Genomic DNA, 57,671 nt, shown 5'->3' on the forward strand with positions numbered 1-57,671 from the left:
ATATGTGTGGTGATGATGGCAAGAAGGTCACACCTGTTCCCATGCCGAACACAGAAGTTAAGCTTCTTAGCGCCGAAGGTAGTGAGGGGTTTCCCCTTGTGAGACTAGGACGTTGCCACGCAAATCGAAAGTACCATCTTCGGATGGTGCTTTTTTTGTACATATTTAAGTTACAATAAGATTACTATTGTTGATTTGGCTATCTTAGTTTTAGAAATCCTTGTACAATAAATGTAAGATAAAGATACGGAAACTAAAGACAGAATATTTGATTTTGATATCTGTCACAGCTCCATGAGTATCAAGAGGAGTGGATTATATGGAAGAATCAACTAAAGAAATGTATTATTGTGCTCTTAGTCTGAATGACAAAGAATACCTGATTGCTGCTACTACGAAAGGTTTAGCTTTTGTAGGGTCGCAAAATGCTGGTTTAATAGAATTAGTCGTTTGGATCGAAAAAAACCGACCAGGAACGCTATTAAAAGAAGATAGCATGTTTATGGAACCTTACTGTATAGAGTTGGAAGAATACTTTACAGGTAAAAGAAAGAAATTTGATTTATCATTGGATGTAGAAGGATCAAATTTTCAAAAAATGGTTTGGAGAGAATTGCTGAATATCCCTTATGGAGAAACAAGAACGTATTCTGATATTGCTTGGGCAGTAGAAAATCCAAAAGCTATTCGTGCAGTCAGTTCTGCTATAGGAAAGAATCCTATTGCAATCGTTGTCCCTTGTCATCGTGTGATTGGTAAGAATGGAAAATTGAATGGATATCGTGGTGGTTTGGAAATGAAACAAGAACTATTGGATCTTGAAAAAATCAATACACCACCTTTAAAAGCAACTATGTAACAAAAACACATCTATTTAGATGTGTTTTTTTTGTTTTTCTAAAGAGTTCATTCTGATAGTGATACAGTTCGCAGACTGCTATGATATGTAAAAGGAAGCAATTGAAATTAAAGGGGTAATGTAAGGTGAAAACTAAACCAAATGGCATTAAAAGTTTTATCCACCTGCTGTTGTCGACTAAAGTTTCAAAAGGAGCATTGATTATTGGGTTGATTGGAAGTATAGTAACGACCTTAGTGGGTTTAACTATTCCATTGATAGCTGGAAATATAGTAGATGAATTTACGTTGGACACGTTAACTGCAGGGATTATCAGTCTCATTGCAGCAGCATTTCTTTTGCAAGCACTAATAGATGGCGGATCAGCTTATCTATTAGCAAAGGCGGGGCAACAAATGGTGGCTCGCTTAAGGCATCGGTTATGGGTGAAAATGATTCACTTGCCTGTTAGTTACTTTGACAGCAACCCTAGTGGGCAATCAGTCAGCAGACTTGTTAATGATACTGGAATCGTGAGAGATCTGATCACGTATTATTTTCCGCAATTTATCACAGGTATCATATCGATTATTGGAGCAGTAACAATTTTGTTGTTAATGGATTGGCAAATGACGTTGTTGATGTTGGTATCAGTCCCGTTAGTTTTATTGGTGATTATACCATTAGGAAAAAAGATGGGAAAGATATCTAGAGAGCTGCAAGCAGAAACAGCTGAATTTTCAGGGAATATCCAGCAGACTTTTAGTGAAATCCGCTTAATGAAATCCTCAACAGCAGAGGCAGTGGAAGAAGCGAAGGGTAAGCATGGTATTGAGCGCTTATTTGGTATTGGGTTGAAAGAATCGAGAGTGACTTCAGTCGTGGGGCCTTTGATGTATTTGATTATGATGGCATTAGTTGTCATGATTTTTGCTTATGGTGGGATTCGTGTAGCCGATGGAACATTGTCTACAGGATCGTTAGTAGCTTTTTTACTCTATTTATTTCAAATCATTTACCCTATCACTTCATTTGCGACATTCTTTACTCAGCTGAACAAAACGATAGGTGCGACGGAAAGAATCATGGATATTCTAGAGTTGCCTGATGAAAACGGACAAATAGGATGGGAAGAAGAGATAGCAGAAAAAGGGTTAACAGTTAAAGGAGTTACGTTTAGTTATGAGGAAGGCGAACCTATTTTAAAAGACATTTCTTTGACGGCACATCCTGGAGAGATGATTGCTTTTTCCGGACCTAGCGGGGGTGGGAAAACGACGTTGTTCAGCTTGTTGGAGAGGTACTATGAACCAGACTCTGGAGATATTTTAATTGGAGATCGGTCTATTTATGATTTTTCGTTGGCATCTTGGAGGAGTCAAATTGGGTATGTTTCTCAAGACAGTGCAATGATGGCAGGCACAATTCGGGAAAATTTGACGTATGGACTAGAAAATGCAACTAATATTACGGAGGAGCGTTTATGGGAGGTCGCTGAACTAGCTTATGCAGATCGGTTTATTAAAGGATTTAAAGACGGCTTAGACACTCAAGTTGGAGAGAGAGGGATTATGTTGTCTGGAGGTCAAAAACAGCGGATAAGCATTGCTCGTGCCTTTTTAAGAGATCCTAAAATCCTTTTAATGGATGAAGCTACTGCAAGTTTAGACAGTCAATCGGAACAAGTGGTGCAACAAGCATTGATACGCTTGATGAAAGGCAGGACGACACTAGTCATTGCTCATCGATTAGCGACTATAGTGAATGCAGATAAAATAGTGTTTATCGAGAATGGACAAGTAACAGGAAGCGGCACTCATGAAGAATTAAAAGCAACTCATTTCTTATATAGACAATTTGCCGAACAACAACTCTCTTAGGTATTAAATAGGACTAGTTTCTTAATGATTGACGAATCATTTATTTAGGCTTTTCAGTTAGATTGTTATATCCTTAAATTATACATTAGATTCATAATTGTAGAAAAGAGGGGAACAGAACAATGATGACAAATAGAAGGCAAGCTAGATCAATCGTCAATTATTTAGTTGTATTAGCTTATCTGGCTATGATAGGAACAAACGCTTTAGCGAATATTCTTCCAATTAATGGAATCACAACGGGAGAAGTTTCAGACTCCTATCCAAACTTATTTGCTCCGGCAGGGCTGACATTTTCCATATGGGGAGTTATTTACTTTCTTTTGGCAGGTTATGCTGTTTATCAATTAGTAGTTGTGCAAAGAGGGAAACGTCCGCCGTCAGCAGATTGGCTGAAAAAAATCGGAATCTTATTCATTCTTTCTTCACTAGCGAATATTAGTTGGATTCTTGCATGGCATTATCGATTTATTGGACTTTCTACAATATTGATCGCTAGTTTACTGGTTTGTCTGATTTTGATCAACCAATCTATCACACAAACTCATTTATCAAAATTAGACAAAATTTTTATCCGTTTGCCGTTTAGTATTTATTTTGGCTGGATCACGGTAGCTACCATTGCCAATGTCACCACTTTATTAGTAGACTGGAATTGGAATGGTTGGGGTCTGTCGGGTGAAACATGGACGATCATTATATTGATTGTTGGTGTGCTGATAGGAATCACAACGATGTTAACGAATAAAGACATTGTTTACGGCTTGACTCTTTTATGGGCTTATTTTGGAATAGGATACAAGCATTTATCAGCGAGTGGTTTCGATGGCGACTATCCGCTGATTATAGCGACTGTTGCAGGAACAATGGTAGCTTTAGCAGCTAGTGGAATTTATTTACTGGTATTGCGCAAGAAAAGAGCTAAACAATATTATTAATGAGAACGAATAACCTACCGGACGAGAAGAAGGTTTTCTCATTCGGTAGGTTATTTTATAGGAACAGAGGTAGGCGATTTGCGCTGTTCTCTTCTTTATTCAATTCTTTTTAACTTTAAAGTATGGTAAACTTATTTTATGAATCTAAAAAGTAAGGATTATGATGTATGACTAAAAATACTCGTCTGATGTATATTGCATTATTAGCTGCCCAAGGGGTCGTTATTTCATTGATAGAACGATCTATTCCTTTCCCTTTTGCATTCGCTCCAGGGGCGAAATTGGGGCTGTCAAATATGATCACCATACTGGCTTTATTTACATTATCTTATAAAGACAGTTTTAAAGTTGTTTGGATGCGCCTTTTAGTAACTACCTTACTAGGAGGAACGGTTTCTACTTTTCTCTACAGTTTTGCAGGCGCTTTTTTAAGTTATTTTGGTATGCTGGTTATACGAATGCTGGGACCAAAACGAGTAAGTTTGATTGGAGTCAGTGCTGCAGGCGGGATTTTGCATAATGTAGGGCAATTAATCGTTGCAAGCTCGATTGCTCAATCTTTTAGCGTTATGTTATATCTTCCAATTCTGTCTTTTTCCGGAATCTTTGCAGGAATAGCAGTTGGGATAGCGGCGAATTATTTGATGGAACATGTAGCAACAATCAAAAAGATACAAAATGAAGAAGCGAAAAAGAATAAGCTTACAAGAGAATGGTATGAAGCTTCTCTGGAAAATAAATGGAATGAGCGATGATTCGCTACTACAAAAACAACGTCAAAGTGTTTTTGTAGTATTTTTTTTGTTAAAAGTCTTATTAAAGTAGACTTTGTTTAGTTTTTCTTTTATCTACAACTCACATGTGAAATAAAGAACAGTAAAGCGTATACAATTGACAGAAATGAGAACAAATCATGTAACATCAATATTTTTGCTTGATCAGTGTAGACATAACAAGCTAAATAAATTATAATTAACTCGTAATAATAAATAGTAAGTAAAATTTTTTTGCACTTGTTTGCTCACATAATAACAAATTATAGAAAAGAAAAGATAAGGGGTTTTTTAGATGGCAACAAAAAATATTGTTGTAGTTGGAGCTGGATATGCCGGCGTAGCAGCTGCGAAAAAATTGTCGAAACACTTTAAAAAAGATAAAGATGTTGTGATCACTTTGATCGACAAGCATTCTTATCAAACTTACATGACTGAGTTACATGAAGTTGCTGCCGGGCGTGTAGAACCAGATGCGATCCAATATGATTTACAACGATTATTTGCTCGTCAAAAAAACGTAGATGTGGTTACAGACGAAGTTCTTCATGTAGACCACGATGCTAAAACAGTCAAAACGGTTAAAACAGTATTTACGTATGACTATTTGATCTTAGCTATGGGTGGAGAGCCAAATACATTCAACGTTCCTGGAGTAAAAGAAAACGGATTTACTTTATGGTCTTGGGAAGATGCAAATACTATTCGTCGTCATATCAAAGACACAGTAGAAGCGGCTTCAAATGAACACGATGTTGAAAAAAGAAAAGCTATGTTGACGGCTGTAGTCAGTGGAGCAGGTTTCACTGGTGTTGAAATGGTCGGAGAATTGATGGAATGGAAAGAACGTTTAGCTAAAGACAATAAATTAAATGTAGATGAATTTAGTTTGTACTTAGTAGAAGCTGCTCCAAAAATTCTTGGTGTGGTTACTGAAAAAGAACAAACAAAAGCTGAAAATTACATGTTGAAAAAAGGCATTCAAATCATCAAAGGAAATGGTGTAGCGAATGTTGAAAAAGATTCTATCGAGTTAACTGACGGGACAGTGATTCCTACACATACATTGATTTGGACTGCTGGTGTTAAAGCTACATCAGATGTTGAAGGTTATGGAATCGAAACAGCTAGAGCTGGTCGCTTAGTTGCTAATGAATTTATGGAAGCTAAAGGAGTAAAAGATGTTTACTTGGCTGGGGACATCGTTTATTACGAAGAACCTGAAAAAGACAATACTCCAGTTCCTCAAATCGTTCAAAGTGCTGAACAAACAGGACATACAGCCGCTGCAAATATCATTGCTTCGATTGAAGGCAAAGAAAAAACGAAACACAAAGGGAACTACCAAGGATTCATGGTTTCAATCGGTTCTCGTTATGGTGTAGCTTATTTGATGGATAAAATTCATTTGAGCGGATTCATCGCAATGTTTGTTAAACATATGGTGAACTTGTTGTACTTCTTGACTATCGGGTCAGCATTCTATTTTGTTCAATACATCAGACACGAATTCTTCTTTATTAAAGATGAACGTAATATCTTCAGAGGTCATTTATCACGCTTAGGAAACATCCTTTGGTCAGTTCCGTTGCGAGTATTCTATGGTAGTATGTGGGCTTGGGAAGGTTTGAAAAAAACTTTTGGTTTGTTCGGTACAACGTCATGGTTTGGAGACGAAATCGTATTGCCGTTTGAATGGTTGAAAGACCCTACTACAGGAGCTTCTCAGGCAGTTGAAGAAGTTGTTGCTAAGCCGGTATTTGGTTTAAGCTATGTATACGGTGAAGAACCAATGATGGTATTCAGTAAAGCTCCAGGCTGGTTTAACTGGATCATGGAAATCATGATTCCTAATCAAGATGTTGCATTGTTCTTCCAAAAATTCATGACGATCGTTGAATTATTGATCGGATTAGCTATTATCGTAGGATTGTTTACGTGGTTGGCTAATGCTGCTACGATTGCTTTAGTCATTTCATTTGCACTCTCAGGTATGTTCTATTGGGTAAACATTTGGTTCATCCCGGTTGCATTCTCCTTGATGAATGGGTCAGGTAGAGCTTTAGGTTTAGACTACTACGTTATGCCATGGCTGCAAAAGAAACTAAGCAAGTGGTGGTATGGAGACGTCAAGTCGATTTACGAAACAGGTATTCAAAAGTAAAATGCGACAAAAATGGGGATGGGACAGAAAACGTCTCATCCTTTATTTTGTTTAATGGATTTACAAATGAGTCAATAAAATATAAGCTTAAGAAAAGTCGCTGAGTTGTTCTCGTATCGTTGATAAGAGACGACGCTGCTTTGGACTCTATTATATTTTAGGATGTGTAGATATGGATTTAAAGAAACAATTACGTATGGTGCGCCGGTGGGATGTCGTTATTGTTCTTACTCTGATGCTGGCCTCTTTTCTGCCGCTTGGGGTCTTTACGTATGCACAAGCACAAGTAAAAGACGCTGAGCTGATAGCTGTTATCAGTGCAGACGGTGAACAACTGGCGGAATTTACTTTGGCAGAGGACGGGAAAACGGAAGAATATGTTTTCACAGACGAACATGGCCATGAGAATACGATCATTCGAGACGGGTTAAAAGTTTATATGTCTGATGCCAATTGCTCAGATCAATTGTGTGTACGAAAAGGAGAAATTGACGCTGCCGGAGAGACTATCGTCTGTCTGCCTAACCATTTGCTAGTAGAAATAGAACCTAGTCAGCCTGATGCTGATGTAGAAACCGAGTTAGATATTATCTCTTAAGATAAGGTATTCAAAGATAGAGGAGAAAGTGTATGAAGATTCATCCAATGTGGAAAAAATATCCGTCCCTTCAAGCAGAATTAAAGGCTTGTAATGCTTTGATCGAAAAAAATATAACCATTAAAAACAAAGACGTTAATCAAAAAATCACAGAATTGTTGTCTTCAGGTGGGAAAATGCTGCGCCCAGCGTATACAATAATGTTTTCGCAGTACAAAAAAGATGCAGACAGCAAAAAAGCACAAGCTATAGCTGCTGCAATAGAAGTATTACATTTGGCAACTTTAGTCCATGATGATGTCATTGATGAATCACCTTTGCGTCGTGGACAAGAAACGATCAACTCGCGATATGATAATCGCGTTGCTGTCTACACAGGAGATTATTTGTTTACGGTGTGTTTCCGTTTATTGTCAGATTATGTTGAAGATGCTGGAGCATTGCAGCTCGATAACAATGGAATGGAAAAGATCCTCATCGGAGAATTGAATCAGATGGACATGACCTTCAATCCAAAAATGACGATGAGAAATTACATTCATCAGATTCAAGGGAAGACAGCTCAGCTGTTTGCTTTGAGTTGTTATGCGGGGGCCTATGAAGAAGGATCAGAAAAGCTGGCGAAAGCAGCTTATCAAATTGGAAATAACATCGGGTTAGCCTTTCAAATCATAGATGACATATTAGATTACACTCAAAAAACCGACGTTATGGGTAAACCTATCATGAATGATTTTAAAAAAGGAATCTATACGGCACCATTGTTATTTGCTATGCAAGAAAATCGGCGAGCTTTTGAACCGTATATTGCCAAGAAAGAACAGATCAGCGAAGAAGAACTTGAAGAAGTCTACCACCTGATCCAGCAATATCGCGGGGAAGAAAAAGCCAAAGAATTGGCTGACAAATATACTCAAAAAGCCTTGAAGCAAATTGAACGCCTGCCGGATAATCCGGTGAAGGAACAGTTATTAATCATTACTGAGCAAGCTTTAATGCGAAATAATTAAGAATAAAACCTCCTGTAAAGAGGTTTTTTCTTTTTATTGTGAAAATGTTCATTAAATAGTCAAAAGTTAATGAAAAATTTCATTAACTTCCTAAAAGTTATTGTTTTTATTCTATCTAAGTGCTATTATAAAAGCGTAATAAGGAATGCGATTATTTGTGAAAACAAACACAAAAGCTACATAAAACAAAACAAAAAGGGGTTTTAGCAATGAAAAAATTATTCTCAGTATCAACATTAACTTTAGCATCAGCATTAGTATTGGCAGCATGCGGAGGCGGCAATGAAGAAGCAGCAAGTACTACAGAATCAGCAGCTTCAGAAGGCGGATTACAAGATGGAACTTACAAACTAGTAGAAAAAAATCTTGATGAAAATGGTTGGAAAACAGACTTCTCTATTACTGTAGAAGGCGGCAAAATCACTGAATCAAACTACGAAAACTTGAATGAAGCAGGAGCTAAAAAATCTGAGGACGAAGGCTACCAAGAAAAAATGGCAGAAGTTGCTGGAGTAGGTCCAGCTGATTACTTCCCTGAATTAAACGAACAATTAGTTGAAACTCAAGATCCTGAAGCAGTAGAAGTCGTGACTGGCGCAACTCATTCTTCAGAATCTTTCAAAGAATACGCACAACAATTGATTGATGCTGCTGAAGAAGGCAATACTGAAACAATCGAAATCGACAACAAATAGTTTCTATTCTCAATAATTTATTTATAATAACAGGTAGGGGCAGAACATGTTCCTGCCTGTTTTATTTATGATTCAAATCAGTGAGGAGAAAACAAAAATGATAAGGAATAACCAAAACAAAAAAAGGTTCGTTTGGTTTTTGACGGGACTATGCTTTTTATTGTTAGCTGCGTGCAGTTCGGGTGTTGAAGAAGAGCAGACTCTATTAAAAACTCCCTATGAACAAACAGAGTTCTTGATGGGAACATATGTAACGTTGCGTGTTTATGATGAAGGAAAAGAAGCTGTTCTCGAACAAGGATTTAAGAGAGTCGAAGAATTAGCAGATAAAATAACGGTTAATGAGCCAGACTCAGAAATAGACAAAATTAATGAATTGGCTGGAAAAGAAGCCGTAGAATTGTCTGATGAAGTTTACCCATTGGTTGAGGCAGCCGCTGAATACAGTGAGGTCTCTGATGGAGGATTTGATTACACTGTTGGACCAATCACAGATTTATGGCGGATCGGCTTTGACGATGCCAGAAAGCCTGAACAGAGTGAAATTGATGCAGCATTAAATTTAGTAGACTTCAGTAAAGTTGAATTTGACACAGAAAATAAAAGTGTTTTCTTGACTGAAGAAGGTATGGCACTAGACTTGGGAGCTATTGCTAAAGGGTATATTGCAGATGAAATAAGAAAGTTATTTGAAGATTCAGGAGTTACGACAGCTATTATTGATTTAGGCGGAAATGTTATCGTTATGGGAGGTTCACCTACTAGAGAAGGGGAAGCTTGGAATGTTGGCATACAAGATCCATTATCTGAAAGAGGAGAAACAGTTGGGAAAACGGCGCAAAAAAATCGCTCGATCGTGACTTCTGGAATCTACGAGCGTTACTTAGAGGTAGACGGAGAAATTTACCATCATTTGATGAACCCTCAAACTGGGTATCCATTTGACAATGAAATTGCTGGTGTCTCTATTATTTCTGAACGATCTGTTGATGGAGATGCACTTTCTACAGTAGTATTCGGTCTCGGGTTGGAAAAAGGCTTGGAGTATGTGAATAATCGAGAGGATATAGAAGCTGTTTTCATTACAAAAGATAAAGAAGTTTACACTTCAAACGGAATGAAAGACAATTTTGAATTGACCAATGAAGAGTACACTTGGGTCAATCAGTAGATAGTTTTAAGGTAGATAACAAACATTGAAGGAAGTGCACGATATGAGTATGCCCGTTTTTCTAGAATTAGTAGAAATCAGAACTAAATTAGCCAGCTTGTTCCCTTTTACCTTAGGTATATTATTTTCAGTTTATTATTTTTCAGAATTCAATGCAGTTAATACAATATTATTTTTTATAGCGATGTTGGTGTTCGACATGGCGACGACTGCCATCAATAATACGATGGACTATGTCAAAGCTAAAAATATGCATTATAAAGAACATGAAAATATTTTAGGAAAAGCTGGTTTATCAGTTAAACAAGCCACTACCTTAATTGTAGCGATGATCGGTTTTTCTGCCATTATTGGATTGACTTTAGTTTATAGAACCAATATTTTGTTGTTGGTTATTGGAGCGCTATGCTTTGCGGTAGGTATATTGTATACTTTCGGTCCGTTCCCAATCTCTAGAATGCCTTTAGGAGAAGTGATGTCAGGATTGACAATGGGCTTTGGTATTTTCTTTATAGCTGTATTTATCAATGTTCCTTCAACACTTATTACGGCGCTGGTTCTCGACTGGCCAAGCTTCATGCTGAGCGGCAGTCTGCAAAATATTGCAGCTGTCTTCCTAGCATCGCTGCCGCTGGTATTCACAATTGCAAATATTATGTTGTCGAATAACATTTGCGACTATGAAACAGATATTACCAACCACCGGTATACGTTGACGTTTTATATTGGAAAGCCGTTAGCGATCAAATTGTACGCGTGGCTTTACTATGGAGCATTTGCCGCATCAACATTAGCTGTCTTTGCAGGCGTTAATCCAATATGGATGTTAGGAATATGGTTGGTTTTCCCAATCGTGCAAAAAAGCATCCAGCTTTTTAAAGACAAGCAAGATAAAGCGACCACATTCGGGTTGGCTATTAAAAATTTAGTCGTTTACCATGGAGCGCAAATCGTATTGTACAGTCTGGGGATTTTATTTGGTTAATGTGAAGCGCAATGATTAAGCAGAGAGAAGGCTGAGGGTGTATGGGGTTTAGAACATTGTGTTACCATGAATTTCGCAAACGAGAAGAAATAACTGAAACAGGTCCATCGACAATAAAAGTTGCGCAAGATTATCAAGATGCATTGCCGCGACCGTTGTTTACTTATGTCGAAGATTTTGAAGAGCAAATAGCTTATTTAAAAGCGGAAGGTTATCACTTTTTGACGTTGGAAGAAGTACGGGCATATTACACAGGACAAGATATTCCGAAGAAAGCTATTTTACTAACGGTTGACGATGCGTATCAATCTTTTAAAAAGTATGCTTACCCGATTCTAAAAAAACACAACATTCCCATCGTTTCTTTTGTAGTATTGGGATGGTTGAGTGAAGAGAGAGAATCGTATGCACCTGATCTTTCTGTAACGATGAGCAAAGAAGAATTGTCAGAGATGGCAGATAGTATAACAACGGCTAATCATACAACGCGATTGCATCAAAGGTATGCAGACGGCAGCACGGCTTTCCAAAATATTTCTTTTGAAGAGTTGAAAAGTGATTTGGATGAATGTGGAGAGTTTGTAGAAGAGCCTTCAGTGTTTGCTTATCCTTTTGGCATTTACAACAAAGAAGATGTGCTGCGCTTAAAGAACGCAGGTATGGAGTTTGCTTTTACATGCGAGTCAGGGATGAACACGCGCCTGACAACACCGCTGGAATTGCACCGGGAGGTTATTCCATTAGGGATAGCTTTAAAACAATTTAAAGATTTAGTGAAATAAAGCTGGGAAAAGCCGGACCTGGGAAATAACTCCCAGCTCCTTCAATTTTACGAATATTGGTTTCGTAAACGTGCTCAAAAAGGCAGCCCCGACGTCCACTTCACGAATAATGCTCGAATGGTCTACGACCATCCTGTGCTTATTCGCTCCAGTGATTCGGGGCTAAACGCCTTTTTTCCCACTCTCGGCTTTTTGGCAGCAGCTCAAATAAAAATCCTTTCTGCCACAAAGACAGAAAGGATAAAAAGGGGTAATCATTTGAACCAAAATTATGGTTTCATTGTTACTGGTTCTCTGCGAACAACTTCTTGAGTTTCTAAATCAAAGAAGTGACCTTTATTCATATTGAAAGCTAATTCGATCATTTCACCAGGGTTGTGGAAGTCGCGTGCATCAACTTTAGCAATGAATTCTGTATCGCCGACTCTTGAGTAAAGCATCGTTTCAGCACCTAATAATTCAGATACCACTACTTCAGATGTCACGACAGTATTTGGACTAGCGTCAATTGCCACTTGTTCGCTGTGGATATCTTCAGGACGAATACCGAAAATCAATTTTTTGCCATCATATCCGCGTTCTTTCAATAAGCCTAATTTACCTGCAGGAACTTCGATCTCTAGATCTCTTCCATTCGAGATCATGTTTCCATTTAGAGTTACTTCAAACAAGTTCATTGCCGGAGAACCAATAAAACCAGCTACGAATACATTGTTTGGAGTATCATAAACTTCTTTAGGAGAACCGATTTGTTGAATGAATCCATCTTTCATAATAACGATACGGTCAGCCATAGTCATAGCCTCTGTTTGGTCATGGGTTACATAAATCGTTGTTGTTTCAAGGCGACGGTGTAGTTTAGCGATCTCAGCACGCATCGCTACACGTAATTTAGCATCTAAGTTGGATAAAGGCTCATCCATTAAGAATACTTTCGCATCACGAACGATGGCACGTCCTAAAGCAACACGTTGACGTTGTCCACCAGAAAGAGCTGCTGGTTTACGTTTTAGATATTCTGTTAAACCTAAGATTTCTGCAGCTTCTTCAACACGTTTTTTGATTTCTTCTTTTTTGTACTTACGCAATTTCAACCCGAAAGCCATGTTGTCGTATACAGTCATATGAGGGTATAAAGCGTAGTTTTGGAAAACCATCGCGATATCGCGGTCTTTTGGTGCAACGTCATTCATCATTGTGTCGCCGATCCAAAGTTCGCCTTCTGTGATTTCCTCTAAACCAGCTATCATACGCAATGTAGTGGATTTACCACATCCAGATGGTCCGACGAATACGATGAACTCACGATCTTTGATGTTTAAATTGAAGTCTGTTACTGAGTAAGTATCATTATTGTCATAACGTTTATGAATTTGTTTTAGTGCCATTTCTACCATGTCGTTTGTCCCCTTTAAGTAAAGTGTTTGTTTGAATATCATCAGTATATTGTAAACGCTCTCTTTTTCAAATGTTGGAGTGCACAAAAATGAAAAGCGTTCTTTGTGCAAATTGCTCAGGAGTGAAATCGGTAGTTACATACGTCATACGCATAAAAAAATTAAATAAAAAAAACTGTATTAGATAGTTTTAGGGACTTAGTAATGAATTTTCCTCCGGAATGGACGTGTTTGCTTATGAAGAGCCATGGGATCGTATGGAGCCTGTAGTCTCCAGACTTTCAAGCCTCAAACGGAGCGTACGCGCTAAAGCGCAAACGCTTCATAATTTGCATTTCATCCATTGCCAATATCCACTAGTTGACATAGCTCCTTTATAAAAATAAGTATCTGATATTCAGTAAAAAGAATCTTTCATGCGTATGTCATAGTAATTACAAGAATTGTATTCATGAGGTGTGCAGAATATGCTAAACTAATAAGATGAAATCTGCTCAGAAAGCGGAAATTTTTTAATAGAGAGAGGAATTATCAAATGAATAAAGTAAGAGGTTTTGAAGTTGTGTCATCGTATGAAGGAAAAGGAATCGAGTTGCCGAAAAGAGCTACTCAACAAGCAGCAGGGTATGACTTTCAAGCAGCCGAAGATACGGTAATTCCTTCTATTTGGAACGTACTGTTGAAAAATCAAGCGTTAAGCAATGCTAATGAATCAGAATCGATTGTTTTACCGGAAGAAAACAAGACTTATCTAGCATCTACGCTTGTTCCTACAGGAATTAAAGCTTACATGCAAGAAGACGAATATTTGCAATTGGCAAACCGTTCGAGCAATCCAATCAAAAATCAGTTGTCTATGCCGAATGGAGTGGGCATTGTAGATGCTGATTACTATGGGAATGAAAAAAATGAAGGGCATATTTACTTCCAGTTCATCAATTATGGAACAACAGATTATGTGGTCAAAAAAGGAGACCGCATTGGTCAAGGGATCTTTATGCCGTATTTGAAAGCGGATGGTGATCAAAACGAAGGTGTTTTACGTACTGGCGGTTTTGGCTCTTCTGGGAAATAAACCACCGAGCAAATAAACACTACTTTTAGCTGTTTTTGCATATACTAGTGTAATAAAGAAAAAACTTATAGGATATTTAAGCTAATTGCTCGATCTGAAGCCCATAGAGCTTTGTAAATGTGGTAAAATAAAGACAGTGATTCTATAAGTTTAAGAAAGAGGGGTTCACCTATTGGCCAAAAAGAAATCGACTAAATTTGTTTGTCAATCTTGCGGTTATGAATCTCCTAAGTGGATGGGACGTTGTCCTAATTGTGGCAGTTGGAATGAAATGATGGAAGAAATGGTAGTAGATAAAGACGATCGTCGCAGCCGCGTCAGCATGACGGGTACGGTCGCTAAAGCTCAACTCGTCCAAGATGTAACGATTTCAAATGAAACTCGTGTGAAAACCAAATTAGGCGAATTGAACCGAGTATTAGGCGGAGGAGTAGTTCCTGGATCGTTGGTCCTTATCGGTGGAGACCCGGGTATCGGAAAATCCACTTTACTATTGCAAGTATCAGCTCAGCTCAACATGACAGGCGGGAAAGTACTTTATGTAACTGGAGAAGAGAGCGCGACACAAATTAAGCTGCGTGCTACTCGTTTAGGTGTAGATGGAGAAAAATTCTACATTTACCCAGAAACAGATATGAGTGCGATTAGAAAAACCATTGAAGAGATCAGACCGGAATACGTTATTATTGACTCGATCCAAACAATGAATCAACCAGATATTACGAGCGCTGCAGGAAGCGTCTCACAAGTACGTGAAAATACTTCAGAATTGATGAAAATAGCTAAAACCAACAACATTGCAATTTTTATTGTTGGGCACGTAACTAAAGAAGGAGCTTTAGCTGGACCGCGAATGTTGGAACATATGGTGGATACGGTATTGTATTTTGAAGGCGACCGTCACCAATCGTTTAGAATTTTGCGGGCAGTCAAAAACCGCTTTGGTTCCACGAATGAAATTGGAATTTTTGAAATGCGGGAGAGCGGTCTGCAAGAAGTGCTGAATCCATCAGAAATGTTTCTGGAGGAGCGGCTGACTGGAGCAAACGGATCATCAGTCGTAGCGGCTATGGAAGGTACAAGACCCATCTTAGTGGAAATTCAAGCCTTACTGACTCCGACAGCTTTTGGTAATGCGAAACGGACGGCGAGCGGATTAGACCACAACCGTGTGTCATTGATCATGGCGGTGCTGGAAAAAAGGGCTAACCTGCTGTTGCAAAACCAAGATGCTTATCTGAAAGCAGCTGGTGGAGTAAGGTTGGATGAACCTGCTATTGATTTGGCGATAGCAATCAGTATTGCATCAAGCTACAAAGAAAGAGGTACCCAAGCTACAGATTGTTTTATCGGCGAAATCGGCTTGACGGGTGAGATACGACGAGTGAGTCATATCGAACAGCGTGTTAAAGAAGCAGCCAAGTTAGGGTTTGAAAGAATCTTTATTCCTAAAAACAATATTGGCGGCTGGACATTGCCTAAAGAAATTACCGTAGTAGGTGTGGAAACAATCAGCGAAGCATTGAAAAAAGCGCTCGGCGACTAAAAGTCATCAAGTCATCTGAAAAGCTTTGTTTTGGTAGAGTAAGTTATACTAAAACGAAGCTGCTCAATGGCTCGTATTATTCTTTAAATAAAGAGTTTAAAAAGGAGGAATATAGTTGAAGAAAAAAATCATTTCGCTTGTTTTTATCTTAATCGGTGGAAGTATCGGAGCAACATTTCTGCCAGTTTTTTGGGAAATAATCAGCGTTCATAATCAGTTGATCAACAACATTTTCACGAATATTTTGATTGGTGCACTTATTTTTTATATTATATCTTTACCTTCCGTGAAGTATGTTGAACAAGGGGTTCAAAAGTTAGAAGAGTTTATCAGCCGTTTGAGTTTAATGTATTTGATCGCAGGAAGTATTGGAACCATTATAGGGTTATTGTTGGCATGGTTGATCAACATGTCGCTTTACAGTTTAAACTGGCCAATCGTCAGTACAGTGATGCCGATCGTTGTAAGTATCTTATTGGCATATATGGGTTTTCGCGTGGGGACATCACGCCAACCAGAAATCAGAGCTTTATTTCAATCTAAACCGAAACCAGAAGTGGAAGAAAGCAGTCAGATCTTAGAACGTAACGCAGATGACAATTTCCGCAAATACAAGATTTTAGACACAAGTGTCATTATTGATGGACGCATTTACGATATCGTGATGACGGGATTCTTAGAAGGAACGATTTTAATTCCGAATTTTGTGTTGCATGAATTACAGCATATCGCCGATTCATCTGATAGTTTAAAACGAGTACGAGGCAGACGTGGTTTAGACATTTTAAATGCATTGCAAAAAGAAGAAGGTTTGCAAGTAGAGAACTACGACGGCGACTTCAATGAAATCGAAGAAGTAGATGCTAAGCTCGTCAAATTAGCTAAAGTATTAGACGGAATCGTCGTTACCAATGACTACAACTTAAATAAAGTATGTGAGTTCCAAAATGTACCTGTGTTGAACATTAACGAATTAGCAAATGCTGTTAAGCCAGTTGTGATTCCTGGTGAAAATATGGTGGTTACTATTGTAAAAGCCGGTACAGAAAGAACTCAAGGTGTCGCTTACTTAGACGATGGAACGATGATCGTAGTAGAAGAAGGACAACATTACATGAACAAAACTATAGAAGTAGTGGTGACAAGTGCTCTTCAAACAGCAGCTGGTCGAATGATTTTTGCGAAGCTGGCTAATGGACAAAAGAAACTGAATGAAAAAGAATAGGAGCGATTGGATTTGGCAAAGACAAGTTATGAGCTAGTTTTACTAGCAGCTGGCCAAGGCAAGCGCATGAAAAGCGATCGCAATAAAGTATGGTTGTCTTTAATGGGAAAACCACTGATTCAACGAGCTCTAGAGACTTTTTTGAAAGACCCTTTTTGTACCCACATTATTGTGACGGTCAACCCGGATGAAATCGAAATGCTGCAAGAACTGATTGAAGCAGAGTTTTCAGACACCAAAAAGCCAATTACACTCGTTGTAGGCGGAGCAGAAAGACAGTACAGTTCTTACAATGGACTGCAATATCTACAAAATCCTCAAGATGGTTATGTTATGATCCATGAAGCTGCACGTCCGTTTTTGGAACAATCTGCAGTCGATGAATTGAATGAAGAAATGCAAAAAAGCGGCGCAGCTATCTTAGCTGTTCCACCTAAAGATACCATCAAACAAGTAAAGAACGGCATTATTGAACAGACGATTTTGCGAGAAACGGTCTGGCAAGCTCAGACTCCGCAAGCATTTAAGAGTTCTCTAGTTTTAGAAGCTCATGAAAAAGCACGAGTGGAAGACTTTTTTGGAACAGATGATGCGTCAGTGGTGGAAAGAACTTTTTCCGGTATCCGAATCGTTTCCGGAAATTACTACAATATCAAAATGACGACACCAGAAGACTGGGTCACAGGCGAAGCTATTCTTCGTCACCAACAGAACAAAGAAGTACCCGGTCAATAATAATAATTCACTAAAAATTGACCGCCATCTTAGAGTTAACAATTGTCAAAGGAACATTTGCATGTTAACTTTAATTTGATAAGCTTAAACGCTTCAGCATAAAATGAATTCACTTATTTCAGAGAAGAGGATATATTATGACAAAAAAAGTTCGTGTACGTTATGCACCAAGCCCAACAGGACATTTACACATCGGAAATGCTCGTACGGCTTTATTTAACTACTTATTCGCTCGTCACCACGACGGAGAATTCATCATCCGAATCGAAGATACCGATCAAAAACGGAATATCGAAGGCGGAGAAGAAAGCCAGTTGGAAAACTTGAAATGGTTAGGGATTGAATGGGATGAAAGTCCAGAAAACCCTGGTAAATATGGACCTTACCGCCAATCAGAACGTAAGGATATTTATGATCCGCTGATCGATCAATTATTGATGAGCAACCGCGCGTATAAATGCTACTGTACAGAAGAAGAACTTGAAGAAGAACGTGAAGCACAACGAGCTCGTGGCGAAATGCCTCATTATGGCGGAAAATGTGCTCATTTATCTGCTGCTGAACAAAAAGCTAAAGAAGAAGAAGGGATCACGCCGGTTATTCGTTTCCGCGTACCCAAAGAAAATACGTATACTTTTGAAGACTTGGTTAAAGGACACATCTCTTTTGAAGCAGAAAGTGTTGGAGGAGACTTTGTTATCCGTAAACGTGACGGATTCCCAACGTATAACTTTGCTGTTGCAGTAGATGACCACTACATGAAAATCACTCACATCTTACGTGGGGATGACCATATCGCCAATACACCAAAACAAATGATGATTTACGAAGCATTTGATTGGAAAGCACCTGAATTTGGACATATGACATTGATCATCAATAGTGAAACAGGTAAGAAATTAAGTAAACGTGATGAAAGTATTCTTCAATTTATTGAACAATACCGTGAATTAGGCTACTTACCAGAAGCTATGTTCAACTTTATTGCCTTATTAGGTTGGTCGCCAGTTGGAGAAGATGAGATTTTTGATCCTAAGACATTGGTCGATATCTTTGATTCAGCTCGTTTGAGTAAATCTCCAGCAGCATTTGATGCGAAGAAATTAGAATGGATCAATAACCATTACATGAAAGCAGCAGATTTAGAAACGGTTACTGAATTAGCGAAACCACATTTGGTAAAAGCTGGACGTATTGAAGAAAATCTATCTCCTGAACAAGAAGAGTGGGTAAAAAATCTTGTCAGCTTATACCATGAACAAATGAGTTTTGGGGCAGAAATCGTTGAATTGTCTGAATTGTTCTTTACTGAAGCACCAACGTTAGGAAACGAAGCTCGTGAAGTTCTAACGGGAGAAACCGTTCCTGAAGTATTGGCTGCATTTGATAAAGTGTTAGATGAAATCGAACCATTTGATGCAGAAAATGTCAAAAAAGGAATCAAAACAGTTCAAAAAGAAACAGGCATCAAAGGTAAAAACTTATTCATGCCGATTCGTATTGCTGTAACAGGCCAAATGCATGGACCACAATTGAACGAAACGATTGAATTGTTGGGACGCGAAAAAACGAAAAAACATTTAGAAGAAGTGTTAAACACTCTAGCTTAGGAAAAAAGCTATTCAATACCATATGTTTAAAGACGATGATAAGAAAGAGTAGCTGGACAAGCGCCTACAGAGAGTCTGTGATGCTGGGAGCAGATGACGCGAATTCAGTGAAGTGCCTCTTGGAGTCGTGCTGTCGAATAAAGTAGACAGTACCGGTCAACAACCGTTACCCTGTCAAAGATCAGCTGTATAAAAACAGCTGGTGAAGAAAAGTGGAACCACGCCCAAAGCGTCTTTTATTGTGAAAACAACAAAAGACGCTTATTTTTTTCAGGATGCTGAGAAAGCCCGAAAGAGATGAAGGAAAAATAGGGAAAAATTGTTGTGGTGCTTTTCAACCATAAAATTTTTCATCTTTTTTTCCAAAACCTCTGACTTTCGAAGCTCTACTAAAAGGATGCAAAGGTTGTTGTTTTCTTTATCTCAAGTGCCTAGAGACACGACAAGAACTCAGTTAAAGAATACAAAAAATCCCGATTCACTTTCCAGCTGCAAAAAAACAATTTCAACCATAGAAAAGAAAAGGTGGTTAAAATGCGTACTATTAAAGAGAGTATACAAACGATAAAACGAAATGATCCTTCAGTTCGTAGTACTTTAGAAATCATCTTAACGTACCCTGGTTTTCATGTATTAGGTTTTCATTGGGTTGCTCACTTTTTTTATCAGCGTCAATGGTTTCTGATAGCAAAAGTGATAGCAGCTGTTGCTCGCTTTATTACTGGCATTGAGATTCATCCAGGCGCTGTTATTGGTAAAAGATTGTTTATTGATCATGGTATGGGATTGGTTATAGGAGAGACGACTGAAATCGGCGACGATGTCGTTCTTTTCCACGGAGTAACGCTAGGCGGTACAGGAAAAGGTAGAGGGAAGCGACACCCGACAATTGGAAATAATGTCTTGATATCGGCTCACGCGCAAGTTTTAGGTCCTATTACGATAGGGAACAATTCTAAAATCGGAGCTAGTGCAGTAGTGTTGAAGGATATTCCTGATAACGCTACAGCTGTCGGGATACCAGCCGTAGTCGTCAAGCTGAACGGACAGCGAGTTCATCAAGAAAAAAACTAAGAAAAACAATATACCAGAAAGGGGTAAGTCTATGCTGAAAATTTATAATACATTGACCCGACAGAAAGAAGAGTTTATTCCTTTAGAAGAAGGAAAGGTCAAAATGTATGTGTGCGGCCCGACTGTATATAATTATATTCATATTGGGAATGCTCGCAGTACTGTTGCTTTTGATACCGTTCGCCGTTACCTTGAGTACAAAGGTTTTGACGTGAACTATGTTTCCAATTTTACTGATGTAGACGATAAAATCATTCGTACTGCTAAAGAGTTGAACATCACGGCACCAGAAGTGGCGCAACGATTTATTGATGCTTACTATGAAGACACAGCGGCTTTAGGTGTTGCAAAAGCTACCAAGAATCCTCGTGTAATGGACAGTATGCCGGATATCGTTGAGTTTATTCAAGCATTGATTGAAAAAGAGTATGCTTACGAGTCTATGGGAGATGTTTATTTCCGTACGCGCAAATTCAAAGATTATGGAAAACTGAGCGATATGTCGATTGATGACTTAGAAGTTGGAGCCAGCAATCGTTTAGAGGATGAAGAAAACAAAAAGAAAGAAGATCCTTTAGATTTTGCGCTGTGGAAAGCTGCCAAAGCAGATGAAATAAGTTGGGATTCACCTTGGGGTAAAGGGCGTCCTGGTTGGCACATTGAATGCTCGGTGATGGCTACGAAATATCTAGGAGATACGATCGATATCCACGCTGGCGGCCAAGATTTGGCTTTCCCTCATCATGAAAATGAAATTGCTCAAAGTGAAGCGAAAACAGGTCACCCATTTGCGCATTACTGGATGCATAATGGATTTGTGACGATGGACAACGAAAAAATGAGCAAATCCCTAGGGAACTTTGTTTTAGTGCACGATATTATCAAACAAGTAGATCCACAGATTTTACGTTTCTTTATGGCAACGACTCAATACCGCCGTCCGATCAGTTACAGCATGGCAACGATTGAAGAAGCTAAGAACAATTTGGCAAAATTGAGAAACGCTTACGAAAATGTTGGTCATCGTTTGAAAGATGCTGTAGAATCAATAGGAACAGATGATGAGAAGCTTGCTCAATTGGAGCAATTTAAACAAGATTTCATTCATGAAATGGATGATGACTTCAATGCGGCTAACGGAATCACAGTGGTTTACGAGTTGGCAAAAACGATGAATATTTATAGCGAACAAGCAGAAGTGTCTAAAGTCGTACTAGAAGCTATGCGTGAACTAATGAGTGAGCTGCTGCAAGTATTCGGGATCACATTTGAAGAAGAGACGTTGTTAGATGAAAAAATCGAACAGTTAATTGTTGAGCGAAATGAAGCCCGTGCGGCTAAAAATTTCCAACGCAGTGATGAGATTCGAGACCTGTTAAAAGCAGAAGGCATTATTCTAGACGATACACCGCAAGGAACCAGATGGAAAAGAGGATAATATGACTGAAAAGAATTGGGCATTACTTAACGGATTGGCTTTAGCTTATGTTGGGGATGCCATTTATGAAACATATATACGAGATTATTTAGTAAACCAAGGACAGACTAGACCTAACCAATTGCATCGCATGGCAACTCATTTTGTTTCAGCGAAAGCACAAGCTTTTTTGATGCATGAAATGATTTCGGCAGAGTTACTGTCTGAGGAAGAAGAAACGATGTTCAAACGAGGAAGAAATGCTAAGAGCCATACATCAGCTAAGAACGCGGATATCACGACTTACCGTATTTCAACAGGATTTGAAGCTTTGATGGGCTTCTTGCATTTGTCCGGCAGAAAAGAACGTATGGAAGAACTAATCAACTGGTGTATCCAGAAAGTGGAGGAGACGAACGATGCCAAGAAATGATAAACGATCGCCTAAGAGAGAACAAAGAAAATCCAATCAACAACGCCCTCAACGTAAACGTCCTCAGCCGAGAGAAGAAGTAGAAGTTGTAGAGAACGAAGAAGAACGCGATTTTGTCATGGGAAGAATTCCGGCAATCGAGGTATTGAAGTCTGAAAGAGACATCAATAAAGTCTTCTTGCAAGAAGGATTATCAGGAACTAAATTAGATGAGATCCAAGGCCTGGCGAAAAAACGTAAATTACAGATTTCAATCGTGCCAAAATCAAAATTAGATCAATTAGTTGATGGACAAAACCACCAAGGTGTAGTCATTGGAACTGCGGCATATCCGTATGCAACTATAGATGATTTGTTTGAAGCAGCTGCTAAGAAAAATGAAGATCCGTTTTTCATTCTATTAGATGGCGTAGAAGATCCGCATAACTTAGGCTCAATCATGCGTACTGCAGATGCAATCGGAGCTCATGGAATCATCATTCCAAAACGCCGTGCTGTAGGATTGACGGCTACCGTAGCCAAAGCTTCAACAGGAGCGATTGAACATGTACCTGTTGTTCGAGTAACGAACCTGGTCCAAACGATCAAAGACTTGAAAGAACGTGGTATCTGGTTCTACGGAACGGATATGGAAGGGCAAGATTATCGTCGTTGGGATGCAACATTGCCTGTTGGTCTTGTAATCGGAAATGAAGGAAAAGGTGTTTCAAGATTAGTAAAAGAACAAATGGATGGAACCATTACGATTCCAATGACTGGACACGTCCAAAGCTTGAATGCCAGTGTGGCAGCCAGCTTATTGATGTATGAGGTTTATCGCGGTCGGAATCCATTATAATTTATTGAAAAAAATGAACTAACAGTACCAGAAAAGAAGGGGGGTCGAGACCATGAAAAAAGAAGTACTGCTTGTTGATGGATACAATATGATCGGCGCTTGGCCAATGTTGGAAAAATTAAAAAACCAAGATGAAATGGAAGAGGCAAGAGATTTGCTGCTTCATGAATTATCGAATTATGCTAAGTATGAAGACATTGAAGTACGCGTGGTCTTTGACGCCCAACTGGTTCCAGGTATCCAAAAAAGTTATAAAAAATTTCACTTGGATGTTATTTTCACTAAAGAAGGTGAAACGGCAGATAGTTATATTGAACGTGTCGTAGGGCAAGAAAATTTATTGATCACTCAAGTCACTGTCGCTACAAGCGATTTGGCTGAACAGTGGATTGTTTTTCAAAGAGGAGCTTTGCGCAAATCAGCTAACGAATTGTACAAAGATCTGCAACACTCCAAAAAGGCAATTGAAAATGATGCAAAAACATTGCACGGGCAAAGTTACAGACGAAATTCTCCTTGGAACCATCGTCAACTAGATGCACTAGAAAGATTCCGAGATGACTTAGCAAAAAAATAACCATACACTATTTGAGAATTCAGAAAAAGAGCAGACTGAATGAAAGGCCAAAAGAATAAAACATAGGCTGGAGGAAAACAAGTGAGTGGTACCAAGGAATTCTTTGAGCAGTTAAAAGATGAAGATTTGATCACAGTAATTAAAAGCGGCGATTATTATCCTTTTGAAATTCTATTTCAACGTTATACTCCATTGGTAAAGAATGTCATCAAGGATTATTATATATTGGGTTACGAAAGAGATGATTTTGTCCAAGAAGCAAGAATTGTCTTCAATAAAACCATTCTTTTTTATGATAAAACAAGAGGACATACTTTCGGAAATTATTTCAAATTAAACTTAAAAAATCATTTATTCAGTCTGATACGAAAAGATATGGCTAAAAAGAGAAGGATAGAAAAAATTTCTGAGTCGTTAGACAGTTTGTTAGAAAATGGTTTTTCCCCGCAATACATACAAAATTATACCAGCAGTATGAGCTTCCAAGAAGCTTTAGAAGTTAAGGAGAGTATACCTCAATACTTCGAGTCATTATCTGATTTCGAACATCAAGTCTTTATTAGGTATCTTCGAAACATACCACGAGAAGATATCGCAAAAGAGTTTAATTGTGAAACCGTAAAAGTAATCAATGCGTTAGATAGATGTAAAAGAAAAATGAAGCAGTACTGCAACTAAAAATGGAAGCGTTTGCTAAATAAGTCTGCTCTTTTTAGCACTCTTAAATAATGTATGTTATATAAAAAAACTACCTCACTGCAATTCAGTGAGGTAGTTTTTTGATGAATGCTCTGTTGAATATTCTTTAAATAAGCGAGTCATTCCATTCTTCGTCTTCCCAATCTTCGTCCCATTCCATGTCAGTTTCTGTAGGTGTTCCACCAACTAAATCATTGTAGAATGCTGTTCTGGCAGCAGTTGTGTATGGAGTGATCCATAAAAACCCGATTCCTAAAGTAAGGAAACCAATCAAATACCAACCGATAAAGCTTAAATCAAGGGCGAACAACCGTCCTTTGTGTCCATCCATCAGTTCTCGACTCTCCGTAATGCAATTGATTGCTGAGACTTTTTCCGTATTAGGATGATCCGCGTGGTCTTTGTAAATCAAGTAAGCTTGCGAATAGGAATAAGATTTGATGAGCCCAGGGATAAAGAATAACAATGTCCATAAAACTATAAACAGGCTTGAAACGATATAAATCAGAAATACACCTAAAAAATATTTTTTAGAGAATACTTGGAATGCATCTCTAAGTGGTCGAATTTTATAACCAGGATCTCTAAAGGCTGTTAAGAAGGCAAATGACATTCCAGTAGTGATAATCGTCGTAAATAAATTTTGAACAAACGTAACTCTTGTATCATTAGTATCATTATAGGAATTTTCGTCTTCATATAATACATCTGAATCAGAATAAGCGCCTCTATCTTCGTATTCAATATCACCATATGTACTTTCCGTTGCAAAATAGTCGCTTGTGCTTGCAGAAAAAGTAGCAATACTTACTACCAACAGCGCCAAAGTGGCTATCCCCAATAATGCTGGAAGAAGATTCATTAACACCGCATCTTTCCATCGACCTTTCAACATCTCACGAGCATCTTGCTTAAGTTCAGAGCTTGTTTTAAACTCATCCATTTTGTGTAACTCCTTTTTCTTCTATATTATTTCATGATTAATATAACACACAGAATGACATAAAAATAGCTAAGTATAACAGTTTTTATATTAAAAAAATCCACTTTAAAATTGTAAAAGATTACTTGTTTGGTATGTTTTCAATCGGATTTCAAAATATTTGAATCCATTATTGGCTAGACATTTTCTGACGTGTTAAAGTAAGGGTAATAGAAAAGAAGGTCTGAATTAAGAGGCGATTTGTTTTAAACGAAAGGGTGTAGTGACGAATTTGAAAAGTGATCAAACCGAAGATTTTAATATTGTCATGGAAAATGTCCAATATTTTCCTCCACAACAATATTATGGGACCATTGTTTTATTTATGATTAAGGGAACGGCACAAGTCAGGTACGAAGGTCAAGAAGATGAACTGAAAGAAAATGATATTTTGTTTATCAACCGGAATTCTCGTTATTCCATTAGAGGAAATGAAGAGAATATACTGATATCTTTATCCATATCCAGTCATTTTTTTGCGCTGCATTATAAAAATTATTTCCATAGTTACTTTCAGTCTTTCTCTAAAGAATTGGATAAAGGAAGAGAAAAAGTCACTCAACAATTGAGGCATTTATTGTCAGAAATGATTATTGAAAAGTACCGCGACGAAGATGGCAGTGCACTCGTGATCCAAAGCAGTGTTTACCAAATTATGTTGATGATGACGCGTTTCTTCAAAAAAGAGATGCCGATGTGGGAAGGCGCTGAAGCCAACGATGAACGTATTGCTCGCATCATTCAACTAATCGAACAACACTATTCAGAACCGCTGACGTTATCTGAAGTGGCTGAAAACGAGTTTTTATCTGTCTCTTACTTATCGCGCTACTTTAAGCAAATGGCAGGGATCGGTTTTTTGAACTATTTGAATCAAGTTCGTTTGAAACACAGTATCGATGATTTATTGTACACAACAGATAATTTATACGAAATTGCTCACAACAATGGATTTTCAACGGCTAAAAATTATTCTGCAATCTTCAAGTCGGTCTACCACATGACTCCCTCACAGTACCGAAAACAGCATCAGCAAGCCAATTTGATCAGAGAAAAAGAAGAGGAAGTTCAAGAAGAAACACGTTCAGTGATGGAATCCCCAGCAGTCTTGATCCGATTAGCCAAATATTTAGATGAAAGTGCAGACCAAAATTTTGTTTACGATAAAGCTCCAGTAGAAGAATTAGAGATTCGCCTAGAGAAAGAAAGCGATGAAAAATTGGGGCACGAAAAGCATTTAGTGTTCATAGGTGAATTGAAAGAATTGCTGAATGAAAATGTTAAAAAACAAGTTCTAACAGCTAATCAACAATTAGGAATCCATTATATAGGAATTCGAAAATTACTGGAGGGAATTACTTTGCTGCCGGAAGTAGATACTGACGAGATGATCTCAACATCGCCTGTATATGCTAATTCCGATTTGGCTATCCAATTTTTAAAAGAGCAGCACATCCCTTTATTTATCCGTGTCGATTACAAAGAAATCAAACAAGATGAACTCTCCTTTTTTGATCGTTTTGATCGCTTTATTCAGCATTCATTATTGGTTTTTGGACGTTCATTTGTAGGACAGTGGCGCGTCTTATTTCAAGGACCAAATCAAAAATCTGTATCCGCTGATGAGTTGAAGAAGATGTATTTGAAGTTACGGCAATTATTAAAGAATCGTGTATCTGACATAGCGGTTGGCTATTATGTTTCTTATGATGAAAAAAAAGATATTATTTCACAGGATCAGCATTGGATATTCGATGAAGCAGAAAAAATTGAATTTATCAGTTACGACGCTGATCAAAACGATTTGATTGATTTTGATAAAATCAGCGACAAAGATTTTATCAAGAGTCAGGACTACATCGTTGATAAGACAGCCAGATTAAAACAGTTTTTAAGAAAACACCAATTGAATAAACCCTTGTACTTGAACAACTGGAATACATTAACAGGTAATACGCGTTATACGAATGGAACTTTCTTTAGAGGAGCACTGATTCTGAGAACTGTTCTTGCTTTAAGCAAGGAAGTTGAGAGCTTGGGCTTTTGGATCAACAATGAATTGCATGAAAAAAGCAGCGGCAGCCGCAACATCTTGATTGATGGATTGGAATTGTTTCACTTTTTCGATGGAAAACGGCCAGTGTATTATGCGGTCATGTTTAAAGAAAGACTCCGAGGAAAAGTAATTGCAAGAGGAGACAGCTTTTTGATGACTGAAAATGAAGAGGGTTATCAAATTATTTTATATAACGAGAAACGATTTAATCCTCAATACTCTACGGATGAACTGTTTGTCCAATCTCGTAAAAAAGAGCTGCATTTCAGTTTGAAGGGGTTAGAAAAAGGCGATTATCAAATTCGTACATTCCGATTCGACAGCGAAAACGGCGGTCTATATAAAAATTGGGGCAAATTAAACAGTCAGTATGGTATTGATAAAGAAATCATAGATTACATTGTTCAAACATCTCGTCCAGCCATTGAGTTAACAGATGAAAGCATTGAAGGAGACTGGTCTTTTTATTCCTTATTGAATATCAATGCTATTCACTTTATTGAAATGAGAAAAGTTATATAATGGAATTAAAGAAAGTTTCTACTTGCTATAAAAGAATAAAATGACAAAAAAGACGAAAGGACAAAAAACACCCCCTGGATTTTGTCTTTTTTGTTTTACCTTAGGAGAAGAGGGCAAAAAAGCAGTAAAAAAGGATAAGAACCGCTCTGGTTAAAACTTTTAAAGAGGCTATAATAGAGATTGTCGCTAAATGAAAGCTTGGTATTAAAGGAATAGGTAAAAAATTAGGAGGTAATGTTAAATGACAGAAGTATCGGTTAAAGAAGAGTTGCTGAAACGATTAGAAGAAAAAAATGATCGTATGATTGAAATCCGTCGTTATTTGCATGCACACCCAGAATTGTCTTTTAAAGAAGATAAAACGGCTAAATACATTCAAGATTTTTATAAAGAAAAAGAGTGCGATGTTCGCGCAAACGTTGGAGGAAATGGCGTTGTTGTAACGATTGATAGTGGCAAACCTGGAAAGACTATCGGGATTCGTGCCGATTTTGATGCACTTCCGATTACAGAAGAAACAGACTTGCCATTTGCTTCGCAAAATCCAGGAGTCATGCATGCATGTGGTCATGATGGACATACAGCTTACATGTTGATTCTTGGAGAAACGTTGATCGAAATGAAAGATAAATTAGAAGGTAAAGTTGTCATCCTTCACCAACATGCAGAAGAAGTTCCCCCAGGCGGAGCTATCAGCATGATCGCAGATGGAGCCCTAGACGGAGTGGACAATGTATTTGGTATCCACGTGATGTCAGAAATGGAATCAGGTAAAATTTTCTACCGTCCAGGCAATGTTCAAACAGGACGTTCTTATTTTAAAGTTACCATCAATGGTGTTGGGGGACATGGTTCTTCTCCACACAAAGCAAAAGATGCGATCGTTGCAGCGAGTCATTTTGTAGTGACTCTTCAAAGTGTCGTCAGTCGTGCGTTGAGTCCATTTGATGTAGGTTCAATCACGATCGGAAATTTTGATGGAAAAGGTTCATTCAATGTCATCAAAGACAAAGTGACCCTTGAAGGAGATGTCCGCTCCATGTCCGATGAAGCACAAGCAACGATCGAAAGAGAAGTTCGGGCGAAATTAGATGGAATCAGTGCAATGTTCGGCGTCACTTATGATTTAGATTACAAAAATGATTACCCGGTTCTTTACAATGATCCTGAAATAACTGAGTTTGGTGTCAATGTGTTGCGAAATACGGATATTCCAGAATTAACAGGTGTTGAAATGTGCGAACCGCAACCACCTTCAGAAGATTTTGCTTATTACGCGAAAGAACGTCCAAGTATGTTCTTCTATGTGGGGGCAACTCCTGAAAACGGAAAAGCTTACCCTCATCACAACCCTAAGTTTGATATTGATGAAAAATCACTAATGATCTCTGCTAAAGCAATGGGCGCCATCGTTGTTGATTATTTGAAAGGAAGTAGCAAGTAATTGGAACAAGAGTATAAAGGGAATAACAGATTAATCGCAGGTATCGTCATGGGTGTTATCACATTTTGGTTGTTTGCCCAAACGATGCTGAATATCGGTCCAGCTGTACAACAAGATCTAGGGATCTCTGCAGGAGTATTGAATATTTCTGTCAGCTTGACCGCTTTATTCTCCGGTATGTTCATGGTTGGAGCTGGAAGCTTGGCTGACCGTATCGGACGCGTAAAAATGACGAATATTGGTATGGTTTTAAGCATTACTGGTTCCTTGTTTATTGTAGTGGCACAAGGTGCGCCTCTATTGATTCTTGGACGGATCATCCAAGGGTTGTCTGCAGCAGCTATCATGCCATCCACCATGGCTTTGATGAAAGTGTATTTTGATGGAAAAGAAAGACAACGGGCGCTAAGTTACTGGTCAATTGGTTCGTGGGGCGGTTCTGGATTAACGTCTCTATTTGCTGGATTGGTTGCCAGTACACTTGGATGGAGAGCAATCTTCATTTTGTCTATCGTGATTACTGTTATTGGGATGATGTTGCTGAAAGGTACACCTGAAAGCAAAGTAGAAGCTATTGGGAGTCAAAAGTTTGATTTTTCGGGATTAATGGCTTTCGTGGTAATGATGTTGTCGTTCAACCTTTATATTACGAACGGGTCTGCATTAGGCTGGACTAGCTTAGCTGGACTTGGACTTATTGCTGTTTTCCTGCTTTCAACATTAGTTTTTGTCAAATTAGAAACCAGTAAAGACAATAGTTTGATTGATTTCTCGCTTTTTAAAAACAAAGCTTATGCTGGAGCAACTTTGTCGAACTTCTTATTGAACGCAGCAGCGGGCACATTGATCGTTGTAAACACGTATGCTCAATCTGGTCGCGGATTCACTTCTTTCCAAACAGGACTATTAACAATCGGTTACTTAGTCTTTGTGTTGATCGCGATTCGTATGGGTGAAAAATTCTTGCAAAAATATGGTGCGCGTATGCCAATGCTGGCTAGTGCAGTCATTACTGCGATAGGGATCGCCTTGATGTCATTGACGTTCTTACCAAATAGTCTGTACATCATTTTTATCATCGTAGGGTATGCATTATTTGGATTCGGATTAGGAATTTATGCGACTCCTTCAACAGATACCGCTGTTTCAAATGCACCCGCTGAAAAAGTAGCCGTTGCATCTGGTGTTTACAAAATGGCCAGTTCTTTAGGCGGTGCTATTGGTGTAGCTATTTCAGCAAGTGTCTTTGCAGCCGTAAATGCTGATGGACATGTGCATGAAGCAGGTTCTATTGGGTTATTGGTCAACATTTTATTTGTGGTGATTGCTTTCTTAAGTGTGTTCTTTACAACACCAAAAGATCATGCAGATGCTGTACATTCAACAACTAAATAAACAACAAAACAAGCGACTGGGAACAAAATCCTAGTCGCTTGCTTTATTATCAGATTGGATTTAAAAAGTCTTTCCTAGTTCTTTAGCTTTTTCAATACCTGCCGCTACAATGCTTTCCGAATTTTCAGGATCGTGATCCATGCCTTCGACAAATAACTCGGAACAATCTTTGATGCCTAGGAAGCCGAAAATAGTTTTGATGTATTGGCTGGCAGGATCTTGTCCATGAAATACGCCGCCATTGGCTTGAATATGTAAAAGTTTTTTGTTGTTGATCAAACCTTCGGATCCTGTTTCAGTATAGCGGAATGTTTTGCCAGCAACCGTTACGGTATCGATCCAAGATTTCAGGCGAGAATGTACATGCAGATTCCATAATGGAGTCGCAATCAATTTCTGGAAGAGTTACTTGGTATAAGTTCAACTCTTCAATGCTGTTATCAGGATTAGTCTTTTGTATTCTTCTAGAAAGCATCTAACACTTTCATTGAACTTGAAACTGAACGATCAAACTGGTGAACGCGTACTACTAAAACTTTTGCCATTTCTTTCCCTACTTTCGTTTTTATAAATAAACTGTATCATGATTGAAGCGCTTTAATAATAAGCTCTGAAGAATTTACAAATAAAAGCTAAACGCTTGCATAAAACAATTTGGTTGTGTACAATTCAATTGTGCACAACCAATTAGGGGGAAATCAAATGGAAGGAAATCAGTTTTTATTAGAAGAACAGCTTTGTTTTTCGACGTACACTCTATCTAAACAATTTACCAAATTTTATCGGCCAATTTTAGAACCGTATTCGTTAACGTACCCTCAATATGTAACTTTATTGATTTTATGGGAGAACGATAACCAAAGCGTGCAAGAATTAGGTAATCGATTAGGATTAGATAGCGGAACGTTGACGCCTATGCTCAAGCGAATGGAAACAGCGGGATATGTTACTCGAAATCGTCATCCGGAAGATGATAGAAAAGTCGTAATTGCTGTGACTGAAAAAGCGATGGGCATCAAAAGTGAAGTAATAGAAAAAGTTTCTGCCTGTTTGCAGCTTCTCCAATTGGAAGAAAAAGATTATTTTGATTTGATCGAACGCATCAATGCTCTGACCAAAACTTTAGGAGGAATCAATCATGACTGAATCAAGAAAACTTTATACAACAAAAGCAATCAATACAGGTGGACGTAACGGAGAAAGCCGTTTACCAGACGGGTCATTTTCAGTTAGAGTTTCTACACCAAAAAAATTAGGTGGTCTAGGACAAGGAAGCAACCCTGAACAATTATTTGCATTAGGATACAGTGCTTGTTTCAACTCTGCTTTAGAAGCGAAAATGAAAGAAGCAAAAGTAGAGGCTAAATCAGAAGTAACGGCTGAAGTGGTTTTAAATTCAGATCCGTCAGACAATGGCTTCAAATTATCTGTTGTCTTAGAAGTCGGTATTGAAGGAAAAACGTTAGAAGAAACAACAGAACTAGCTGAAAAAGCTCATGCATTCTGCCCGTATTCAAAAGCTGTTCAAAACAATATTGATGTTGAAGTGAAAGCTGTAGAATATGTCGGTTAATTTTAAAAAAACTCTCGCCGAATCTGGCGAGAGTTTTTGTTTACAAAATGAAGATCAAAGCTCCAATCATGAGAATCAAGGATAACAGGATGCTCATTGAAGATAAAAATCCTGAAAGAGAAGCTTTGTTTCCATAAACCACCATGTTGATGGTAGAAACAGTCCCTATTGGAGCAAGAGCCAATAAGACTAACGATATTCGAACGAGTTGCGGTAGAGGCAGCAAGAAATAGAAAATCAACGCAAGTAAAATACCTAATAAGTAGCGTGTAAACAATAGTTTTGCTACTTTCGTCAAATCGACTCGAGGAATCTTAAAGTCTAAGTAAAGCCCAATCATAAACATGGATAGAAAGGCATTTCCGCTAGAAAAAAGTTTGACGACCGAAAGAACATTTTCCGGAATCACAAATTGAAAAAGGGCCAGTAGGATCATAACAATGTAAGTAGAAAAAGAAGGAGAGCGAAACAAACGAAAAATCACTTCTTTAGCTCCGCGAGAGCTTCGATTTTGTCCCAGCATTTTATCTGCTAATAAAGGCGTCCCGCCAAATAACATCAACGCATTACCTGTATCGAAACTGCCGATAAAAGGAATAGCAGCAGGGAAAAAACCTTGTACAAATGGAATCGTAAAATTCCCAATGTTGTACCCCGCTTGACTGAACATCATTAAAGCCTGATCAGAAGTGTCTTTCTTACGCCAGATTATTCCGCCGATTGACACCAACAAAATATTTGACAACAAACCTAAAGAAATCATAATGATCAATATGCTATCAATCTCAACGGCATTGAAGCCGACAATAATCGTAGCCGGCAAAGTTAAGTTCAGAATGATTTTTGAAATGGTGTGGCCGTCCCGCTCTTCTAATAGCCCACCTGCTTTAAATAAATAACCTACTAGTATGACCAATAAAAAGCTGATTGCTTGTGTTAATACAGCCCCCAATAAAAAAACGCTCCTTTTTCTAGGTTTAAAACCTAGTTTTACCTTATCTTACCTTACCAAATCATAAATTCCAATCTTAAGGTAAATGCCTTAAAACAAGTTCGAATAAAATAGATAATGCTCTCCTTGTCTTTTCTGCTTAACACATTTGTATATTAGGTAGAAAAAAATTCGAAAGTTAGCGAGGGAAAATGAAAAAGGGCAAAGAAAATCAGACCAGTGATGCGTCATTTGATTTTGGAGAAGTGGAACTGTTAGATATGGAAACAGTAGCCTTAGCCCAGTTCAACAGCGATCAAATAACGGTGTTAGGCGATATCAGTATACCTAGCGTTGGATTGAATCTGGCAATTGGAAAAGGTACCTCTCCTTATACCTTGGCATTGACAGCAGGAACCATGAAAGAAGAGCAAGCAATGGGGAAGGGAAACTATGCTTTAGCTGGACGTTATATGGAAGATCCAGACTTGTTGTTTAGACCTTTATATGAAGTAGAAATAGGCGACACTGTTTATTTGACTGATTTGAGCTACATTTATGAGTACCAAGTCATTGAGCAACGAAACATCGAAGCTACAGAAGTCAGCGTCATAGATGAGTCCCGAATAAGACATTACTGACATTGATCACGTGTGACGGTAATGGAGTTACTCGCGTATTGACCACTGCTGAACTTGTCCAAAAGGTTTCCGTAGACAATGCTTCTCCTGAAATGTTAGAAGCTTTTGATTCAGATCTGAGTATTCGATCTCGTTGATGAGAAAAGAAGCAATCAGATATAAGATAAGATTTATATAACAGCATACAGCAAAGGAACCACAACTTTTTCCTGGTTGTGGTTCTTTTGTATCTAAAGGAATGTAAGGGGAAACATTGGAAAGACAAGCTTATTCTTTGAAAATAAAGCTTGCAAACAGGATATAAAAAGAGCATACTATTTGTTAGTTACCTAACAGTTCGGTGCCGAACTATTAGGGAGAGAATTCAAAAAGACAACCAAGAAATTTTAAGAGGAGGTAAAAAGTGAGGGAATTTCAGGATTACGTTTGTTTCTCACTGCAAGCAGCCAATCACCAAGTCAAAAAATCCATTGCTGCCAAAATGACGGAGATCTCAGATGATCAAAACAATATGATGCAATCCAGAATCATCGGTTTCATTCATAGTCGACAAGATAAAGATATCTTTCAAAAAGATATTGAAGAATTGCTGAAAATACGTCGTTCAACAGCGACGGGAATGTTGAATACACTGGAAAAAAAGGGACTCCTAGAGCGCCAGCCAGTGAGTCATGACGCTCGCTTGAAAAAACTGGTCATCACTCCTAAAGGAATCGAATTTTCAAAAAAAGCAGTAGAATGCATTCAAAGTGTAGAACGTAAAGTACGTTCCGGATTGAGCGAAGAAGAACTGGAAACCTTTTTTAATGTATTAAGTAAAATCAGAAAAAATATAGAAGATATGGAATAGAATGTAAGGGAGTTTATGTATGATACAGTTGTTAAAATATTTAAAAACGAAAGACTGGGGAATCGTTTTTATGGTTCTCCTATTTATTATTGCTCAAGTCTTCTTAGATTTGAAATTACCAGACTATATGTCTGAAATCACTGTTAAGGTTCAAACACCAGGTAGTGAGACCAGTGAAATCATCCAAACAGGTGGATACATGATGCTGTGTGCTTTAGGAAGTTTAGTGGCGGCAATTATCGTCAGCTTCCTGTCTACCAGACTAGCAGCTTCGTTTGCTAAAAATTTGAGAGAAAGACAATTTGATAAAGTGGAAAGTTTCTCGATGCAAGAGATCAATGGTTTCTCGACTTCCAGCTTGATCACTCGTTCAACAAATGACATCACTCAAGTGCAAATGTTTATTGCAGTGGGAATGCAAATAATGTTTAAAGCACCTATCATGGCAGTTTGGGCGTTAACAAAAATTTCTAATAAGAACTGGCAATGGACAGCAGCTACTGGAATCACTGTAGTCGCATTGTTAGCGGTGATTATTACAGTTATTTCTTTGGCATTGCCTAGATTTAAACGTATCCAGTCATTAACCGATAACTTAACCTCTGTTACAAGAGAGAACTTAACAGGGATTCGCGTAGTTCGCGCATATAACGCTGAAGACCACGAAGAAAGTAAATTCGAGACAGCTAATACAGCTTTGAATCAAAATTACTTATTTACGACACGTTTGATGGCGTTTATGTCTCCAAGTATGGTCGCTGCAATGAATGGATTGAGTTTAGCTATTTACTGGATCGGAGCTTATTTGATTAATGAATCGATGGACATGATGGAACGTATCACTATTTTCAGTGACATGGTCGTGTTCTCTTCTTATGCCATCCAAGTCGTGATGTCATTCGTTATGTTGACATTCGTTTTCGTGATCTTGCCAAGAGCGCAAGTTTCAGCAAATCGTATCAAAGAAGTTTTAAATACAGATTCTACTATTAATGATGGAACAGTAACAGAAGGAAAAGACGATTTAGAAGGTGAAGTTGAATTCCGCAATGTCAGTTTCAAATATCCGGATGCTGCTGATTATGTAATCAAAGATATCAGCTTCAAAGCGCGTAAAGGAGAAACTATTGCGTTTATCGGATCAACAGGAAGCGGTAAAAGTACGATCGTCAATCTTGTTCCGCGTTTCTACGATCCAACAGAAGGTGAAATTTTAATTGATGGTGTGAACGTAAAAGATTATACCCAAGAAGCGTTGTGCAATAAAATCGGGTACGTTCCTCAAAAAGCTGTTTTATTCAGTGGAACGATTGCTTCGAATATTGCTTTCGGAGAAAATGGAAAAGAAGACATCTCTAGAGATGCTGTAAAACGTGCAATCAGTGTAGCCAAAGGAACAGATTTTGTTGAAAAAACAGAAAATCAATATGAAGGTCACGTTGCCCAAGGCGGGAACAACTTCTCCGGAGGTCAAAAACAACGTATGGCGATTGCCAGAGCGATTGCTCGTGATCCGGAAATTTTCGTTTTTGATGATTCATTCTCTGCATTAGACTACAAAACAGACCGCGAATTACGTTCGCAGTTGAAAGAAGAAGCAAGCGGAGTCACTAATCTGATTGTTGGCCAACGAATTGGAACAATCAAAGACGCTGACACGATCATTGTACTAGATGAAGGTCGGATCGTTGGAAAAGGTACGCATACAGAATTGCTGGAAACATCTGAAGTGTACCGCGAAATTGCTTATTCTCAATTATCAGAGGAGGAATTAGCTAGTGAGTAAACATGCTGGAAAAGTATCGGGTATGAAACCGAAAAATATGAAACAAACGTATAAAGACTTATTGGCTTACATCAATGTGTACTTGCCTATTGTGATAGTAGCACTTGTTTTAGCTATGGGAGCAGCAGTCATTTCGTTGATCGGTCCGCGCCAATTAAGTGAGATCACAGATTTGATCACAGCAGGATTGACCGGTCAATTGGATATTGCAGCAATCGAAAAAATCGCTCTTCTCTTGGTGACTTTATATGTGATCAGTTACATTGCCAACTATGTTCAAGGATTCATCATGGCAACGATCACGCAACGCGTTTCTAAAAAATTAAGAAGAGACATTTCTGAAAAAATCAATCGTTTGCCGTTGCGCTATTTTGACTCTAACAGTGTCGGAGATGTACTGAGTCGAGTAACGAATGATATCGACATGATCAGTCAAACGATGAACCAAAGTATCAGTACTTTAGTAACAGCAACAACTATGTTCTTGGGTTCATTATTTATGATGTTCATTACAAATGTCCCTATGACTCTTGCAGCAATTGCTTCAACGTTGATCGGGTTCGGTCTAATGATCTTAATCGTGAGACACTCTCAACAATACTTTGGAGCACAACAAAAAGCTTTAGGAGCCGTTAATGGACATGTGGAAGAAATCTATTCCGGTCATAATGTCGTAAAAGCCTATAATGCTGAACGAGGAGCCAAAGAAACTTTTGACCAAATCAATGATGATTTGTACCAAAGTGCCTGGAAGTCTCAATTCTTCTCTGGGATCATGATGCCATTGATGAACTTTATCGGGAACTTCGGTTATGTAGTTGTCAGTATTTTAGGAGCTGTGTTGGCTTTAAATGGAGATATCACTTTTGGAGTGATCGTAGCCTTTATGATGTACATTCGCTTGTTCACCCAACCGTTATCTCAATTTGCACAAGCAGCAACAAGTCTGCAATCAACAGCTGCAGCAAGTGAACGCGTATTCGACTTCTTGCATGAAGTCGAATTGATAGACGAAAAAGGGAAGACAAGTCAATTGGAAAACATCCGTGGAGACGTGGAATTTGAGCATGTTCATTTCGGATATACACCTGAGAAAACAATCATCAATGATTTCTCTGTGCATATCAAACCTGGTCAAAAAGTAGCTATTGTTGGACCGACTGGTGCTGGTAAGACAACGATCGTCAATTTATTGATGCGTTTCTATGAGATCAATAGCGGTTCGATCAAAATTGATGGAATTCCAACAACGGATCTGACGCGTGAAGATGTCCATGAGCAGTTTTGTATGGTGCTTCAAGATACTTGGATCTTCCAAGGAACTGTACGAGAAAATATCGTCTACAACGTCGAAGGTGTAACTGATGAGCAAGTGGAAGATGCATGTAAAGCAGTAGGAATCGATCACTTTATCCGTACTCTGCCTCATGGATACGATACAGTATTAGATGATCAAACCAGCTTGTCTGCTGGACAAAAACAGTTGATCACGATCGCGCGTGCTTTAGTTAAAGATGCGCCACTACTGATTTTGGATGAAGCAACGAGTTCAGTAGATACACGTACAGAAGCTTTGATTCAACAAGCAATGGACCATTTGATGGTTGGGCGTACGTCATTTGTGATCGCTCACCGTTTGTCTACGATCAAGAATTCTGATGTGATTTTGGTAATGGATAATGGAGACATCATCGAAAAAGGAAATCACGTAGAATTATTGGCCGCTGGCGGGTTCTATGCAAACTTGTATAATAGCCAATTTGAAGAAGCTTAATTTACAGGCTTCATTTGAACAATAAACAGTTAAAAGGTCCTTTCTGCTGTATAAGTAGAGAGGACCTTTTTGTTGAATTTTGAAGATAGGCCATGAATGATATAGGAGTTAGGCTCATGGCTGAAAATGAAGTAATTTCGGCCATGAGCAAGCTAGGAACCGAGCTTATGGCACAGAAAAAGAATTTATCGGCCATGAGCTTCCAAAAATGAAGGCCCATGGCAAAATAAGAAACCATAACTCAAAAAACGAGCCCCTCAATCATCCAGTGAGGGGCTCGTTACTTTACTCATTATTTTTTGTGTTTCAGCAGTTTCATCCCGATCAAAGCTAAACTAGTGACAGCAACAGTAGCCAACACAGGGTTTTTAGTAGCCTTGACATAGTAGCTTTTCTTCCGTATCCAGCCTTTGTTAGTGCCGCGTTCATGCAGACCGTATCCAGCGTGATATAGGCTGCTTTCTTCTTTTGGCTTAGATGGACGAGAATCGTATTGAGAAGGGTGCATCACCTTTTCGACAAATTTGTCCGTGAAGCGCGGCAGCATATGAGATAGAACGGTCAAGAACTTCGATTGTCTACCTACATAGACATCTCTTGTCGGTTTTTCAGCTGCAAATAGAATAGCTTCTGCGACGGCATCTGGAGGATAGACCATACCGATATGAGTCGGTTGGTGTTCCAAATAACTGTGTGCATGCTCATTGTATGGGGTATCGATTTTTCCAGGCTGAATCAAAGTAACAGAAATCGGAACATGATCTTTTTCAAATTCCATACGGATACTTTCCGTCCAGCCGTGTACAGCAAATTTAGAGGAAGCATAAATTGATTGAATCAAGGAAGCTTTGTTCCCGAAAATTGATCCGACATTAATAATTGCGCTGGGTTGCCCAGTTTCTTTAAAGTGCTTGGCCGCAGCTTTTGTCCCATAGACAACGCCCCAAAAGTTGACTTCAAACATTTGCTTCATATCAGGAGTACTGATCTCTGTACCGTGTCCGTAAATAGAAACACCGGCATTGTTGACCCACGTATCAAAATGTCCAAATTCTGCAATCGCCTTTTCAGCGATTCTATAGACATCTTCTTCTTTTGAAACGTCAGCCACCACATACATGGCAGATTGCCCTTTAGATTTCAGTTCATCGACCAATTTCTTCAAGGCTTCTTCGTTTCTTGCGGCTGCGACTACCTTTGCACCTTTAGCAGCTGCCATCCTGGCAGTAACTAACCCAATCCCGCTGGATGCTCCTGTGATAACAATGACTTGATCAGCTAATTTCTTCAAAGGCAACTTCATATTATTGACGGGCATTTTTTCTTTTGACATAAATGAATATCCTCCTTATTTTATAGTTTGTGGTCCACAACCAGTAAAAAAGAATTTATTCCTAATGACAATTGCTTCAACATTTCTTTCTTTACTCTTTATTTTAAAGAAAGGATGGGACGATATGCAAAAATAAGGCTTAGTAAACCTAAAAAAAACACCCCGACTAGACTAATCTAGTTGGGGTGTTTGAGTTTTAAGTTTAAATTATGCTTTAGTAATGTTTACTGCTTGAAGTCCGCGGTTACCTTCTTCAATATCAAAAGTAACTGTTTCGCCTTCTTCTAAAGTTTTGAAACCGTCAGTTTGGATAGCTGAGAAGTGTGCGAATAAATCTTCTTCGCCTTCGCGTTCGATAAAACCGAAACCTTTGTCTGCATTAAACCATTTAACTGTACCTTTATTCATAATAAAATTCCTCCATTGTTTTGTGCTTTGAGCACGTTGTATTTGCAATATTTCATTTAAAAAAAGAAGAGGGAATTTAGTCATAAAATGAATAAAACTACCAATTAATTTTGTTAATAAAACTACTACAATTAATACTATACCCTTTATTTCGAGATAAGTAAAGCTCCACGCTGAATATCTTTTTTTACTCCCTCGGATTGAGTGAACAAAAAGACACATCTGTTATGAATATCTAACCCAAAAACTGTTGTCTGTCATTAAAGAAACTGCGGTAAGCCAGGAACGATGCAATATAAGAAGACAAGCTGGTCGTCGCTACGACCATGAAAGTCACCATGATCTGATACATGATAGCTGTAGTAGGGACAGTTCCGGCAAATATCAATCCTGACATCATACCTGGCAGTGTCACGATCCCAATGGTTTTAGCAGAATCTAGAGAAGGCTGCATGCCGGATTTAATCGTTTCTCGTAAAATCGAACGCGAAGCTTGGTTAGGTGTAGCGCCAAGCGACAGTTTTTCCAATATTTGTTGGCGCTGGTCTCGAAACAGGGTATTCAAGTTACGGTAGCACAAACCAATGGTCGTCATAGCTGTCCCACAAATCATTCCTGAAATAGGAACGATTTGGGAAGGGGTAAATTTGATAGAGCCTGATAAAACAAGTACCGTTAACGTTAAAATAACAGTAGAAAAAATAGCGATGATGGAGATTTTTAAGGAATTTGGAATCTGATTGCTGCGTTTATGAGCGTTCCACGCAGCATTGAAAGACATCACAAAGACTAAACCAATCGTCACCAAAGGACTGTCTATCCCAAACAAGTAAGTTAAAATATACCCCACAGCCACTAATTGAATGACCGCTCGAGTAATGCTGTACAAGATTTCTTTGGCGGTCCCTAACTGTTCTTTATAAGAAATAAAGACACCTACAAGAACTAAAGCAAAGCTAAGAGCAATGGTTGTTGGGCTAATTTGCAAATTCATTTTGCAATTCCTCCTTATGAACAATTTTCCCGTCAACGATACGGATCCGTTTATCTGCCAAAGCAGCTTCTGCTTCATTATGACTGATCATCAAAATCGTCATTTCCGTCGTTGAACGCATTTCTTGAAGCCAGTGCCAGATGATTTGACGGTTTTCTTCGTCTAAAGCACTGGTTACTTCATCCAACAATAAAATTTTCGGCTGGAACAAAACGTTGCGGATCAAAGCAATTCGTTGTTTTTCTCCACCTGATAGTGCATTGATCGGTTTGTCTAAGTAATCCTCAGGCAATCCGACCATCCCTAAATAGTCCGTCGCTTTTTGTTGATCAAATGCCATCTGGCGAATCTCATATGGAAAGCTCAAGTTGTCTCTCACCGTGTCTCCAAATAAAACAGGGGACTGGAAGCAGTAAGACACTTCTTTTCGGTATTCAATAGGATCATACTGTTCAATAGAGCGACCATTGTAAAGCAATTCGCCGTTCGTTTTAGATAAGATAGTCGCAATGATTTTTAATAAAGTGCTTTTCCCACTGCCAGATGGCCCGGTAATGGATACAAACTCTCCACTTTCCACTGTAAACTGAATATCTGCTAAAATTTTTTTACCTTCAGACTCAAAAGACAGCTGTTTGATTTCTAATAAAGCCATGGTTATCGGTCTCCTTTTAATGTACTGGTTCTCTTATCCTATCATGTTTTTTGAATGGATAGAAAGATAACTGACAGAAAAGTGTGTTATTGAAGAAAGTTGTTCGTTGAATCCGTTTTCTTTGTTGTTGACACTTTTTTATATAAGCGGTAGACTATTTAAGTGTTTACGATAAAGCGTTTGCAACGAGAAGAGAGGGCAATAAGCATGAAAAAAATGGGCGTATCGATCTACCCGGAAAAAAGCACTTATGAACAAGACAAAGATTATTTAGACTTAGCGCATCAATACGGGTACAAACGTATTTTTACTAGTCTGCTGGAAATTACAGGAGATTCAAAAGAAGTTGTAGCTAAATTCAAAAAGATCATCGAGTACGGCAATTCATTAGGTATGGAGACTGTGGTCGATATTAATCCTGGTCTATTTGAACAATTAAATGTCAGTTATGATGATTTATCTTTCTTCCATGAACTAGGCGCAACAGCCGTTCGATTAGATTTAGGTTTTACGGGTGCTGAAGAGGCGCGAATGACCAAAAATCCATATGGTCTTCAAATTGAAGTCAATATGAGCAGTGGGACGAAATACATCGACAATATTATGAGTTACCAACCAAACAAAGAAAATTTGACCGCTTCACAAAACTTCTACCCTCAAAGATACTCTGGTTTGGCTCAAGACCACTTTGAACAAACAACTGCTCAATACACTCACTACAGATTGAATACAGCAGCTTTTGTTACTTCACAAGCTGGGAAATTGGGACCATGGCCTGTTCAAATGGGATTATGCACATTAGAACAGCATAGACATTTGTCTATCCAGACGCAAGTCACACATTACCGTTTAATGGACACGATCGATGATTTATTGATCGGGAATGGATACGCTTCTGAAACTGAATTAAAAGCTATGGCAAGTGCATTTTCAAATGCGCATCCTCAATTGGAAATCGTATTTGAGCCGCATGCAACAGAATTGGAAAAGAAAGTGATCTTAGAAGAAGTACACCAATACCGTGGTGACCGATCAGAATACATGATTCGTTCTTCTATGACTCGAGTAAAGTACAAAGCAGAAGACTTTCCAGTGCATTCTACTGCAGAAACAAAAAAAGGAGACGTAGTGATCTGCAACAACAGCTTTGGTCAATACAAAGGGGAAACCCAAATAGCACTAAAAACTATGGAAGATGATGGATCACGCAATATCGTCGCCAAATTAACACCAGAGTCCGTTTTCTTGTTGGACTACCTAACTCCTTGGTCAAGCTTCCAATTTATTGAAGTTCAGTAAAAATAAGGGATTGCACTAAAATCATGTAGATGTTTTGGTTTAATTAGATTGATAAGCAACTAAAAAAGCAACCATTCCCCTGATGAAAAAATTCGTCAGGGGAATGGTTGCTTTTTGTATCGTCAGTTCTGCAAACTGATTCATTAGTGATGACTAACTTTACACATTAGAATTGTTATCCTTGATATCCGATTTCTCTACGTCAGTCATCATCGATTGAGGTTTGTTTTGCCATTCCAAAAACTCCATTCGGTGACCGAAAAAAGCATATGTGTAGAAGCGACGAGCACCAGGAAGATTGTAATCTTCTTCAAACGGAATATTGTATTCTGTCAGACGATCCATCAATCCAACAATATTTGCTATTTCAAAGGCTGGATGGCCTCTTTTTCTGCGTGGAAATCTTTATCTAACCCCACGTGAAGAACATGTTTGCCCGTATCAAACCACAAACTTTCAAAGTGACTCAGTGATTCTGGTTTTTCAATCTCTTGGCATCCTAAAATCTCGGTAAAAAAGTGTCTGGTTTCTTTTTCTGTCCCTAATGGAGCAGTAATTTGAATATGGTCTAAACCTTTAAAAGAAAAATTCATTTTATCCATCTCCTTTCTATTTCATATTTTAATCCTACATGATTTGGGAACTTATTATAAGTATGCTTTACTCTTGAACCGTCTACACTCAATTACACATACTTCGATTTATACTGATTGAATCTGATTATGATACTAAGTACAAGAATGGATAAAAAATATCTCGAATTCGTAAAGTTTAACTTGCGTTTAATTTATTTTCATGACATAATGTAAGTAAGATAACAAAAAGTAAGTAAAGAGTTAGTGGGTTTCCCACAATTCATTACAAGAATGGGAGGAAACGCATTGGCAACAGAAAGCTTTATTACACGAATAAAGAATACTTTATTCAGTAACCAACAACAAACAATAGAAGAGGAGAACAAAATTATGAAAATCGGTATTATATCAGGAAGTGTACGTGAAGGGAACAATGCAGCAGCAGTATCACAATGGATCTTAGATTTTGCTAATAACAGAAACGACGAGGGTGTAGAATACGAACTAGTTTCTTTAGCAGATTATGATTTGCCGTTGTTAGGAGCTAAACTTCCTATTGAACGTCAAGAAGCTGCAGGTGCTGCTATTCAAGCTTGGTCAGAAAAAATAGCTTCATTTGACGGATATGTATTTGTTACTCCAGAGTACAACCACGCAGTAGGCGGCGCATTAAAAAATGCGATTGATTTCTTGAAGCCAGAAGTAGCTAATAAAGCAGCAGCATTAGTTGGATACGGTAGTTTAGGTGGAGCTCGTGCTCACGAAAACCTGCGTGTTATTTTAGGCGAATTAAGTGTAGCAACTGTTCGTACAACGACCAACTTCTCATTGATGACAGACTTTGAAAATATGAGTGTCTTCAAACCAAATGACTACAACAAAGTAAATGCTGAAGGTATGTTCAATGACTTACTGTTATGGACTAAAGCATTGAACACAATTAGATAATTTATTCTTAAAATAATTAAAAGAACATAAAACAGAGCTGTGTGCAGAATCTATTCTGACACAGCTCTGTTTTTATTAATGGGTAATCTGCTTAATTGTGAAAAAAATCTCATAAATAAAAAGCTCGAAAATAGAAATTGGAATAATGGAAAAAAACAAAAAAATCTTATTATTTCTAGCATGTAATACTGCGTAATCAGAATAAAAAAAATACTGGTACAGTTGTAAAAGGAAAAATTGAAAGGAGAATTGTTTTCTTAATCTAAATTATAAATGAGAAAACCAGTCAAATATTGTATTAACATTCAACTTGTGATAAATTTAACTTGTAATAATTAGTGAATATTTGAGCAAAAAGAAACGTTTATTGATTATCAAAAGAAGAGAGGTTGAGTTTGATGGAAGAAAGAGTAAAATATACGGGTAAAGATTATTTGAATAAAGTTTTAGGAGGCACGGCATCAGGTATTGTTATTGGGTTGATTGCTAATGCGATTTTAGGTTCTATTTTTACCGCACTTATTCCTTATGGTTCAATTTTTGCTTTGTTAGCAAATGTAGTCAAAATCATGCAATTTATTACACCAGCAATTATCGGCGTTCTCGTAGCTATGCAATTCAAAATGAATGGAATGGAAAGTGTCATCATCGGAGCAGCAACCTTTTTAGGTTCTGGAGCTTACCAAGTGACTGAAACTGGTGTCCAATTAGTGGGAATCGGAGATTTGATCAATGTGATGCTCATCTCAGCGATTGCTGTCTTTGTTACTCGTTTGCTGCAAGGTAAATTAGGGTCGTTGACACTGATTTTAATGCCGATCATCGTAGGAGCCGGCGTAGGAACTTTAGGGTTAGTGATGCTGCCTTATGTAGGGATGATCACTTCTTCAATAGGTAATTTGATCAACAGCTTTACGACTCTTCAACCGTTATTGATGGCTGTATTGATATCAGTCGCTTTCGCTATTTTGATTATTTCTCCTATTTCAACAGTCGCTATCGGAATCGCGATAGGAGTAGCAGGATTAGGCGCAGGTGCAGCAGCAGTCGGAGTGACAGCTTGTACAGCAATTTTGATCATTGGTTCTTTAAGAATCAATCAATCTGGGACAACCTTAGCTATCTTGCTGGGAGCTATGAAAATGATGATCCCCAACTTGATCAAATACCCTAAAATCATGATTCCGATCGTATTGAATGCTATCGTATCAGGTGCAGGAGTTTACTTCTTAACCATTCAAGGAACTCCTCAAACTGCTGGATTTGGTATCGTCGGATTAGTCGGACCCATTCAAGCGTATAACATGGGAACAAGTTTAATCAGTGTATTAGCGGCTTACTTTATCATTCCATTTGTCGGAGGCTTTATAATCGACTTTATATGTACCAAATTGCTGCATGTGTATGAAGACGAAATTTTCAAATTTATTCCAGCTTCAAATTAAAAACAATAAACTAATGAGTACAAACGGAGGAAATTCGATATGAAAATTGCTATTGCAGGTTCAGGAGCTTTAGGATGCGGGTTCGGGTATATGATGCAAAAGGGCGGTAATGAAGTAACGCTGCTTGATTTTTGGGAAGACCACATTCAAGCGATTCGTGAAAATGGACTTTCTATCACGGTTAATGGGAAAGAAGACAACATCACTATTCCAGTAGGTAAACCAGATGAATTCAATGAAACATTTGAGACGGTTTTTATCTTTACCAAATCAATGGGCTTAAGACATATGTTGGAAGCTATCAAACACTTATTAGACGAAAATACGAAAGTAGTTTGTTTGTTGAATGGACTGGGACATGCCAACACGATTTCTAAATACGTTCCTAAAAAAAATATCATCATGGGAACAACGGTATGGACAGGAGGACTGGACGCTCCAGGGAAAACGCACTTTATGGGTGAAGGTCCCGTAGAGGTTCAAAATTCCGACGAGAATGAAGAAGCGGCAGCTCGCCAAGTGGTGCAAATGATGGCGGATTGCGGATTAAACGGAGTATATAGTTCAAACGTTCACTTTACTACTTGGAGAAAAGCTTGTGTCAATGGAACAATGAATGCTTTGTGTTCTCTATTAGACTGTAATATCAAAGAATTGTTTGAGACTGCTCAAATCGATCAATTGAATCACAATATCGTATCCGAATTTTCACGCGTAGCTGAAACAGAAGGAGTCCAACTCGACGTGGAAGAAACGATCAATTACTTAAAAACTGTTGCGGAAAAAGTGGGAGGACACTACCCTTCAATGCATCAAGATCTTAAAAATAAACGTCCGACAGAAATCGACTTTTTAAATGGTGTTGTAGCTAAAGAGTCTGAAATAAATGGCTTTGAAGCTCCTTACAGCAAACAAATCACTCAATTGATCCATGCTAAAGAAGATATATTAGGTATCAAACGCTAAGCGAATAGACATCAGGCTGGTTAAGGATAAAACCTTGATCAGCCTGGATTTTTTTGCTTCTGGGAAGAAAGTTAGTATAATGGGTTGGAAACGTTTTTATTTATAGGAGGAAAAGAATGGATACATTAGCATTTTACGACATGACATTGACTTGGATAGACGGTGGAATCACTTCTATGGATGGAGGAGCTATGTTTGGTGTTGTGCCAAAGCCTTTATGGTCAAAAAAGTACCCGTATAACGAGAAAAATCAAATTGAATTGCCGACCGATGCAATTGTAGTCCAGTACCAAGGCAAAAACTATTTGATTGATGCCGGAGTAGGACAAGGAAAATTAAGTGAAAAACAACGGCGGAACTTCGGTGTGACGGAAGAAACGAAAATAGATGAAAGCTTGAAGGAACTAGGATTGACGGTGAACGATATTGATGTAGTGTTGATGACGCATATGCATTTTGACCACGCTGGCGGATTGACTCGTTTCGAGAATGGAGAGTTAGTCTCTACTTTTTCAAATGCTGTTATTTATGTGAATGACATAGAATGGGATGAATTGCGCAATCCAAATATTCGTTCGAAAAGTACGTATTGGAAAGAAAACTGGGAACCGATTCAAGAACAAGTTGTTACCTATCATGATCGGTTAGAAGTCGTACCAGGAATAGAAATGATCCATACAGGCGGTCACAGCGATGGACATGCGGTTATAAAACTGACCCAACAAGATGAAACATTACTGCATATGGCTGATATCATGCCGACACATGCCCATCAAAATCCTTTATGGGTGCTGGCGTATGATGATTATCCAATGACATCTGTTTTCAGCAAAGAAAAATGGATGAAAGAAGCATACGAAAATCAGTACAAATTTATTTTTTACCATGACGCTTATTATCGAATGATGCAATGGGATGAAACTGGAAAAGAAGTCATCGATTCTTTGAAACGAACCAAACCTGCTTATATCACATTTCCTGAATAAAAAAATGGTCCAAGCTCTCTTCTAAGAGAACTTGGACCATTTTTAGCTTAAAACAAAATATCGTTGGCGATCGTTTGATAAAACAGGGTTTTGACTTTGTCTGGATCGCTTTCTCTGCCGAGAGCCCACATCAATTTGCAGACCACGGATTCGGTCGTCATATCGTAAGCCTCTAACACACTGACTTTATTTTTCAGTTTGTTGCCGACTTTGTAGATTTCCATGTCGCTGCCTTCGTTAGGCACTTGTGTGGTCATCACAATAATTTTCCCGCGTTTCGTCCATTTCTTGATAACATCGTAGAAGCCGTATTCCGGAAATGAAGGAATGCCTCCAACACCGTAACTTTCAATGATAATAGCGTCTTTCTTAGATAACATAAAGTCTAAGATCTCGGCTTCTGCACCAGGGGTCAATTTGAACAAACCTACTTTTGGATTGATGGTTGGGTAAAATTCAGGCTGAGCAGCTGCGGGTTGTTGAATGTATTGAATCAAATGATTGTCTTGGATAATAGCGATATAGGGATAATTGATGCTGGAAAAAGCTTTGAAACTTTTGGAATGCGTTTTTCTAGCTCGTGTCCCCAAAATCACTTTCCCGTTGAATACGATTTGAACACCGCTGGCTTTATCGGATGATGCGTATAAAAAACTGTCGTACAAATTGGTTTTCGAATCGCTGATCTCCATATTGATCGGCTTTTGAGATCCTGTAATCACAATGGGTTTCGGCGAGTTTTGAATCATGTAAGACAAGGCAGATGCTGTATAAGCCATCGTATCTGTTCCATGTGTAACAACGAAACCGTCATACTGATCGTAGTTGTCTCGAATTGTTTCTGTTAATAAAGTCCAAATGTCAGGAGACATATTGGTGCTGTCTATGTTGCAAACTTCTAAAGTGCTCACTTCGCAAAATTTGGAAATATTCGGTATGTAATGCAAAATATCTGAGGAAGCCATTTGCGGTTCTAATCCATCTGCTGTCAATGCAGAAGCAATCGTTCCGCCGGTTCCAATCATTAAAATCCGTTTCATTTCTAGACTCCTTACATTGATTTGATTAGAGATACTTTATTATACCGCAAGTATTCCCTTTGAAAAAGAAGCGGAAAATAAAAAAAGATTTCTTGGTTGTAATCCAATCAGAATACTGCTACAATCATTTACAGCAAAGTCCTTTAATTTGATCCTGTGAGATCGAGAAGGGTAACAAATCGAATATATTTGATACCAGAGGTCCTTTTGCGAATAAAAAAATTCACATAGGGCATTTTTTTGTGCCCTGGAGAGGAAGTATGGTCATGGCTGTAGAACACAAGAAGTTATTATTGGATATTGAGGAGAAGCCTCCAGTAGCCAAAGGTTTATTACTAAGTCTTCAACATATTTTTGCAATGTTTGGAGCCACTATTTTAGTCCCGTTGATTTTAGGAATGCCAGTATCTGTAGCTCTACTTGCAAGTGGGGTCGGTACGCTGATTTATCAAGTCGCTACTAAGTCAAAAGTTCCGGTTTACCTAGGATCTTCATTTGCTTATATCACTGCAATGGCGGTTGCTATCCAGCAAATGGATGGAGACATCAGCGCTGCTCAAACAGGAGTCGTATTGGTCGGGTTGTTGTATGTTGTTGTAGCAGCTTTTGTTAAATTTTTGGGAACTAAGTGGATCGATAAATTATTGCCTCCAATCGTTATTGGACCAATGATCATGGTCATCGGTCTAGGCCTAGCGGGATCTGCAGTCACAAACGCAGGTTTTGTAGCAGGCGGAGACTTAAGGCATATTCTTGTAGCCATCAGCACGTTCTTGATTACAGCTTTTGTGAATACTAAAGGAAAAGGATTGTTTAAAATCATTCCTTTCTTGATTGGGATCATAGGAGGATACGTGATAGCATTAGTCTTAGGGCTAGTTGACTTCACGCCTGTTTTAGAAGCTAAGTGGGTTGAAATGCCAGGCTTGATCTTGCCATTTGCCACACCTTGGTTTGGAAACTATGAATTCTATCTTGGTCCGGAAACGCTAGCGATCCTGCCAGTAGCTTTAGTGACTATTTCTGAACACATTGGAGATCACACTGTTTTAGGCAAAATTACTCATAGAGAATTTTTGAAAGATCCTGGGTTATCCAGAACGTTGATCGGAGATGGAGTTGCAACAGCTGTTTCAGCCTTTATCGGCGGTCCGGCCAACACGACGTATGGAGAAAACACGGGTGTTATCGGTATGACCAGAATAGCTTCAGTGTCTGTCATTCGCAATGCAGCTCTAATAGCGATCGGGTTGAGTTTTTTCGGGAAGTTCACCGCGTTGATCTCTACGATTCCCACCGCAGTTCTTGGGGGCATGTCGATCTTGTTGTACGGCGTTATTGCAAGCAATGGCTTGAAAGTCTTGATTGAAGAGCAAGTAGATTTTGGAAAAGTCCGCAACTTGATCATTGCCAGCAGCATGATGGTTTTGGGGCTTGGCGGAGCAGTATTGGAAATCGGGACAGTCATTTCTTTTTCTGGGACAGCATTGAGCGCTATAGCGGGAATTCTTTTGAATTTGATCTTGCCGCAAGAAAGCGAATATGTACCAGAAGAAAATATGGAAACGAAACCGTCTAAAAAAATGGCTAGTGTACAAAAATTAAAGAATACAACCGTATAAAAAACAAAAAATAAACCCTGCTTAAGGAACTATCCTTTAAGCAGGGTTTATTTTTTATCAAGTTTCTACTATATTAAGTGTTTATTTTATTTAGAAGAATCGTCATTGTCTTCTGGTGAAGGAGGAACGACTGTGTCATGTCTTCCAGGACGATTTCCTCTTGTTAAGTGATCTGATTCAGTATTTCCTGTTGCTTCATCTGATGCAGATGATCCCATTGAACCGATATCTGTAGCAGGATCTATTGTTTCATCAGGTAAAAGATTTTCTTCTGTATCAGCCAAGTAGTTTGTATCAATAGAAGTATCTACTTCATCTTGATAATCATAATCTTCAGAGCTGTCCCCAGATAAATCATCTTCAGATAAAGAAGGTGTTCTAGCATTGCCTGGATTTTCATTAGGTGCATAATGAGAATTACGGCGTCTAGTATCCATATCGTCTTCGTTGTCTAAAATAGGAGGATAACTGGTAGGTTCTTCATCAGTAGGTTCAGATACATAGTGCTCTTCGTCAGCTACAGGGGGTGTACTGTTAGTGAAATCTGTCGCACCCGCTTCTTGCGAGAAATCATCTACTAAAAGGACGATTTTTCCGTCATCAATATCGTCTTTATACGGTTCTAAAACTTCTTCGTCTGCTTCATATCCATCATCATCGTTGGAAAAAACATCTTTGATTTTGTCCCATGTTGATTCGTCAGTATCAGCATGCTCCGTATTGATTTGAGTTTCTGCGGCATCAGCAAAACGGTCATGTGCCTCTTGGTTCGCGATCAATGTCAGTAAAGTTCTGTCATAACCTTGTCGCACTAGTTTTTCAATAGCCTCATTAGCTTCATCGATCGTTGAATAACTTCCTTGAACAAATTTTCCCATGATTCTTTCCTCCTTGAATTTTATCGAATAAGTTTCCTTTTTAACTGTGACTTCAGTGTAAAGAGATTTTTAGAAAACAGCAAAAGATATGCGTTGAGAAAACAAAATCAACGTAAAATAAAGAACGCGTGTTTTGTGATGTTGGACAAAGAGTGTTCATAATGTGCCGGTTAAAAATGAAGTAAGACTTGTAGGGGAATAACAGTCATGCTATTATAGGAAATAAATTGCAATTTTGGGGGGAATAACTATTACATGGACAGTGATAGTATAAGGTACATTATCTTTTTAGGGCTACTCATAGCAGCATCCGCATTCTTTTCTGCTTCTGAGACAGCTTACACGTCGTTGAACCGCATGCGTTTGAAAGAGTTAGCAGAAGATGGAGACAAGAAAGCTAAGTTAGCATTGTCTCTAGCAGACAATTACGACACTCTCTTATCTACTATTTTAGTAGGAAATAATATCGTAAATATTTTAGCTTCGTCTTTAGCCACTGTATTGTTTGTCACTTATTTTCCAGTAACTGGCGTAACCATCTCGACAATCGTCATGACAATCTTAGTGTTGATTTTTGGTGAAATTTCACCAAAGAGTATTGCTAAAGAAAGGCCTGAAGCATTCGCAGTGAATGCTGCTCCTTTTTTAAGGATCGGAATGGTAGTACTAACTCCAGTCAACTTTTTCTTTAAGTCGTGGAAAAAACTGTTAAACAAACTTTTTACTTTTGAGGCGAGTGACAGTATTAGCGAAAAGGAACTGCTTTTCTTGGTAGATGAGGCTCAAAATAGTGGTGGGATCGAAAATCATGAACACCAATTGATCCGGTCAGCCATTACGTTCAATGAATTGGAAGTTCAAGATATTTTAACGCCTCGTGTAGATGTTATTGGAACAGATGTGAACAGCAGTCTGGAAGAAATAGAAACGTTATTTTTGACAGAAGGCTATTCTAGAATAGTGTTGTATGATGACTCCATTGATAAAGTCGTTGGTGTGCTGCATCAGAAGGACTTTTATGCTTTTGTCAAAAACAATGCTGGTACCGAAATAAATCAATCGATTCAATCCATTGTCAAAGATGTCATTTGGACACCGGCCAATATGAAGATTTCTAAATTGTTGAAACAGTTGCAGTTGGAAAAAGCTCATTTGGCGATCGTGAGTGATGAATATGGCGGAACGATCGGTATAGTAACGTTGGAAGACATCCTGGAAGAGCTGGTAGGCGAGATTTGGGATGAGCATGATGAAGTTACCGAAGAAGTAGTGAAGATAGATGAATCTACTTACCGCATTGCAGCTTCTGCCAATCTAGATAAAGTATTAAGTTTATTTGGTATCGAAGAAGAGTTTATTTCCAATACCGTGAGCGGTTTTGTGATGGAGCAAATGGGTAAACTGCCTGATGAAGGAGATACATTCGTTTATCACAACCTTAAAATAACGGTCACCAAAGTAAGGTTTAGACGGATTCTTGAAACTTTCGTTGAGTTGATTCCTGAAACAGATGAAGAAGAACTCTTGTCTATGCCAGAATTGAGCGACCCGACCCTTTAATACCGATAAAGATTAAAAGCATGGATTTGAACCCTGTAGACTGGCAAAATAACTTTTTCTGCCAGCTTACAGGGTATTTTAAAGAGATCAAAAGGCATTAAAACAGATACATCTTCCCCGCAGAAAGCGCAAGAGAGCTTGACATGAAAGGGAAGTAATGGTAAATTGTGAGCGATACCCTAGGTTTTTAAGAAAGAATAGGTGAAAAGATTTGAGTGCAAAAAAAACAGCGTTGGCTTGCTCTATTTGTGGTTCTAGAAACTACACAGCTCGTGCAGGTGAAACAACTCGTGCAGAACGTTTAGAAGTTAAAAAATTCTGTAAATACTGTAACAAACATACGTTGCATCGTGAAACAAAATAATCAAGCAAGCTAAAGATAGTTTGGAGGGAATAAAGTGGGGAAAGTAAAAAACTTTTTTGGCGGTGTTCGTCAAGAAATGCGCCAAGTGACTTGGCCAACAGGAAAAGAATTGAGAAAATACACAGTTACTGTCTTTGGAGTAGTCATCTTATTTGCTATTTTCTTCTTTGTAGTTGATTTTGCCATCACATCATTACTGGATTTATTTATCTAAATTACATGCAGTGGTCAAGATATAACTAGCCTTAAGACTTGACTAATGGTATAATGAGCACAATAAAGCATTACGCAGAGCCTTCCTTATATGATGGAGAAGGTTTTTTTGTGTGTTTAAAAGAAAGTAAACCGGTAGAATGAACTTGACCCCAAAACCCATACAAGGAGTGTTAATAATGGAAGAATTAGAAACTGAAAAACAGTGGTATGTACTGCATACGTATTCTGGCTATGAAAATAAAGTAAAACAAAACATTGAATCCCGTGCAAACAGCATGAACATGGAAGATTACATTTATCGTGTGGTAGTTCCTGAAGAAGAAGAGCACGAAGTAAAAAACGGTAAAGAAAAAGTAAAAATGAAGAAAGTTTTCCCTGGATATGTATTAGTGGAAATGATCATGTCAGATGACTCTTGGTATGTGGTTCGTAACACTCCTGGTGTAACTGGGTTTGTTGGTTCACACGGAGCAGGAAGCAAACCAGCTCCATTATTGCCTGAAGAAGTGAAATCGATCTTGCGCAGCTTAGGAATGAGCACTCGCCACCAAGAATTGAACTTTGAAATCGGCGAAACGGTAACAATCATCGAAGGTGCCTTCAATGGTATGACCGGTCGAGTGACTGAAATCGAAGAAGAAAAAGGCAAGTTGAAAGTAAACGTAGAGATGTTTGGACGCGAAACAAGCACCGAACTAGAATTCGACCAAGTAGACAAACTATAAGAGAGCGAAGCAAGGCGTTTTGCTCCTCGAATATAAGTTTAAACCCCCAACAGTTAGGTGTTTTTCCTGACAGTTGGGGGTTAACTTATAGGCGCGTGAGCAGCCTTGTGCAGCTCGTTTAAAGAGAGCGGAGCAGAGCGTTAAGGATTCCGTAGAGTTCAGTTTCCGGTTTTTCATTGGGTATCTTCCCCAATAAAAACCGGAAATGAAATCATAGGAAGCCTGCTCTGCATAGCTCGTTTAGAAAAGCAGTATGCCTTCAGCCCCTGACCAGTTAGGTAAATAACTAACTGATCAGGAGCTATTTTGCTGCCAAATAATCTTTATTTAACCCTCTTTATATATGGAGCGAAGTAAAATTTGTGTTCCAATAAACGCAAATTTTCTTTCAAAAGGTAACGCAAAAACAAATTGCGTTACCTTTTGAAAGATGTTGAGAGAAAACCGGCATGCAAACTAAATTTGCGTGACGGTTTTTTGTATTTGATGTTAAAAATGGTACGCAAATCGTCCCCCAGGCGTCAAAACGTCAATTATCTAACACGAAGGAAAAAGAATTCTCTTCCAGAAGGCCGTTTTCAGTGAATCTGCGCTCTGTGAAGGTGACTTGGTTCTGTTGATCCACTAAAATCACAGTCGTCCCTACCGTCCCATACTCCTTTGTTCGAATAAAAACAGCCGATGCTGCTTCTTCAAACTCAACAGGGAGCCCAGTGTCCGGAAGTTCTTCTTTTTTAGCGGTCTCTGTGTCGGCAAACAAATCAAATAATTGTTCTGTGATGTCAGTTTGGCTGCCTTGCAACTGATTCAACCCGGCGGTGACTTTTTTGACTTTGGGCCATGGCGTATTCAAAGTAGCGTTGCTTAAGCCGTGAGTGCCCGATGAAATAGGCGATAAACTGCCGTCGAAGTTATTGTAATGAAGAAAGTGACCATCAAGTATGTTGCCGAAAATCAAGTTATACCCATCATATTGGTTTCTAGTTTCTACTAAATGAACAGCGTACTCGTCAGCTGTTTGGCTGCTGGTTAAGAAGTCTTTTACGAGAGCTCCGCGTGAAGTGATGAATGTTTTTTCTGATCCAGTATCAATCGAAGGGCCAACAGATGATTGCCGACAGTTCGTCAGTGCAGCGAATTTTCCTTGCTTAGTAATCCCGAGCCAAGTTCCTTTTTGCATTTCATCTCGTCCAGCCAACAGATCAGGATATTCTGGCCAATAGTGGGCACGTTGAGTAGGTCTAGAATAAGATTCGTCTCTATTTGCGGCGAAGATGAATTTATAGGTCTCGCTTTGTTGAAGTTGAAATCCGATATTGCACATAGTATCCTCCTTAGCAGAAGTAGTTGATAGAAACAGTATACCTTAATAGGAAAAGAGATGGCTGAAAACAGCCTTACTTTTTATGAGCAAATTTGCTATAAGAGTTTATGCTATACTAAACAGAAATCATTTCAAGGGGTGAAGCAGGATGAGAGACATTATATTGATTTTATCGGAAATTATGAATCAAATACACGATATTTTAATGGTTAGAGTCGGCATAAATATGACAGATAAACAACTGCACTTCTGGGTGATAGGGTTCATTGGTTTAGTGACTTTCCTTGTCGTATTTGTTTTAGTGAAATTGATCCAATTGTTAAAGTTCCATACAACGATTTTGTCGTTTATTTTTACATTTATAATGATGACGGTATTTGTATTTGCCATTGAGATCCAGCAAGCCGTATCGAACAGCGGAAATATGGAATTTGCGGATGCCATAGCGGGGTTATGGGGATTTATTGTCTTTTTTGCTGTTTATGCTGTGGTTGCTGGACTCTTGTATGGTATGTATCGAATGGCTCGAGGGAAGAAAACTGGGCGCAAAAAAGAAAAGTTGAAAAAAGACCGTTCAACTCCAATAGTTGAAAAGAATACAGCTGATTCCAAAGCTGAAATAAGACCAGAGCCAAACATCGACACGATGGATGAACAAAATGAGAAACCAATTCGCACTCGAACAGAAACAAGAAAACGAAAAGAATCTATCAGATAATAGTGAAGAATAGCGACACAAATTACAGGGTTTTTAACAAAAGATTCTGAAGAACCGGTTGACAAGCAGTGGTAAGTGTTCTATAATTCCATGGTACGTCTAGGCGTATGTACCAATGTGGGAGGGGAAATATTAACCCCATTCAACCACACCCGGACAAAATCAAGGAGGAATGTCTCGTGGCTAAAAAAGTTGTAAACGTAGTAAAATTGCAAATTCCTGCAGGAAAAGCAAGTCCAGCTCCACCCGTAGGTCCAGCTTTAGGTCAAGCACAAGTAAACATCATGGGATTCTGTAAAGAATTCAATGCACGTACAGCTGACCAAGCAGGTATGATTATTCCAGTTGTAATCTCTGTATATGAAGATCGTTCATTTACATTTGTTACAAAAACACCACCAGCTGCAATCTTATTGAAAAAAGCTGCAGGTGTTGAATCAGGTTCTGGTGAACCAAATACCAAAAAAGTTGCTACTGTTTCTCGTGACCAAGTTAGAGAAATCGCTGAAACAAAAATGGAAGACTTAAACGCTGCAAACGTTGAATCTGCAATGCGTATGGTCGAAGGTACTGCACGAAGCATGGGATTTGTCGTAAAAGACTAATCTGATTCGAAGCTTCTCAGTATCTCTTCTAGAAGCTTTGCTTCTCGAAGGATAAGTGGGAGGTTTAACCGTTATAACCACAATCAAGGAGGAAAATAAACATGGCTAAAAAGAGTAAAAAATTCTTAGCTGCTTTGGAAAAAGTAGACGCTACAAAAGCTTACTCAGTTGAAGAAGCTGTAGCTTTAGTAAAAGAACTTGACTACGCTAATTTCGACGCAACTATTGAAGTTGCTTACCGTCTTGGAGTTGACCCTAAAAAAGCTGACCAACAAATTCGTGGGGCAGTTGTTCTTCCAAACGGAACTGGTAAATCACAAAAAGTTTTAGTTTTTGCTAAAGGCGAAAAAGCTGCTGAAGCAGAAGCTGCAGGAGCAGATTACGTAGGTGAATCTGATCTTGTTCAAAAAATCAATGGTGGATGGATGGACTTCGACGTTGTCGTAGCAACTCCAGACATGATGGGTGAAGTTGGACGTCTTGGACGTGTCTTAGGACCTAAAGGATTAATGCCTAACCCTAAAACAGGAACTGTTACTATGGACGTAGCTAAAGCTATCAATGAAATCAAAGCTGGTAAAGTAACTTACCGTGTG

At 38.5% G+C, this 57,671-nt stretch carries 57 protein-coding genes, 1 rRNA gene and 1 other annotated feature (1 of these 59 running past the window's edge); of the genes, 45 read left to right on the forward strand and 13 right to left on the reverse strand.

Translation table 11 applies throughout. The features are described 5' to 3' along the window. The first annotated feature begins 5 nt into the window (after positions 1 to 5). From rrf to BM137_RS09030, 12 genes are all read left to right on the forward strand, one after another. A 5S ribosomal RNA gene (rrf, locus tag BM137_RS08975) occupies positions 6 to 121 on the forward strand. Positions 122 to 319: 198 nt separating this feature from the next. Beyond that, complete coding sequence (locus BM137_RS08980) at positions 320 to 859, forward strand: methylated-DNA--[protein]-cysteine S-methyltransferase (RefSeq protein ID WP_092480838.1); 540 nt, start codon at positions 320 to 322, stop codon at positions 857 to 859. A gap of 125 nt (positions 860 to 984) precedes the next feature. Next, a complete protein-coding gene (locus BM137_RS08985; protein WP_092480839.1) occupies positions 985 to 2,718 on the forward strand; it encodes an ABC transporter ATP-binding protein in 1,734 nt (577 codons plus the stop codon). 122 nt (positions 2,719 to 2,840) lie between these two features. Continuing rightward, positions 2,841 to 3,656 (forward strand): TspO/MBR family protein, encoded by an 816-nt coding sequence (locus BM137_RS08990; protein WP_244887683.1) that lies wholly within the window; start codon positions 2,841 to 2,843, stop codon positions 3,654 to 3,656. 167 nt (positions 3,657 to 3,823) lie between these two features. Then, complete coding sequence (locus tag BM137_RS08995) at positions 3,824 to 4,411, forward strand: Gx transporter family protein (protein WP_092480840.1); 588 nt, start codon at positions 3,824 to 3,826, stop codon at positions 4,409 to 4,411. A gap of 313 nt (positions 4,412 to 4,724) precedes the next feature. Further along, positions 4,725 to 6,593 carry an FAD-dependent oxidoreductase gene (locus BM137_RS09000; RefSeq protein ID WP_092480841.1) on the forward strand — a complete coding sequence of 623 codons (1,869 nt, stop codon included), beginning with the start codon at positions 4,725 to 4,727 and terminating at the stop codon, positions 6,591 to 6,593. A gap of 172 nt (positions 6,594 to 6,765) precedes the next feature. Continuing rightward, positions 6,766 to 7,191 carry a NusG domain II-containing protein gene (locus BM137_RS09005; RefSeq protein WP_092480842.1) on the forward strand — a complete coding sequence of 142 codons (426 nt, stop codon included), beginning with the start codon at positions 6,766 to 6,768 and terminating at the stop codon, positions 7,189 to 7,191. A 32-nt stretch (positions 7,192 to 7,223) separates the two neighbouring features. Then, on the forward strand, positions 7,224 to 8,201 hold the full coding sequence (locus BM137_RS09010; RefSeq protein ID WP_092480843.1) for a polyprenyl synthetase family protein: 978 nt from the start codon (positions 7,224 to 7,226) through the stop codon (positions 8,199 to 8,201). A 209-nt stretch (positions 8,202 to 8,410) separates the two neighbouring features. Beyond that, positions 8,411 to 8,896 carry an FMN-binding protein gene (locus BM137_RS09015; RefSeq protein ID WP_092480844.1) on the forward strand — a complete coding sequence of 162 codons (486 nt, stop codon included), beginning with the start codon at positions 8,411 to 8,413 and terminating at the stop codon, positions 8,894 to 8,896. Between the two features lie 97 nt (positions 8,897 to 8,993). Next, a complete protein-coding gene (locus BM137_RS09020) occupies positions 8,994 to 10,067 on the forward strand; it encodes an FAD:protein FMN transferase (protein ID WP_092480964.1) in 1,074 nt (357 codons plus the stop codon). A gap of 43 nt (positions 10,068 to 10,110) precedes the next feature. Further along, a complete protein-coding gene (menA, locus tag BM137_RS09025) occupies positions 10,111 to 11,052 on the forward strand; it encodes a 1,4-dihydroxy-2-naphthoate polyprenyltransferase (RefSeq protein ID WP_092480845.1) in 942 nt (313 codons plus the stop codon). 41 nt (positions 11,053 to 11,093) lie between these two features. Continuing rightward, a complete protein-coding gene (locus tag BM137_RS09030) occupies positions 11,094 to 11,834 on the forward strand; it encodes a polysaccharide deacetylase family protein (protein ID WP_092480846.1) in 741 nt (246 codons plus the stop codon). 269 nt (positions 11,835 to 12,103) lie between these two features. Here BM137_RS09030 and BM137_RS09035 read toward each other — a convergent pair whose 3' ends face one another. Further along, a complete protein-coding gene (locus BM137_RS09035) occupies positions 12,104 to 13,231 on the reverse strand; it encodes an ABC transporter ATP-binding protein (protein WP_092480847.1) in 1,128 nt (375 codons plus the stop codon). A gap of 535 nt (positions 13,232 to 13,766) precedes the next feature. Between BM137_RS09035 and BM137_RS09040 the strand changes: the two genes are divergently transcribed. The 11 genes from BM137_RS09040 (at position 13,767) to BM137_RS09090 (ending at position 24,439) form a co-directional block, all read left to right on the forward strand. Continuing rightward, on the forward strand, positions 13,767 to 14,306 hold the full coding sequence (locus tag BM137_RS09040) for a dCTP deaminase/dUTPase family protein (protein ID WP_092480848.1): 540 nt from the start codon (positions 13,767 to 13,769) through the stop codon (positions 14,304 to 14,306). A 172-nt stretch (positions 14,307 to 14,478) separates the two neighbouring features. Next, entirely contained in the window at positions 14,479 to 15,852 is a 1,374-nt protein-coding gene (gene radA, locus BM137_RS09045) for a DNA repair protein RadA (protein WP_092480849.1), read from the forward strand. Between the two features lie 115 nt (positions 15,853 to 15,967). Beyond that, positions 15,968 to 17,077 (forward strand): PIN/TRAM domain-containing protein, encoded by a 1,110-nt coding sequence (locus tag BM137_RS09050; RefSeq protein ID WP_092480850.1) that lies wholly within the window; start codon positions 15,968 to 15,970, stop codon positions 17,075 to 17,077. Between the two features lie 12 nt (positions 17,078 to 17,089). After that, complete coding sequence (gene ispD / locus BM137_RS09055) at positions 17,090 to 17,812, forward strand: 2-C-methyl-D-erythritol 4-phosphate cytidylyltransferase (protein ID WP_223156108.1); 723 nt, start codon at positions 17,090 to 17,092, stop codon at positions 17,810 to 17,812. A 137-nt stretch (positions 17,813 to 17,949) separates the two neighbouring features. Next, positions 17,950 to 19,422 (forward strand): glutamate--tRNA ligase, encoded by a 1,473-nt coding sequence (gene gltX / locus BM137_RS09060; protein ID WP_092480851.1) that lies wholly within the window; start codon positions 17,950 to 17,952, stop codon positions 19,420 to 19,422. A gap of 26 nt (positions 19,423 to 19,448) precedes the next feature. Then, positions 19,449 to 19,662, forward strand: a binding site (T-box leader). 294 nt (positions 19,663 to 19,956) lie between these two features. Further along, complete coding sequence (epsC, locus tag BM137_RS09065; RefSeq protein WP_092480852.1) at positions 19,957 to 20,496, forward strand: serine O-acetyltransferase EpsC; 540 nt, start codon at positions 19,957 to 19,959, stop codon at positions 20,494 to 20,496. 31 nt (positions 20,497 to 20,527) lie between these two features. After that, a complete protein-coding gene (gene cysS / locus BM137_RS09070; protein WP_092480853.1) occupies positions 20,528 to 21,934 on the forward strand; it encodes a cysteine--tRNA ligase in 1,407 nt (468 codons plus the stop codon). A gap of 1 nt (position 21,935) precedes the next feature. Next, positions 21,936 to 22,346 (forward strand): Mini-ribonuclease 3, encoded by a 411-nt coding sequence (locus BM137_RS09075; protein WP_092480854.1) that lies wholly within the window; start codon positions 21,936 to 21,938, stop codon positions 22,344 to 22,346. Next, positions 22,333 to 23,184 carry a 23S rRNA (guanosine(2251)-2'-O)-methyltransferase RlmB gene (gene rlmB, locus BM137_RS09080; protein WP_092480855.1) on the forward strand — a complete coding sequence of 284 codons (852 nt, stop codon included), beginning with the start codon at positions 22,333 to 22,335 and terminating at the stop codon, positions 23,182 to 23,184. Before BM137_RS09075 ends, rlmB begins: the two co-directional genes overlap by 14 nt. Before the next feature lie 52 nt (positions 23,185 to 23,236). Continuing rightward, on the forward strand, positions 23,237 to 23,761 hold the full coding sequence (locus tag BM137_RS09085; RefSeq protein ID WP_092480856.1) for an NYN domain-containing protein: 525 nt from the start codon (positions 23,237 to 23,239) through the stop codon (positions 23,759 to 23,761). A gap of 81 nt (positions 23,762 to 23,842) precedes the next feature. After that, entirely contained in the window at positions 23,843 to 24,439 is a 597-nt protein-coding gene (locus tag BM137_RS09090; protein WP_092480857.1) for a sigma-70 family RNA polymerase sigma factor, read from the forward strand. Positions 24,440 to 24,566: 127 nt separating this feature from the next. On the opposite strand, the gene BM137_RS09095 is transcribed toward BM137_RS09090, so the two are convergent. Then, a complete protein-coding gene (locus BM137_RS09095) occupies positions 24,567 to 25,403 on the reverse strand; it encodes a DUF975 family protein (RefSeq protein WP_092480858.1) in 837 nt (278 codons plus the stop codon). Between the two features lie 271 nt (positions 25,404 to 25,674). Here BM137_RS09095 and BM137_RS09100 point away from each other — a divergent pair, with 271 nt between their 5' ends. The 3 genes from BM137_RS09100 to BM137_RS09110 all read left to right on the forward strand — a co-directional run bounded on the left by BM137_RS09100 (position 25,675) and on the right by BM137_RS09110 (position 30,859). Beyond that, positions 25,675 to 28,020, forward strand: coding sequence for a helix-turn-helix domain-containing protein (locus BM137_RS09100; RefSeq protein WP_092480966.1), 2,346 nt, complete (start codon positions 25,675 to 25,677; stop codon positions 28,018 to 28,020). Between the two features lie 241 nt (positions 28,021 to 28,261). Then, entirely contained in the window at positions 28,262 to 29,464 is a 1,203-nt protein-coding gene (locus BM137_RS09105; protein WP_092480859.1) for a M20 family metallopeptidase, read from the forward strand. A gap of 48 nt (positions 29,465 to 29,512) precedes the next feature. After that, a complete protein-coding gene (locus BM137_RS09110) occupies positions 29,513 to 30,859 on the forward strand; it encodes an MFS transporter (protein WP_092480967.1) in 1,347 nt (448 codons plus the stop codon). Between the two features lie 60 nt (positions 30,860 to 30,919). Here the strand turns inward: BM137_RS09110 and BM137_RS09115 are convergent, their stop codons facing one another. After that, entirely contained in the window at positions 30,920 to 31,252 is a 333-nt protein-coding gene (locus BM137_RS09115; protein ID WP_092480860.1) for an FMN-dependent NADH-azoreductase, read from the reverse strand. A gap of 309 nt (positions 31,253 to 31,561) precedes the next feature. Between BM137_RS09115 and BM137_RS09120 the strand changes: the two genes are divergently transcribed. Together BM137_RS09120 and BM137_RS09125 are read left to right on the forward strand one after the other, a co-directional pair. Further along, on the forward strand, positions 31,562 to 32,005 hold the full coding sequence (locus BM137_RS09120) for a MarR family winged helix-turn-helix transcriptional regulator (protein WP_092480861.1): 444 nt from the start codon (positions 31,562 to 31,564) through the stop codon (positions 32,003 to 32,005). Continuing rightward, a complete protein-coding gene (locus BM137_RS09125; RefSeq protein ID WP_092480862.1) occupies positions 31,998 to 32,432 on the forward strand; it encodes an organic hydroperoxide resistance protein in 435 nt (144 codons plus the stop codon). Before BM137_RS09120 ends, BM137_RS09125 begins: the two co-directional genes overlap by 8 nt. A gap of 40 nt (positions 32,433 to 32,472) precedes the next feature. On the opposite strand, the gene BM137_RS09130 is transcribed toward BM137_RS09125, so the two are convergent. After that, the gene (locus BM137_RS09130) at positions 32,473 to 33,384 is read right to left on the reverse strand and encodes an AEC family transporter (RefSeq protein ID WP_092480863.1); all 912 of its coding nucleotides are present in this window, start codon (positions 33,382 to 33,384) and stop codon (positions 32,473 to 32,475) included. A gap of 191 nt (positions 33,385 to 33,575) precedes the next feature. Here BM137_RS09130 and BM137_RS09135 point away from each other — a divergent pair, with 191 nt between their 5' ends. The 4 genes from BM137_RS09135 (at position 33,576) to BM137_RS09150 (ending at position 38,414) form a co-directional block, all read left to right on the forward strand. After that, the gene (locus BM137_RS09135) at positions 33,576 to 34,004 is read left to right on the forward strand and encodes a class A sortase (protein ID WP_092480864.1); all 429 of its coding nucleotides are present in this window, start codon (positions 33,576 to 33,578) and stop codon (positions 34,002 to 34,004) included. A gap of 403 nt (positions 34,005 to 34,407) precedes the next feature. After that, a complete protein-coding gene (locus tag BM137_RS09140) occupies positions 34,408 to 34,854 on the forward strand; it encodes a MarR family winged helix-turn-helix transcriptional regulator (RefSeq protein WP_092480865.1) in 447 nt (148 codons plus the stop codon). Between the two features lie 19 nt (positions 34,855 to 34,873). Then, positions 34,874 to 36,640: an ABC transporter ATP-binding protein gene (locus BM137_RS09145; RefSeq protein WP_092480866.1), complete on the forward strand. Its 1,767-nt coding sequence runs from the start codon at positions 34,874 to 34,876 to the stop codon at positions 36,638 to 36,640. A gap of 22 nt (positions 36,641 to 36,662) precedes the next feature. Continuing rightward, entirely contained in the window at positions 36,663 to 38,414 is a 1,752-nt protein-coding gene (locus BM137_RS09150) for an ABC transporter ATP-binding protein (protein WP_092480968.1), read from the forward strand. A 292-nt stretch (positions 38,415 to 38,706) separates the two neighbouring features. Here BM137_RS09150 and BM137_RS09155 read toward each other — a convergent pair whose 3' ends face one another. From BM137_RS09155 to BM137_RS09170, 4 genes are all read right to left on the reverse strand, one after another. Then, positions 38,707 to 39,747, reverse strand: a complete 1,041-nt coding sequence (locus tag BM137_RS09155) for an SDR family oxidoreductase (RefSeq protein WP_218147514.1) — start codon at positions 39,745 to 39,747, stop codon at positions 38,707 to 38,709. 207 nt (positions 39,748 to 39,954) lie between these two features. After that, positions 39,955 to 40,155 carry a cold-shock protein gene (locus BM137_RS09160; RefSeq protein ID WP_092480867.1) on the reverse strand — a complete coding sequence of 67 codons (201 nt, stop codon included), beginning with the start codon at positions 40,153 to 40,155 and terminating at the stop codon, positions 39,955 to 39,957. A 235-nt stretch (positions 40,156 to 40,390) separates the two neighbouring features. Further along, positions 40,391 to 41,149: an ABC transporter permease gene (locus tag BM137_RS09165; protein ID WP_092480868.1), complete on the reverse strand. Its 759-nt coding sequence runs from the start codon at positions 41,147 to 41,149 to the stop codon at positions 40,391 to 40,393. Beyond that, positions 41,133 to 41,804 (reverse strand): ABC transporter ATP-binding protein, encoded by a 672-nt coding sequence (locus tag BM137_RS09170; protein WP_092480869.1) that lies wholly within the window; start codon positions 41,802 to 41,804, stop codon positions 41,133 to 41,135. Before BM137_RS09170 ends, BM137_RS09165 begins: the two co-directional genes overlap by 17 nt. Positions 41,805 to 42,011: 207 nt before the next feature. Here BM137_RS09170 and BM137_RS09175 point away from each other — a divergent pair, with 207 nt between their 5' ends. Further along, complete coding sequence (locus BM137_RS09175; protein ID WP_092480870.1) at positions 42,012 to 43,103, forward strand: DUF871 domain-containing protein; 1,092 nt, start codon at positions 42,012 to 42,014, stop codon at positions 43,101 to 43,103. 159 nt (positions 43,104 to 43,262) lie between these two features. Here BM137_RS09175 and BM137_RS09180 read toward each other — a convergent pair whose 3' ends face one another. Together BM137_RS09180 and BM137_RS09185 are read right to left on the reverse strand one after the other, a co-directional pair. Then, positions 43,263 to 43,448, reverse strand: a complete 186-nt coding sequence (locus BM137_RS09180) for a hypothetical protein (RefSeq protein ID WP_143084251.1) — start codon at positions 43,446 to 43,448, stop codon at positions 43,263 to 43,265. Between the two features lie 17 nt (positions 43,449 to 43,465). After that, on the reverse strand, positions 43,466 to 43,696 hold the full coding sequence (locus BM137_RS09185; protein WP_092480872.1) for a VOC family protein: 231 nt from the start codon (positions 43,694 to 43,696) through the stop codon (positions 43,466 to 43,468). Positions 43,697 to 43,984: 288 nt separating this feature from the next. Between BM137_RS09185 and BM137_RS09190 the strand changes: the two genes are divergently transcribed. The 4 genes from BM137_RS09190 (at position 43,985) to BM137_RS09205 (ending at position 48,023) form a co-directional block, all read left to right on the forward strand. After that, positions 43,985 to 44,626 (forward strand): NADPH-dependent FMN reductase, encoded by a 642-nt coding sequence (locus BM137_RS09190; RefSeq protein ID WP_230524057.1) that lies wholly within the window; start codon positions 43,985 to 43,987, stop codon positions 44,624 to 44,626. Positions 44,627 to 45,024: 398 nt separating this feature from the next. Then, a complete protein-coding gene (locus BM137_RS09195; protein ID WP_092480874.1) occupies positions 45,025 to 46,071 on the forward strand; it encodes a PTS sugar transporter subunit IIC in 1,047 nt (348 codons plus the stop codon). Positions 46,072 to 46,110: 39 nt separating this feature from the next. Then, complete coding sequence (locus tag BM137_RS09200) at positions 46,111 to 47,037, forward strand: 2-dehydropantoate 2-reductase (RefSeq protein WP_092480875.1); 927 nt, start codon at positions 46,111 to 46,113, stop codon at positions 47,035 to 47,037. Positions 47,038 to 47,153: 116 nt separating this feature from the next. Continuing rightward, positions 47,154 to 48,023 (forward strand): YtnP family quorum-quenching lactonase, encoded by an 870-nt coding sequence (locus BM137_RS09205; protein WP_092480876.1) that lies wholly within the window; start codon positions 47,154 to 47,156, stop codon positions 48,021 to 48,023. Between the two features lie 47 nt (positions 48,024 to 48,070). Here the strand turns inward: BM137_RS09205 and BM137_RS09210 are convergent, their stop codons facing one another. Next, the gene (locus BM137_RS09210) at positions 48,071 to 49,063 is read right to left on the reverse strand and encodes an asparaginase (RefSeq protein WP_092480877.1); all 993 of its coding nucleotides are present in this window, start codon (positions 49,061 to 49,063) and stop codon (positions 48,071 to 48,073) included. 266 nt (positions 49,064 to 49,329) lie between these two features. Here BM137_RS09210 and BM137_RS09215 point away from each other — a divergent pair, with 266 nt between their 5' ends. Further along, positions 49,330 to 50,685: a uracil-xanthine permease family protein gene (locus BM137_RS09215; RefSeq protein WP_092480970.1), complete on the forward strand. Its 1,356-nt coding sequence runs from the start codon at positions 49,330 to 49,332 to the stop codon at positions 50,683 to 50,685. Between the two features lie 86 nt (positions 50,686 to 50,771). Here BM137_RS09215 and BM137_RS09220 read toward each other — a convergent pair whose 3' ends face one another. Further along, positions 50,772 to 51,563 carry a general stress protein gene (locus tag BM137_RS09220; RefSeq protein ID WP_092480878.1) on the reverse strand — a complete coding sequence of 264 codons (792 nt, stop codon included), beginning with the start codon at positions 51,561 to 51,563 and terminating at the stop codon, positions 50,772 to 50,774. A gap of 255 nt (positions 51,564 to 51,818) precedes the next feature. Between BM137_RS09220 and BM137_RS09225 the strand changes: the two genes are divergently transcribed. From BM137_RS09225 to nusG, 4 genes are all read left to right on the forward strand, one after another. Next, positions 51,819 to 53,123 (forward strand): HlyC/CorC family transporter, encoded by a 1,305-nt coding sequence (locus BM137_RS09225; RefSeq protein ID WP_092480879.1) that lies wholly within the window; start codon positions 51,819 to 51,821, stop codon positions 53,121 to 53,123. Between the two features lie 211 nt (positions 53,124 to 53,334). Next, entirely contained in the window at positions 53,335 to 53,487 is a 153-nt protein-coding gene (gene rpmG / locus BM137_RS09230; RefSeq protein WP_092480880.1) for a 50S ribosomal protein L33, read from the forward strand. Between the two features lie 34 nt (positions 53,488 to 53,521). Then, the gene (gene secE, locus BM137_RS09235) at positions 53,522 to 53,701 is read left to right on the forward strand and encodes a preprotein translocase subunit SecE (protein WP_092480881.1); all 180 of its coding nucleotides are present in this window, start codon (positions 53,522 to 53,524) and stop codon (positions 53,699 to 53,701) included. A 178-nt stretch (positions 53,702 to 53,879) separates the two neighbouring features. Further along, positions 53,880 to 54,428 carry a transcription termination/antitermination protein NusG gene (gene nusG / locus BM137_RS09240; RefSeq protein WP_092480882.1) on the forward strand — a complete coding sequence of 183 codons (549 nt, stop codon included), beginning with the start codon at positions 53,880 to 53,882 and terminating at the stop codon, positions 54,426 to 54,428. A gap of 529 nt (positions 54,429 to 54,957) precedes the next feature. On the opposite strand, the gene BM137_RS09245 is transcribed toward nusG, so the two are convergent. Then, the gene (locus BM137_RS09245) at positions 54,958 to 55,752 is read right to left on the reverse strand and encodes an NRDE family protein (RefSeq protein WP_092480883.1); all 795 of its coding nucleotides are present in this window, start codon (positions 55,750 to 55,752) and stop codon (positions 54,958 to 54,960) included. Between the two features lie 148 nt (positions 55,753 to 55,900). Between BM137_RS09245 and BM137_RS09250 the strand changes: the two genes are divergently transcribed. From BM137_RS09250 to rplA, 3 genes are all read left to right on the forward strand, one after another. Beyond that, positions 55,901 to 56,470 (forward strand): hypothetical protein, encoded by a 570-nt coding sequence (locus BM137_RS09250; RefSeq protein ID WP_092480884.1) that lies wholly within the window; start codon positions 55,901 to 55,903, stop codon positions 56,468 to 56,470. 179 nt (positions 56,471 to 56,649) lie between these two features. Next, complete coding sequence (gene rplK / locus BM137_RS09255; RefSeq protein ID WP_143084252.1) at positions 56,650 to 57,075, forward strand: 50S ribosomal protein L11; 426 nt, start codon at positions 56,650 to 56,652, stop codon at positions 57,073 to 57,075. A gap of 101 nt (positions 57,076 to 57,176) precedes the next feature. Beyond that, positions 57,177 to 57,671, forward strand: partial view of a 50S ribosomal protein L1 gene (gene rplA, locus BM137_RS09260; protein WP_092480886.1) — the 5' portion only. Its footprint extends 195 nt past the window's final position; 495 of the gene's 690 nt are visible here — the first part of the coding sequence; it begins with the start codon at positions 57,177 to 57,179; its stop codon lies beyond the right edge, outside the window.

Source organism: Desemzia incerta (assembly GCF_900115825.1).
GTDB lineage: Bacteria > Bacillota > Bacilli > Lactobacillales > Carnobacteriaceae > Desemzia > Desemzia incerta.

Excerpts from the sequence above, each read along its gene's own strand:
- BM137_RS09035 (WP_092480847.1), bottom strand. The coding sequence starts at position 13,231 with ATGGTAGAAATGGCACTAAAACAAATTCATAAACGTTATGACAATAAT.
- nusG (WP_092480882.1), top strand. The coding sequence starts at position 53,880 with ATGGAAGAATTAGAAACTGAAAAACAGTGGTATGTACTGCATACGTAT.
- BM137_RS09155 (WP_218147514.1), bottom strand. The coding sequence starts at position 39,747 with ATGTCAAAAGAAAAAATGCCCGTCAATAATATGAAGTTGCCTTTGAAG.
- BM137_RS09040 (WP_092480848.1), top strand. The coding sequence starts at position 13,767 with ATGAATAAAGTAAGAGGTTTTGAAGTTGTGTCATCGTATGAAGGAAAA.
- BM137_RS09180 (WP_143084251.1), bottom strand. The coding sequence starts at position 43,448 with ATGGATCGTCTGACAGAATACAATATTCCGTTTGAAGAAGATTACAAT.
- rlmB (WP_092480855.1), top strand. The coding sequence starts at position 22,333 with ATGCCAAGAAATGATAAACGATCGCCTAAGAGAGAACAAAGAAAATCC.
- BM137_RS09195 (WP_092480874.1), top strand. The coding sequence starts at position 45,025 with ATGGAAGAAAGAGTAAAATATACGGGTAAAGATTATTTGAATAAAGTT.
- BM137_RS09075 (WP_092480854.1), top strand. The coding sequence starts at position 21,936 with ATGACTGAAAAGAATTGGGCATTACTTAACGGATTGGCTTTAGCTTAT.
- BM137_RS09120 (WP_092480861.1), top strand. The coding sequence starts at position 31,562 with ATGGAAGGAAATCAGTTTTTATTAGAAGAACAGCTTTGTTTTTCGACG.
- BM137_RS09200 (WP_092480875.1), top strand. The coding sequence starts at position 46,111 with ATGAAAATTGCTATTGCAGGTTCAGGAGCTTTAGGATGCGGGTTCGGG.
- menA (WP_092480845.1), top strand. The coding sequence starts at position 10,111 with ATGAGTATGCCCGTTTTTCTAGAATTAGTAGAAATCAGAACTAAATTA.
- BM137_RS09135 (WP_092480864.1), top strand. The coding sequence starts at position 33,576 with ATGAAAAAGGGCAAAGAAAATCAGACCAGTGATGCGTCATTTGATTTT.
- BM137_RS09245 (WP_092480883.1), bottom strand. The coding sequence starts at position 55,752 with ATGTGCAATATCGGATTTCAACTTCAACAAAGCGAGACCTATAAATTC.
- BM137_RS09150 (WP_092480968.1), top strand. The coding sequence starts at position 36,663 with ATGAAACCGAAAAATATGAAACAAACGTATAAAGACTTATTGGCTTAC.
- BM137_RS09095 (WP_092480858.1), bottom strand. The coding sequence starts at position 25,403 with ATGGATGAGTTTAAAACAAGCTCTGAACTTAAGCAAGATGCTCGTGAG.
- BM137_RS09170 (WP_092480869.1), bottom strand. The coding sequence starts at position 41,804 with ATGGCTTTATTAGAAATCAAACAGCTGTCTTTTGAGTCTGAAGGTAAA.
- BM137_RS09000 (WP_092480841.1), top strand. The coding sequence starts at position 4,725 with ATGGCAACAAAAAATATTGTTGTAGTTGGAGCTGGATATGCCGGCGTA.
- epsC (WP_092480852.1), top strand. The coding sequence starts at position 19,957 with ATGCGTACTATTAAAGAGAGTATACAAACGATAAAACGAAATGATCCT.
- BM137_RS09250 (WP_092480884.1), top strand. The coding sequence starts at position 55,901 with ATGAGAGACATTATATTGATTTTATCGGAAATTATGAATCAAATACAC.
- BM137_RS09205 (WP_092480876.1), top strand. The coding sequence starts at position 47,154 with ATGGATACATTAGCATTTTACGACATGACATTGACTTGGATAGACGGT.
- BM137_RS09225 (WP_092480879.1), top strand. The coding sequence starts at position 51,819 with ATGGACAGTGATAGTATAAGGTACATTATCTTTTTAGGGCTACTCATA.
- BM137_RS09185 (WP_092480872.1), bottom strand. The coding sequence starts at position 43,696 with ATGAATTTTTCTTTTAAAGGTTTAGACCATATTCAAATTACTGCTCCA.
- BM137_RS08980 (WP_092480838.1), top strand. The coding sequence starts at position 320 with ATGGAAGAATCAACTAAAGAAATGTATTATTGTGCTCTTAGTCTGAAT.
- BM137_RS09030 (WP_092480846.1), top strand. The coding sequence starts at position 11,094 with ATGGGGTTTAGAACATTGTGTTACCATGAATTTCGCAAACGAGAAGAA.
- BM137_RS09005 (WP_092480842.1), top strand. The coding sequence starts at position 6,766 with ATGGATTTAAAGAAACAATTACGTATGGTGCGCCGGTGGGATGTCGTT.
- gltX (WP_092480851.1), top strand. The coding sequence starts at position 17,950 with ATGACAAAAAAAGTTCGTGTACGTTATGCACCAAGCCCAACAGGACAT.
- BM137_RS09125 (WP_092480862.1), top strand. The coding sequence starts at position 31,998 with ATGACTGAATCAAGAAAACTTTATACAACAAAAGCAATCAATACAGGT.
- BM137_RS09015 (WP_092480844.1), top strand. The coding sequence starts at position 8,411 with ATGAAAAAATTATTCTCAGTATCAACATTAACTTTAGCATCAGCATTA.
- BM137_RS09160 (WP_092480867.1), bottom strand. The coding sequence starts at position 40,155 with ATGAATAAAGGTACAGTTAAATGGTTTAATGCAGACAAAGGTTTCGGT.
- BM137_RS09020 (WP_092480964.1), top strand. The coding sequence starts at position 8,994 with ATGATAAGGAATAACCAAAACAAAAAAAGGTTCGTTTGGTTTTTGACG.
- BM137_RS09110 (WP_092480967.1), top strand. The coding sequence starts at position 29,513 with ATGGGTGTTATCACATTTTGGTTGTTTGCCCAAACGATGCTGAATATC.
- BM137_RS09010 (WP_092480843.1), top strand. The coding sequence starts at position 7,224 with ATGAAGATTCATCCAATGTGGAAAAAATATCCGTCCCTTCAAGCAGAA.
- BM137_RS09085 (WP_092480856.1), top strand. The coding sequence starts at position 23,237 with ATGAAAAAAGAAGTACTGCTTGTTGATGGATACAATATGATCGGCGCT.
- BM137_RS09165 (WP_092480868.1), bottom strand. The coding sequence starts at position 41,149 with ATGAATTTGCAAATTAGCCCAACAACCATTGCTCTTAGCTTTGCTTTA.
- BM137_RS09220 (WP_092480878.1), bottom strand. The coding sequence starts at position 51,563 with ATGGGAAAATTTGTTCAAGGAAGTTATTCAACGATCGATGAAGCTAAT.
- BM137_RS08990 (WP_244887683.1), top strand. The coding sequence starts at position 2,841 with ATGATGACAAATAGAAGGCAAGCTAGATCAATCGTCAATTATTTAGTT.
- cysS (WP_092480853.1), top strand. The coding sequence starts at position 20,528 with ATGCTGAAAATTTATAATACATTGACCCGACAGAAAGAAGAGTTTATT.
- BM137_RS08995 (WP_092480840.1), top strand. The coding sequence starts at position 3,824 with ATGACTAAAAATACTCGTCTGATGTATATTGCATTATTAGCTGCCCAA.
- BM137_RS09175 (WP_092480870.1), top strand. The coding sequence starts at position 42,012 with ATGAAAAAAATGGGCGTATCGATCTACCCGGAAAAAAGCACTTATGAA.
- BM137_RS09215 (WP_092480970.1), top strand. The coding sequence starts at position 49,330 with ATGGCTGTAGAACACAAGAAGTTATTATTGGATATTGAGGAGAAGCCT.
- BM137_RS09105 (WP_092480859.1), top strand. The coding sequence starts at position 28,262 with ATGACAGAAGTATCGGTTAAAGAAGAGTTGCTGAAACGATTAGAAGAA.
- BM137_RS09145 (WP_092480866.1), top strand. The coding sequence starts at position 34,874 with ATGATACAGTTGTTAAAATATTTAAAAACGAAAGACTGGGGAATCGTT.
- BM137_RS09210 (WP_092480877.1), bottom strand. The coding sequence starts at position 49,063 with ATGAAACGGATTTTAATGATTGGAACCGGCGGAACGATTGCTTCTGCA.